The sequence below is a fragment of the Solibacillus merdavium genome (genome assembly GCF_014836935.1).
In the GTDB taxonomy this organism is placed as follows: Bacteria; Bacillota; Bacilli; order Bacillales_A; family Planococcaceae; genus Solibacillus; species Solibacillus ferritrahens.
The window spans coordinates 1-57,404 of sequence record NZ_JACSPW010000007.1; the positions used below are offsets into that span (position 1 = coordinate 1).

Annotated in this window: 66 protein-coding genes (1 of these 66 running past the window's edge); 47 read left to right on the forward strand and 19 right to left on the reverse strand. The window is 36.9% G+C overall.

Going from position 1 to position 57,404, the window contains the following annotated elements; translation table 11 throughout:
• The first annotated feature begins 393 nt into the window (after positions 1-393).
• Complete coding sequence (locus H9632_RS08515; RefSeq protein ID WP_191703690.1) at positions 394-708, forward strand: hypothetical protein; 315 nt, start codon at positions 394-396, stop codon at positions 706-708.
• A gap of 118 nt (positions 709-826) precedes the next feature.
• Here H9632_RS08515 and H9632_RS08520 read toward each other — a convergent pair whose 3' ends face one another.
• The 3 genes from H9632_RS08520 to H9632_RS08530 form a co-directional block, all read right to left on the reverse strand.
• Complete coding sequence (locus tag H9632_RS08520; RefSeq protein ID WP_191703691.1) at positions 827-1,540, reverse strand: hypothetical protein; 714 nt, start codon at positions 1,538-1,540, stop codon at positions 827-829.
• Positions 1,527-2,231, reverse strand: a complete 705-nt coding sequence (locus tag H9632_RS08525) for a hypothetical protein (protein ID WP_191703692.1) — start codon at positions 2,229-2,231, stop codon at positions 1,527-1,529. Before H9632_RS08525 ends, H9632_RS08520 begins: the two co-directional genes overlap by 14 nt.
• Before the next feature lie 75 nt (positions 2,232-2,306).
• Positions 2,307-2,804: a hypothetical protein gene (locus H9632_RS08530; protein ID WP_191703693.1), complete on the reverse strand. Its 498-nt coding sequence runs from the start codon at positions 2,802-2,804 to the stop codon at positions 2,307-2,309.
• Positions 2,805-3,104: 300 nt separating this feature from the next.
• On the opposite strand from H9632_RS08530, the gene H9632_RS08535 reads away from it, so the two are divergent.
• The 3 genes from H9632_RS08535 (at position 3,105) to H9632_RS08545 (ending at position 6,104) form a co-directional block, all read left to right on the forward strand.
• Entirely contained in the window at positions 3,105-3,749 is a 645-nt protein-coding gene (locus H9632_RS08535; protein ID WP_191703694.1) for an HAD family hydrolase, read from the forward strand.
• The gene (locus H9632_RS08540) at positions 3,746-4,363 is read left to right on the forward strand and encodes an NUDIX hydrolase (RefSeq protein WP_191703695.1); all 618 of its coding nucleotides are present in this window, start codon (positions 3,746-3,748) and stop codon (positions 4,361-4,363) included. The genes H9632_RS08535 and H9632_RS08540 overlap by 4 nt, the downstream gene beginning before the upstream one ends.
• A 709-nt stretch (positions 4,364-5,072) precedes the next feature.
• Complete coding sequence (locus tag H9632_RS08545) at positions 5,073-6,104, forward strand: S66 family peptidase (protein ID WP_191703696.1); 1,032 nt, start codon at positions 5,073-5,075, stop codon at positions 6,102-6,104.
• 123 nt (positions 6,105-6,227) lie between these two features.
• Here the strand turns inward: H9632_RS08545 and H9632_RS08550 are convergent, their stop codons facing one another.
• Positions 6,228-7,691 carry a phospholipase D family protein gene (locus H9632_RS08550; protein ID WP_191703697.1) on the reverse strand — a complete coding sequence of 488 codons (1,464 nt, stop codon included), beginning with the start codon at positions 7,689-7,691 and terminating at the stop codon, positions 6,228-6,230.
• A 235-nt stretch (positions 7,692-7,926) separates the two neighbouring features.
• Between H9632_RS08550 and H9632_RS08555 the strand changes: the two genes are divergently transcribed.
• Positions 7,927-8,397, forward strand: coding sequence for a YtxH domain-containing protein (locus H9632_RS08555; protein WP_191703698.1), 471 nt, complete (start codon positions 7,927-7,929; stop codon positions 8,395-8,397).
• A 547-nt stretch (positions 8,398-8,944) separates the two neighbouring features.
• On the opposite strand, the gene H9632_RS08560 is transcribed toward H9632_RS08555, so the two are convergent.
• On the reverse strand, positions 8,945-9,097 hold the full coding sequence (locus tag H9632_RS08560; protein WP_191703699.1) for a YrzI family small protein: 153 nt from the start codon (positions 9,095-9,097) through the stop codon (positions 8,945-8,947).
• 549 nt (positions 9,098-9,646) lie between these two features.
• Here H9632_RS08560 and H9632_RS08565 point away from each other — a divergent pair.
• The 4 genes from H9632_RS08565 (at position 9,647) to H9632_RS08580 (ending at position 12,083) form a co-directional block, all read left to right on the forward strand.
• Entirely contained in the window at positions 9,647-10,462 is an 816-nt protein-coding gene (locus H9632_RS08565; protein WP_191703700.1) for a serine hydrolase, read from the forward strand.
• Complete coding sequence (locus H9632_RS08570; protein WP_191703701.1) at positions 10,440-10,907, forward strand: NUDIX hydrolase; 468 nt, start codon at positions 10,440-10,442, stop codon at positions 10,905-10,907. Before H9632_RS08565 ends, H9632_RS08570 begins: the two co-directional genes overlap by 23 nt.
• 333 nt (positions 10,908-11,240) lie before the next feature.
• Positions 11,241-11,627: a hypothetical protein gene (locus H9632_RS08575; protein WP_191703702.1), complete on the forward strand. Its 387-nt coding sequence runs from the start codon at positions 11,241-11,243 to the stop codon at positions 11,625-11,627.
• 204 nt (positions 11,628-11,831) lie between these two features.
• Positions 11,832-12,083, forward strand: coding sequence for a hypothetical protein (locus H9632_RS08580; protein WP_191703703.1), 252 nt, complete (start codon positions 11,832-11,834; stop codon positions 12,081-12,083).
• A 119-nt stretch (positions 12,084-12,202) separates the two neighbouring features.
• Here the strand turns inward: H9632_RS08580 and H9632_RS08585 are convergent, their stop codons facing one another.
• Entirely contained in the window at positions 12,203-12,457 is a 255-nt protein-coding gene (locus H9632_RS08585) for a GlsB/YeaQ/YmgE family stress response membrane protein (protein ID WP_191703704.1), read from the reverse strand.
• 211 nt (positions 12,458-12,668) lie between these two features.
• Between H9632_RS08585 and H9632_RS08590 the strand changes: the two genes are divergently transcribed.
• On the forward strand, positions 12,669-13,193 hold the full coding sequence (locus tag H9632_RS08590; RefSeq protein WP_191703705.1) for a D-glycero-alpha-D-manno-heptose-1,7-bisphosphate 7-phosphatase: 525 nt from the start codon (positions 12,669-12,671) through the stop codon (positions 13,191-13,193).
• 42 nt (positions 13,194-13,235) lie between these two features.
• On the opposite strand, the gene H9632_RS08595 is transcribed toward H9632_RS08590, so the two are convergent.
• Both H9632_RS08595 and H9632_RS08600 read right to left on the reverse strand, forming a co-directional pair.
• Positions 13,236-14,099, reverse strand: coding sequence for a phosphotransferase family protein (locus H9632_RS08595; RefSeq protein ID WP_191703706.1), 864 nt, complete (start codon positions 14,097-14,099; stop codon positions 13,236-13,238).
• 14 nt (positions 14,100-14,113) lie between these two features.
• Positions 14,114-14,338 carry a hypothetical protein gene (locus H9632_RS08600; protein ID WP_191703707.1) on the reverse strand — a complete coding sequence of 75 codons (225 nt, stop codon included), beginning with the start codon at positions 14,336-14,338 and terminating at the stop codon, positions 14,114-14,116.
• Between the two features lie 197 nt (positions 14,339-14,535).
• Between H9632_RS08600 and H9632_RS08605 the strand changes: the two genes are divergently transcribed.
• The gene (locus H9632_RS08605) at positions 14,536-14,982 is read left to right on the forward strand and encodes a GNAT family N-acetyltransferase (protein ID WP_191703708.1); all 447 of its coding nucleotides are present in this window, start codon (positions 14,536-14,538) and stop codon (positions 14,980-14,982) included.
• A 792-nt stretch (positions 14,983-15,774) separates the two neighbouring features.
• On the opposite strand, the gene H9632_RS19070 is transcribed toward H9632_RS08605, so the two are convergent.
• Positions 15,775-16,533 (reverse strand): methyl-accepting chemotaxis protein, encoded by a 759-nt coding sequence (locus tag H9632_RS19070; protein WP_191703869.1) that lies wholly within the window; start codon positions 16,531-16,533, stop codon positions 15,775-15,777.
• 348 nt (positions 16,534-16,881) lie between these two features.
• Between H9632_RS19070 and H9632_RS08615 the strand changes: the two genes are divergently transcribed.
• The 4 genes from H9632_RS08615 (at position 16,882) to H9632_RS08630 (ending at position 18,794) form a co-directional block, all read left to right on the forward strand.
• Positions 16,882-16,962: a GGDEF domain-containing protein gene (locus tag H9632_RS08615; protein ID WP_263618322.1), complete on the forward strand. Its 81-nt coding sequence runs from the start codon at positions 16,882-16,884 to the stop codon at positions 16,960-16,962.
• 54 nt (positions 16,963-17,016) lie between these two features.
• Positions 17,017-17,316 (forward strand): hypothetical protein, encoded by a 300-nt coding sequence (locus H9632_RS08620; RefSeq protein WP_191703709.1) that lies wholly within the window; start codon positions 17,017-17,019, stop codon positions 17,314-17,316.
• A gap of 21 nt (positions 17,317-17,337) precedes the next feature.
• A complete protein-coding gene (locus H9632_RS08625) occupies positions 17,338-17,676 on the forward strand; it encodes a 4-aminobutyrate aminotransferase (RefSeq protein ID WP_191703710.1) in 339 nt (112 codons plus the stop codon).
• Between the two features lie 443 nt (positions 17,677-18,119).
• Positions 18,120-18,794 (forward strand): hypothetical protein, encoded by a 675-nt coding sequence (locus H9632_RS08630; RefSeq protein WP_191703711.1) that lies wholly within the window; start codon positions 18,120-18,122, stop codon positions 18,792-18,794.
• A gap of 123 nt (positions 18,795-18,917) precedes the next feature.
• On the opposite strand, the gene H9632_RS08635 is transcribed toward H9632_RS08630, so the two are convergent.
• The gene (locus H9632_RS08635; protein ID WP_191703712.1) at positions 18,918-19,112 is read right to left on the reverse strand and encodes a hypothetical protein; all 195 of its coding nucleotides are present in this window, start codon (positions 19,110-19,112) and stop codon (positions 18,918-18,920) included.
• Entirely contained in the window at positions 19,084-19,401 is a 318-nt protein-coding gene (locus tag H9632_RS08640; protein ID WP_191703713.1) for a MerR family transcriptional regulator, read from the reverse strand. The genes H9632_RS08635 and H9632_RS08640 overlap by 29 nt, the downstream gene beginning before the upstream one ends.
• Positions 19,402-19,674: 273 nt before the next feature.
• Between H9632_RS08640 and H9632_RS08645 the strand changes: the two genes are divergently transcribed.
• The 9 genes from H9632_RS08645 to H9632_RS08685 all read left to right on the forward strand — a co-directional run bounded on the left by H9632_RS08645 (position 19,675) and on the right by H9632_RS08685 (position 28,834).
• The gene (locus H9632_RS08645) at positions 19,675-20,673 is read left to right on the forward strand and encodes an ABC transporter substrate-binding protein (protein ID WP_191703714.1); all 999 of its coding nucleotides are present in this window, start codon (positions 19,675-19,677) and stop codon (positions 20,671-20,673) included.
• A 17-nt stretch (positions 20,674-20,690) separates the two neighbouring features.
• Positions 20,691-21,542 carry an ABC transporter ATP-binding protein gene (locus H9632_RS08650; RefSeq protein ID WP_225223757.1) on the forward strand — a complete coding sequence of 284 codons (852 nt, stop codon included), beginning with the start codon at positions 20,691-20,693 and terminating at the stop codon, positions 21,540-21,542.
• Positions 21,543-21,565: 23 nt separating this feature from the next.
• Positions 21,566-22,324, forward strand: a complete 759-nt coding sequence (locus H9632_RS08655; protein ID WP_191699722.1) for an ABC transporter permease — start codon at positions 21,566-21,568, stop codon at positions 22,322-22,324.
• Positions 22,325-22,369: 45 nt separating this feature from the next.
• Complete coding sequence (locus H9632_RS08660) at positions 22,370-23,068, forward strand: isochorismatase family protein (RefSeq protein ID WP_191703715.1); 699 nt, start codon at positions 22,370-22,372, stop codon at positions 23,066-23,068.
• A gap of 22 nt (positions 23,069-23,090) precedes the next feature.
• The gene (locus tag H9632_RS08665; RefSeq protein ID WP_191703716.1) at positions 23,091-23,858 is read left to right on the forward strand and encodes an IclR family transcriptional regulator; all 768 of its coding nucleotides are present in this window, start codon (positions 23,091-23,093) and stop codon (positions 23,856-23,858) included.
• Between the two features lie 28 nt (positions 23,859-23,886).
• A complete protein-coding gene (locus tag H9632_RS08670) occupies positions 23,887-25,350 on the forward strand; it encodes an MFS transporter (protein ID WP_191703717.1) in 1,464 nt (487 codons plus the stop codon).
• Between the two features lie 18 nt (positions 25,351-25,368).
• Complete coding sequence (locus H9632_RS08675; RefSeq protein WP_191703718.1) at positions 25,369-26,784, forward strand: dihydroorotase; 1,416 nt, start codon at positions 25,369-25,371, stop codon at positions 26,782-26,784.
• A 762-nt stretch (positions 26,785-27,546) separates the two neighbouring features.
• On the forward strand, positions 27,547-28,314 hold the full coding sequence (locus H9632_RS08680; RefSeq protein WP_191703719.1) for a PH domain-containing protein: 768 nt from the start codon (positions 27,547-27,549) through the stop codon (positions 28,312-28,314).
• A gap of 208 nt (positions 28,315-28,522) precedes the next feature.
• Positions 28,523-28,834, forward strand: a complete 312-nt coding sequence (locus H9632_RS08685; protein WP_191699728.1) for a hypothetical protein — start codon at positions 28,523-28,525, stop codon at positions 28,832-28,834.
• A gap of 89 nt (positions 28,835-28,923) precedes the next feature.
• Here the strand turns inward: H9632_RS08685 and H9632_RS08690 are convergent, their stop codons facing one another.
• The 3 genes from H9632_RS08690 to H9632_RS08700 form a co-directional block, all read right to left on the reverse strand.
• The gene (locus H9632_RS08690; protein WP_191703720.1) at positions 28,924-29,211 is read right to left on the reverse strand and encodes a YunC family protein; all 288 of its coding nucleotides are present in this window, start codon (positions 29,209-29,211) and stop codon (positions 28,924-28,926) included.
• A gap of 433 nt (positions 29,212-29,644) precedes the next feature.
• The gene (locus H9632_RS08695; RefSeq protein WP_191703721.1) at positions 29,645-30,112 is read right to left on the reverse strand and encodes a hypothetical protein; all 468 of its coding nucleotides are present in this window, start codon (positions 30,110-30,112) and stop codon (positions 29,645-29,647) included.
• A gap of 49 nt (positions 30,113-30,161) precedes the next feature.
• A complete protein-coding gene (locus H9632_RS08700; protein ID WP_191703722.1) occupies positions 30,162-31,022 on the reverse strand; it encodes a LysR family transcriptional regulator in 861 nt (286 codons plus the stop codon).
• 144 nt (positions 31,023-31,166) lie between these two features.
• On the opposite strand from H9632_RS08700, the gene H9632_RS08705 reads away from it, so the two are divergent.
• The 3 genes from H9632_RS08705 (at position 31,167) to tcuA (ending at position 35,075) form a co-directional block, all read left to right on the forward strand.
• Positions 31,167-32,456, forward strand: a complete 1,290-nt coding sequence (locus tag H9632_RS08705; protein WP_191703723.1) for a CitMHS family transporter — start codon at positions 31,167-31,169, stop codon at positions 32,454-32,456.
• 16 nt (positions 32,457-32,472) lie between these two features.
• Positions 32,473-33,495 (forward strand): AbrB family transcriptional regulator, encoded by a 1,023-nt coding sequence (locus H9632_RS08710; protein ID WP_225223758.1) that lies wholly within the window; start codon positions 32,473-32,475, stop codon positions 33,493-33,495.
• Between the two features lie 98 nt (positions 33,496-33,593).
• Positions 33,594-35,075 carry an FAD-dependent tricarballylate dehydrogenase TcuA gene (gene tcuA, locus H9632_RS08715; RefSeq protein ID WP_191703725.1) on the forward strand — a complete coding sequence of 494 codons (1,482 nt, stop codon included), beginning with the start codon at positions 33,594-33,596 and terminating at the stop codon, positions 35,073-35,075.
• A 100-nt stretch (positions 35,076-35,175) separates the two neighbouring features.
• Here tcuA and H9632_RS08720 read toward each other — a convergent pair whose 3' ends face one another.
• Positions 35,176-35,805, reverse strand: a complete 630-nt coding sequence (locus H9632_RS08720) for a D-alanine--D-alanine ligase (protein WP_191703726.1) — start codon at positions 35,803-35,805, stop codon at positions 35,176-35,178.
• Between the two features lie 220 nt (positions 35,806-36,025).
• Between H9632_RS08720 and H9632_RS08725 the strand changes: the two genes are divergently transcribed.
• The 14 genes from H9632_RS08725 (at position 36,026) to H9632_RS08790 (ending at position 48,110) form a co-directional block, all read left to right on the forward strand.
• Complete coding sequence (locus tag H9632_RS08725) at positions 36,026-37,606, forward strand: ATP-binding protein (RefSeq protein WP_191703727.1); 1,581 nt, start codon at positions 36,026-36,028, stop codon at positions 37,604-37,606.
• The gene (locus tag H9632_RS08730; RefSeq protein WP_191703728.1) at positions 37,587-38,282 is read left to right on the forward strand and encodes a response regulator; all 696 of its coding nucleotides are present in this window, start codon (positions 37,587-37,589) and stop codon (positions 38,280-38,282) included. The genes H9632_RS08725 and H9632_RS08730 overlap by 20 nt, the downstream gene beginning before the upstream one ends.
• Before the next feature lie 94 nt (positions 38,283-38,376).
• Positions 38,377-39,690, forward strand: coding sequence for a CitMHS family transporter (locus tag H9632_RS08735; RefSeq protein WP_191703729.1), 1,314 nt, complete (start codon positions 38,377-38,379; stop codon positions 39,688-39,690).
• A 137-nt stretch (positions 39,691-39,827) separates the two neighbouring features.
• Positions 39,828-40,250, forward strand: a complete 423-nt coding sequence (locus tag H9632_RS08740) for an ATP-binding cassette domain-containing protein (protein ID WP_191703730.1) — start codon at positions 39,828-39,830, stop codon at positions 40,248-40,250.
• A gap of 45 nt (positions 40,251-40,295) precedes the next feature.
• Positions 40,296-40,490 carry a hypothetical protein gene (locus tag H9632_RS08745; RefSeq protein WP_191703731.1) on the forward strand — a complete coding sequence of 65 codons (195 nt, stop codon included), beginning with the start codon at positions 40,296-40,298 and terminating at the stop codon, positions 40,488-40,490.
• Positions 40,491-40,746: 256 nt separating this feature from the next.
• A complete protein-coding gene (locus tag H9632_RS08750; protein ID WP_191703732.1) occupies positions 40,747-41,565 on the forward strand; it encodes an ATP-binding cassette domain-containing protein in 819 nt (272 codons plus the stop codon).
• Positions 41,566-41,569: 4 nt separating this feature from the next.
• A complete protein-coding gene (locus tag H9632_RS08755; RefSeq protein WP_191703733.1) occupies positions 41,570-42,274 on the forward strand; it encodes a hypothetical protein in 705 nt (234 codons plus the stop codon).
• Between the two features lie 597 nt (positions 42,275-42,871).
• Positions 42,872-43,279 carry a membrane lipoprotein lipid attachment site-containing protein gene (locus H9632_RS08760; RefSeq protein ID WP_191703734.1) on the forward strand — a complete coding sequence of 136 codons (408 nt, stop codon included), beginning with the start codon at positions 42,872-42,874 and terminating at the stop codon, positions 43,277-43,279.
• A gap of 461 nt (positions 43,280-43,740) precedes the next feature.
• Positions 43,741-44,241: a fructose-bisphosphate aldolase gene (locus H9632_RS08765; protein WP_191703735.1), complete on the forward strand. Its 501-nt coding sequence runs from the start codon at positions 43,741-43,743 to the stop codon at positions 44,239-44,241.
• Positions 44,242-44,314: 73 nt separating this feature from the next.
• Positions 44,315-44,743: a hypothetical protein gene (locus H9632_RS08770; RefSeq protein ID WP_191703736.1), complete on the forward strand. Its 429-nt coding sequence runs from the start codon at positions 44,315-44,317 to the stop codon at positions 44,741-44,743.
• 304 nt (positions 44,744-45,047) lie between these two features.
• Entirely contained in the window at positions 45,048-45,914 is an 867-nt protein-coding gene (locus H9632_RS08775) for an NERD domain-containing protein (RefSeq protein WP_191703737.1), read from the forward strand.
• Positions 45,915-46,006: 92 nt separating this feature from the next.
• Positions 46,007-46,318 carry an excinuclease gene (locus H9632_RS08780; protein ID WP_191703738.1) on the forward strand — a complete coding sequence of 104 codons (312 nt, stop codon included), beginning with the start codon at positions 46,007-46,009 and terminating at the stop codon, positions 46,316-46,318.
• Positions 46,319-46,530: 212 nt separating this feature from the next.
• A complete protein-coding gene (locus H9632_RS08785; RefSeq protein WP_191703739.1) occupies positions 46,531-47,706 on the forward strand; it encodes an endonuclease in 1,176 nt (391 codons plus the stop codon).
• Between the two features lie 221 nt (positions 47,707-47,927).
• The gene (locus H9632_RS08790) at positions 47,928-48,110 is read left to right on the forward strand and encodes a hypothetical protein (protein ID WP_191703875.1); all 183 of its coding nucleotides are present in this window, start codon (positions 47,928-47,930) and stop codon (positions 48,108-48,110) included.
• A gap of 81 nt (positions 48,111-48,191) precedes the next feature.
• On the opposite strand, the gene H9632_RS08795 is transcribed toward H9632_RS08790, so the two are convergent.
• From H9632_RS08795 to H9632_RS08805, 3 genes are all read right to left on the reverse strand, one after another.
• Complete coding sequence (locus tag H9632_RS08795) at positions 48,192-48,467, reverse strand: CC/Se motif family (seleno)protein (protein WP_191703740.1); 276 nt, start codon at positions 48,465-48,467, stop codon at positions 48,192-48,194.
• Positions 48,468-48,815: 348 nt separating this feature from the next.
• Positions 48,816-49,196 (reverse strand): PH domain-containing protein, encoded by a 381-nt coding sequence (locus tag H9632_RS08800; protein WP_191703741.1) that lies wholly within the window; start codon positions 49,194-49,196, stop codon positions 48,816-48,818.
• Positions 49,197-49,317: 121 nt separating this feature from the next.
• Positions 49,318-49,770: a HEAT repeat domain-containing protein gene (locus H9632_RS08805; RefSeq protein ID WP_191703742.1), complete on the reverse strand. Its 453-nt coding sequence runs from the start codon at positions 49,768-49,770 to the stop codon at positions 49,318-49,320.
• 382 nt (positions 49,771-50,152) lie between these two features.
• Between H9632_RS08805 and H9632_RS08810 the strand changes: the two genes are divergently transcribed.
• From H9632_RS08810 to H9632_RS08825, 4 genes are all read left to right on the forward strand, one after another.
• Positions 50,153-50,890, forward strand: a complete 738-nt coding sequence (locus tag H9632_RS08810) for an SDR family NAD(P)-dependent oxidoreductase (RefSeq protein ID WP_191703743.1) — start codon at positions 50,153-50,155, stop codon at positions 50,888-50,890.
• Between the two features lie 157 nt (positions 50,891-51,047).
• Complete coding sequence (locus tag H9632_RS08815; RefSeq protein ID WP_191703744.1) at positions 51,048-52,229, forward strand: glycerate kinase family protein; 1,182 nt, start codon at positions 51,048-51,050, stop codon at positions 52,227-52,229.
• Between the two features lies 1 nt (position 52,230).
• On the forward strand, positions 52,231-53,673 hold the full coding sequence (locus tag H9632_RS08820) for an SLC13 family permease (protein WP_191703745.1): 1,443 nt from the start codon (positions 52,231-52,233) through the stop codon (positions 53,671-53,673).
• Between the two features lie 151 nt (positions 53,674-53,824).
• A complete protein-coding gene (locus tag H9632_RS08825; RefSeq protein WP_191703746.1) occupies positions 53,825-54,067 on the forward strand; it encodes a cAMP-binding protein in 243 nt (80 codons plus the stop codon).
• Between the two features lie 105 nt (positions 54,068-54,172).
• Here H9632_RS08825 and H9632_RS08830 read toward each other — a convergent pair whose 3' ends face one another.
• Positions 54,173-54,964, reverse strand: a complete 792-nt coding sequence (locus H9632_RS08830) for a nucleotidyltransferase (protein ID WP_191703747.1) — start codon at positions 54,962-54,964, stop codon at positions 54,173-54,175.
• A gap of 469 nt (positions 54,965-55,433) precedes the next feature.
• On the opposite strand from H9632_RS08830, the gene H9632_RS08835 reads away from it, so the two are divergent.
• Entirely contained in the window at positions 55,434-56,222 is a 789-nt protein-coding gene (locus H9632_RS08835) for a 2,3-dihydro-2,3-dihydroxybenzoate dehydrogenase (protein WP_191703748.1), read from the forward strand.
• A gap of 45 nt (positions 56,223-56,267) precedes the next feature.
• Positions 56,268-57,404: the 5' portion of an isochorismate synthase DhbC gene (gene dhbC, locus H9632_RS08840; RefSeq protein WP_191703749.1), read on the forward strand. The gene runs 66 nt beyond the window's last position; only the first 1,137 of its 1,203 coding nucleotides appear in the window; the start codon lies at positions 56,268-56,270; its stop codon lies off the right edge, out of view.

The window sequence follows — 57,404 nt, forward strand, 5'->3', positions numbered from 1 at the left end:
ATATACATTTCGAAAAAAATTTTTTGGCACTCAAAAATGGCGTGAGCCATTGATATATCAACATTTATAGAGGGAGGATTTAAAATCGACTCTGAATTCTTATTAAAACTGTTAAGTGATTTCAACAAATTTTCTTCGGTTGCAAATCTTGGTGTAGATATTGAATTTTATAAAAAATAAAAAGTTTTAAAATAAATACAAACTTCAACAATCGGGCGCTTTCCTTGAATAAGGAGAGGGTCCTTTTTCGCCTTTTCCTTTAAAGGGCAATATAATTGAACACCACCTAGTTATCTAGGTTACAATTTAGAAGATATTGTTAAAAAGTATTCTTAAATTGACGGGTAAATATATTGGAATTAAAATGAGAAATTTAAATATTGGGGGAATACAATGAAAAAAGCTTCAATTTTAATGATTACAGTCGTTTTATTAGTTCTCGCATCTTGTGGAGGACCTTTCATATCAACTACTTCGATGTTGATTGTTATTGAAAAGGGGCGTTCAAGTGACTATAAAGAGTATTGGGTTAAAGCATACGATCCGAATAATCAAACTAAAGAAGAAGCATTTAAGATTGTAGTTCAAGAAGAAATGGTATGGAACTTAATTGAGGAAGATAAAGAGTATTTTTCTTTGTATTCAAAAGAAGGAGATAAATCCTGGGTTTTAGAACAAATTGAGCATATAGAAGATCAAAAAGATTAAATTATTTAAGACTACTTTTATTCAACAATCGGGCGCTTTCCTTGAAGAAGGAAAGTCCTTTTTTGCGACGCACTTAAACATGAAGTATGGAATTCTTCTTTTCCACACTTCATGTCAATTATTGAATCCTATCCAAATCATAATACATGATAAACTCTAATGTCGTATCCGCTTTCCCTGTCCAATAACTTTCTGTGCCATTTGTCTCGAAATCTTCTAAATTATATTCGGCCGCAATTAAATAATTCGGATTGTAATTGAAAAATGAGAACATAGAATTATTTGTTACGCCAGCGGACTTATCAAGCTCAGCCATTAGTTTAGACCATTGTTCTGGCACTTTTGTAATGCCGTATTCCGACAATGTTATTTCCTCCGTTAATAGTACCTGTGGCGTAAAGAAATGATTATCCCCAGATGAAAGGAAGTTACGCTCACGGTAAAATAGTAACGTCATCGTTGCGTCTTCAGCGGAGCTTCGATTCCACACGATAAAACTTGATGATAAATCTTTTTCATCTAATTGCCAGCGCATTTTTTGATGGGTTGTTAAATTAACTAATTTCCACTTTGCCTTATCCCATTTCCAAAACGACATCGCTTTCGTTCCGTCATAATTTACAAACGGCACGAAGTAATGGTGTTCATCTAATTGGAGCACATCTTGTATTTCTTTTACGTTAAGGGAACTTGTGTAGCTATTCATTTCCTCGATCATTGCTGCTTCAGACAAAAATGACGTTGGCTGTTTAAAGTTTAGCCATAAAAGAATGCCTGCTATAGCGACCACTATGACTACAACGATTCCAATGATAAATTTATTTTTCCCCATTTGCCGTCACCTCCTGTAAAATCGATTCATCGAGGCGGTAATACAAATGTTTAGTCGGTGATGCGATCAGCAGGCCCTTTCCATCCTTCTCCACATAAATCGTTGCCTTCGCCTGACTACCCCATTTCGGCGCTATATTTGCTAAAATGTAGGGGAATCGTTCAACCTCAACTCGGTCATCACCAACACTTTCGTAGTACCAATCCGTATTCACAGGTTGCTCTTTTGCAGCTTTTACTTGCTCGAGGATAGATGCACGAACAGCTATATTGTCATTTGCTGACGGATGAATGCTCAAAATTTCTATGTTTTCCGAATGAGCTATATACGTATGGATATCATTTTTATCATAAAGAAAAGAATAGAATGGCATAATTAATAACGTACCTACTAAAAATAAATAATTCGAAAAAAATCCAAACCATGCAAATTTTAAATATGTATTAAAATTAGGCCGCTTTGAAAAAAATAAATAGATGGCTATCACACCTAATGGAATAAGCGCGAAGTGAATTGCCTGTTGCTCAATTGGATAATTTAACGAAAATGCAAATTTACCGACAAAATATACAATGACTGCTTTCCAAATAATCGGCTTTATTTCTTGCTTTTTATATAACTTAAAACCGATGACAAAAATTAGCAGCCAGCAAAAGCTGTAAACGACTGCTTCTACGAAATTCATACCCACCAATTACGCCCCCTTTAAGAATAATATGAGTCTTTTTTTCATTTACATTGCCTCCTAATATTTCCATGCAATATTTTAACGAGTCTCAGTTGTTAATTGTTCAAGTGTTTTCCATACAACGATTTTTTCAACTTCTTGTCCGTCACTATCGAATGTAATTTTTAATCTGCGCGAATTATCTACTTTTATATCACCCAATGAAAATTTAATCACAATTTTTCCTTCGCCATTAATTTCTAAACCATTTATGTCTTTTAATTCTCTGTCATAAGATTCGTCACGTAAACCAGTTTTCCTTGATGGTTCTGCTCCGAAAATCTCATACTTTATGCCATCTTCTTCGTATGTAGTAAGAGGGTCGGGATAATCTTTAACGAACTCAATCGATTTTAGTGTTATAGGTGATTCACCTGTCCATTTAATGGGCGCTACCATATAAAAAGTTTCTTTTTTCCAATCAGCACCAAATTGCCCTAATAAAAATTCACCGTCAACCTCTTTGACCTGTTCCCTACACCCAGCAAGTGAAGCTAAACAAAACAAAATAAATAAATTGAATAATATTCTTTTCATAAAACACCTCTTCAAAATTTTACCATAAATCGTACTTTGCGAACGCATAGATTTAATGCTCCTAGTTATTTCGCAATCGGGCGCATTTCTTTAATTATGAATACGTCCATTTTCATTTGAAATAACAAGTTACTAAACGACACTTTGCTAACTTTTTTGTTCAACTAATACAGCATGTAGTTAAGAAAGAAGGACTTAATGGAAAAATATAGAAGTATTTAAGAAACGGAAGACTATTGTTTTAGACTATAAATGTATGTGTAAAGATTGCGTTCTTTATGCTAACAAAAGGAGTTATTCATGAAAGCTGTAGTGTTTGATTTTGATGGAACATTGGCGAATACTTTACCAATTTGTTTTTATGCTTTTCAAACGGTATTTAAAGAATTTGATAAAAGGGAACTTACTACAAATGAAATTAAAGAAATGTTTGGTCCTTCTGAAATAGGCATTATTATGAATAATTGTTCAAGTCCAAATAAGGAAGATGCAATTGAATATTTCTACAAAAAATATTCGGAAGTACATAAAAGTTTGGTATTAGACAATACTGAAATCCTAGACTTATTGAAGTCGTTAAAAGATGCAGAAATAAAATTAGGTATTTTTACAGGAAAGGCAAAAAGAAGTTTAGATATCTCTCTAAAAGCATTAGGGATGGAAGGTTTGTTTGATGTCATTATAACTGGTGATGATGTTATAAAACCGAAACCTGATCCAGAGGGTTTACTGAAAGCCTTGTCTCTTTTAAAAGTTGAGAATTCTGAGGCGATTTATATTGGAGATAGTGATGCGGATATTATTGCTGGTGCACAAGCTAACGTCTATACAATCGGTGTTCAGTGGTTACCTGAATACCAAACGTCTGAATTTAGTGTACAACCCGACTTAATTATAAAAAGTATAAAGGAATTCAAAAGCTCCTTTAAAGTAGGTGCTTTATGAGTCATCAATGGTTGGAATGGGCAAAAAGAATTCAAGCATTATCTCAGGCTGGATTAACATTTTCTAAAGACAGCTATGATATCGAGCGTTATGAGGAATTACGTAAGATTAGTGTAGAGATTATGTCCGAATACACTGAACTTGAAATGAAAAAAATTAAGAATTTATTTGCAAATGAAACGGGTTACCTAACTCCCAAAGTTGATGTTCGTGGTGTTGTTTTTAGAAACGAGCAGATTTTAATGGTAAAAGAAAATATTGATGATAAATGGGCATTGCCGGGTGGGTTTTGTGATATCGGATTATCCGCTTCAGAAAACGTCGTAAAGGAAATTAAAGAAGAATCGGGCTATGATGTTCTCCCAATTAGATTACTTGCCTTAATGGATAATAATAAACACCCACATCCTCCAGAACCATATCATTACTATAAGATATTTATATTATGCGAGATCATTGGAGGAGAAGCTGCTGTAGGTATTGAAACGAAAGACATTCGATTTTTTTCTGAATACAATTTACCACAGCTTTCTACTAATAGAAATACCGAGTCTCAAATTAAAACACTCTTTGAATTTGCGCGGACGCCTACAAAGGAAACGCTATTTGATTAAAACTCTAGTCGTCATAAACGTATTAAAGTAAAAAGATAAAAAATGAAGAATGAAAAAGATATATCGTTATGTACCTTAAGGGGGAAGTAATATGAAAAAGTCTTTACTGATTTTTTTAGTAGTAATATTAGGGTTAATTATTTTAAGTGGTCTAATGGCTATTGCATTGTTTTTTAAATTCAGTTAACTAGCTAATAAGACATAACAATCGAGCGCTGTTTATTGAATAAACCATAAATTTTATTTCAAATAATGAAGGCTTCAGAAGTATTTGAAATTATTAGGGGGTGTAGGCACTAAAACAAAGGGGTGCAAGTCAATAGTAAAAAAAATAACGCAGTTGGGTATAGTGATGCGTCTTTTGGGGTAGGTGTAATAGCAATAATCTTAGCTCTCAATGCAATTCTTATGTTTGTCATAGGAGTTATTTTAAATATTTACACATTCATTATAAAGAAACGAAAAGCAAGAGAAAGCCATATGTTAGAAAGATAAAAATTCACCCAAAAAGGTATCGGATTACAGATTTCCAACTGTGTTCGATGCTTTTTTATTTTTAAGCAAATACATACGGATTCAATGTCAAGAGATTATTGGAAAAGATATGTATTGATGTGTTAATATTTGGAATAATGCAAATCTCACGAAATAAGGAAGAAGAGTACTTTTCCAGTTTCATAATGAATTGAAAATGTTAGGGGGAGTTAATGTGTTAATGAAGCCACAAAAATTGCAGCGGGGAGATCGGGTTGCTACAGTAAGTCCTTCTTGGGGTGGGGCAGGTGAACCAGCACTTAAATGGCGATATGAACAAGGTGTAAAGCGGTTGGAGGAAGTTTTTGAACTAGAGGTTATCCCAATGCCGAATAGTTTGAAAGGTGGAGAATATCTTTATGAAAATCCACAAGCACGAGCTGAAGATTTAATGACGGCATTTAAGGATGAACGTATCAAGGGAATCATTGCAAATATTGGTGGAGACGATAGTATTCGCTTACTCCCTTATATTGATTTTGATGTTATACGTAACAACCCCAAAATATTGATGGGTTATTCCGATGTGACCATTTCTCATTTATTTTGTCACAAAGCAGGTATTTCTTCATTTTATGGTCCAGCAATTTTAACTGATTTTGCAGAAAATGTGGAGATGGACCCTTATACAATTGAGATGATAAATCGAACGCTATTTTCAAATGAGATTATTGGTAATATTCAACCGGCTAATGAATGGACGAGCGAGCGTTTGGAATGGGCAGAAGAGAATAAAAATCTTCGCAGGAAAATGCAGAAAAATTCAGGTTATGAAGTACTTCAAGGATCAAGCGTAGCACAAGGACATTTGATAGGTGGTAGTATTGAAGCTTTAGAGTTTGCTAAAGGAACCGAGATCTGGCCAGCAAAAGAATATTGGGAAAATAGCATCCTTTTCTTTGAAACATCTGAAGAATACCCTGATCCACATCTTATTAAGTATTGGTTGCGAAATTATGCTGCACAAGGCATTCTACAAAAAACGAATGGTATCATTTTTGGTAAGCCACAGGATGAGAAATATTATGATGAATATAAAGAGGTAATTCAAATAGTAATGAAGGAATTAGATTTGGAAGACTTACCGATTCTTTATAACTTGAATTTTGGTCATACAGAACCTAAATTTATTTTACCTTATGGCGTAAAGGCAGAAATTAACTGCGAGAAAGGGACGTTCAAAATTCTAGAAAGTGGAGTGAAATGAAGGTAAATAGCTTTTCTAGAAACGGGAACCTTATGAAAGTTTCTTTTAAGTGTGTTTTAATGAAGGCAAAGTCTAAATAAAAAGGAGGTGCCGGATTGAAATTGAGGCATCTCCTTTTTCCTATTAATAAGTAGTTACTTTGGCTATTTTTTGTGCCGTGTAAATCCAGCGCTGCCACCAGGAGAGGTTATCCTGAAATTCTTCCACATCAAGCGTGTAGAGGGCATCTTCATTTTTCCAAAGCCGTTCAAAATATTGTTCCATATTCAAGACGAGCGCGCTATCATTTGGAGCGAGGATGCGGACGTTATTTTCCAGATTGTAATCATCTAATGTTCGTTCCGTATAGTTGGAAGAACCGCTTGAAATGATTGTTTGTTCCGCTGTTTGAATCCAGATGGCTTTTGTATGGTATTGGCCGACTACGGTATTGTACCAACGAATGTTGATCTGTTCCTCTGTATCCTCAAGCAGTTCGTTCACAACCGGCCGATTTGGCAGACCGGACTTTTCCTGGCCGAATGAGTTTTCATTTGGGTCTAGAATCATATTCACCTGCACGCCTCGGTTTACCGCATCGGTTAAGGCATTGACAATGTCGCGCTGGGCAATGAAGAACATGCCAATCCAAATTTTATCTCCTGCTTTTGTCGCCGCTAAATCTTCGAGTAAGGCATCTAAAATCTTCTTCTCGGTCAAATATTGCACAGCATACTGGCCTTCACCTTGCTGAGGAATATCAGCTCTCGGCAATTTCGGACCATCCGACATAAGCGACACCGCTTCTTCTGACTTCAGAATATCGTTTATGATGGGCCCAGTTACTTTCAAAGCAAGATTTCCGTGGAAACCACTTGCATCATGTGGGTTTGATGATGTAATAATCGCTTCCTTTTCCGAAATGGCTGCTTTACGGTGGTTGGCTTTCACATTGAGCAGTTCCAAATAGGAAGATACAGTCATTTTTGGTGCTTTGCTCGACATGGCATTGGCAATCCATCCTTTGCCGTCGTTGTCGAACCATTGAAAAAATAATCGGTATAAGCCTGAATAAATCGGTGTGGAATCCCGAAGCGGCTCTAAATTGGTGTAAACAATTTCTACCCCGGCTTCACGCATCTTCTTGAACCACGGGGTTTCATAGGAGCCATAGCCTTTATTTAGCGGATCGGTGATGAAAATAACCGGCATATCGGGATTGTTTTTCTTTTTCTCGGTAAGCTTGTCAGAGAGGAGATTCGCGATTGGGGGGAAATCTTCTTTTTCATCGAAATACCCATCCATCAAAAAGAAATCGACTACCACAAACTGTTCGGCTTCATCAATCAATGTATAAACTTCATCGAATATATGATTCTCATGTTTCCGATTGGTCCCTTCTTTGTCTTGTGCATAAGTTAAATCCGTCAGCATTTCAATATTGTCAGTTCTATGCAAGTCTCCTTCATAGGAAATACCTTCCGGCAACGGTTTATATGTATGCCATAACATCTCACCTATATATAGCAAAATCAAAAGAAGTAAAAGAGCGCTTAGAACTTTATATTTGCGACTCCGGCTGTTCCATTTCTTCAGAACTTTTTTCATTGAAATTCCTCCAATACTCTTGTACTTTTAGTTCCCGTGGAAAAGCAAAGTTAAACAGCGGTAGCTTGCGTGGTGGATAGGGCCATTTAACTTTGTGAAACCTTAAAAGTAAAATGGAAATGTCTGTAGCACCTCATTGTTAATGCTTGTTTGAATAGCCGAAAAGTTTAGATGAAAAAAATATCGGGCATTAAGTAGTAAGAGAACAAAATCAAAACATAAAGGAGCATAAATTATGACACAAACTTCTTATAATGATGTATCGACAACCACGGAAAACGAAAATAATGGGAAGCTTTTAAGAGGCATGATGATAGGGGCGGTTATTGGTGGTGCGCTTACAATGCTTGACTCAAACACAAGAAACAAAGTAACTGCCACAACAAAAAATATGAAAGATTCGACAATGGATATGTACAGCCATGTCAAAAACAATCCATCAGAAGTGAAGGAGGACTTGCAAGAGCGTTTGAAATCCGCTTCTTCTGTTCTCAAAGAAGCAATAAGAGATGCACAAAATCTTTATGAAAAAGTAAACGAGAACATTATTCTCCCAGTTAGTACAGTAAAGGAAGAGTCAAGTGAAATTCTCTCTCATGCCAAAGAAGCCAAGACTGACTTAAAGGTAATCGGAGGGAAAGTAAAAGAAGCCGGCGAAGAAGTGATGGATAATAATAATGGGAAAAACCAAGGTGCTAAATATTAGGAAGCTTCCATCCCTAATATACAGCTTTCAATTCCTACGAAATAAATAATCTTCACCATTAGGACGCTTTTCTTTAAAGGAAAGTGTCTTTTGCTGTTTAGAGGGAACGAGGAAATGGTGTAGGTTCAAATATAATAAAGTATCGCAAGGGAATGAGGTTATTCTGAAATGTTTTTGAGTGTTGACCCAGTTGAGAATCCTAAAATGATAAAGTTAATTTGAAGCAATTTCGCACCCATATTCAAAGGGAGCAGTTTTTTATAATGATGATGGTACTACTTATAATAAAACCTATATAAGAACTGATTTGAAAAAGTTGTTGAACTAACGGAGGCTTTAGCGAAGAAAGGGCTTCGACTTCTCTAATATGTGGCTGTGTGAAAAGAATTTACTTTTCCCACAGCCCATGAGATTTAAGTGTTTACTACATTATATTACTTCATCTGGTAGCTAAGTGGAGTCTTTATCCACCCATAAAACTGCATAATTCCTTTTAATCATATAAATCATTTCAATTCCCACCTCTCAGATTTTTGAATTAACAAAATTAATATTGACGATGACGTGCGTAATTTTCTAATTTCCTTCGGTTCTCTTCAAAGATTTTTTTTGCATTTTCATCATGAATTACTTTCTCAAGAGAAATCTCACGCTCACGTTTTGTAATAGCTATTGTAAGAGAAAAAATGTTTAATACCATGGTTTATCACCTCCTTAAATTACCCTAAAAAATGAAAAAAACCGTAGAGAGACTCCCCCTACGGTAAAAAAAAGGCACAAAAATACCGTAGGGGTACACTTCTCCCTACGGTATGGGTATACTTAATTGTAAAAAAACTTTAAGCGATCCATTCCAATTTGGTCGAATGTGTGATTTTCGTTTTTGTTGAAGTTGTAACTATTAGTGACATTAATTTATTGATAATGATCATTTTATCCGACCTCCTTAAGAATTTTTTGATTATTGTGTAAGTATAACGGACTCAATATTATTTGTAAACATTTATTTACTAATTATATATAAAATGTAAAAATATATATTCGCTTTCCTTGAATAAGGAAAGGGTCTTTTTTTGTTCGTTTTTTAAAACGAACAATGGATGATGAGGTACAAAAAATCTTTTACAATCGGACGCTTTTCTGGAATAAGAGTAGCGTCTTTCTTCATGAAAAGGGGGCAGATTTGTGATGTAACCTATATTGGATATTTATGCTAAAATATATAAAAATTGTGAAGTGGGGTTTTGAGATGGAAAAAGTTCTTGGAAAAATAAAAGAATTAGAGTCAGGTGAAGTGGGAATTATTATTTATTCTCAAGTAAAACAAGATGTACTTTTATCATTAAATTCGGGTTTATTACTGCCGCTTGCTTCTGCAGCAAAAGTTCCAATTGCCTTTTGTATCGCAAAATTAATTGAAGAAAGACATTATAAATGGACTGATATTGTTGAAGATGTAACTTTTAATCCGGAAGAGGATGGTAAGGAAGTATATCCTCACTTTCAAAATAGAGATAACTTGTCACTCCAAGATGCGGTGGAAGTGATGATAGCTTGTCACGATAGCTTTGTTGCGAACAGAATCGTTCAATTTTGTGGTGGATGGGAAATGATTAACCAAAAATTAAAATCATATTTTAATAACATAAATATTACTCAAAATCCTAGAGACTTAAATAATAAGGGTGAATTGAGTGAGATGTTAGAACTTTTACGATTAATATATCAAGGGTACGAAATTAATCCTGATTTATGGACTCCAGTTATAAATGGTTTAGTTAGGCAACGAGGTGATATAGATGGTATACCAAGCCATTACTTAAATCATATGACTGGTGGATTAGATAATCTTATTGTTGATATTGGGATAATGGGTGAGTTCTCCAAAAATCCATTATTATTTGTTGTGGGGGCAAAGGGGTTACCAAATAGATATAAAGAGAAATTAGCAGATGAAATAATTATTGATGCAATGAAATTAATTTATGATGAATATTGCAATCAAGAAGTTCATCCGAAGACTAGTTTCAAAGGAGAAAATGATGAACTATATTCAATCTCTTAGAAATATTATTGGAACGAGACCAATTATTGCTCCTGGATCAGCAATCATTGTGATGAAGGAAAAGGAGTTATTACTACAATTACGTTCAGATACAAATGATTGGGGAATTCCTGGAGGCGGGATGGAGATAGGGGATAGTTTTGAAGAGACAGCTAAAAAAGAATTGTTTGAAGAAACGGGCCTTATTACAAATCATTTAGAAATATTAGGATTAGCTTCTGGTAAGGAGTTTTATTATAAATTTCCTCATGGGGATGAGATATACAACGCCACTGTTATATTCAAAGCTGGAAAAGTAAGTGGCAATCTGAAAAAAGATGAAGAAAGTAGGGAACTTGCTTACTTTCCATTAGATTCTTTACCTGAATTAAATTATACTACCCAAAAAATTTTAGAAAAGATTGGTTACATAGTTGTGGAGGAAGTTGAAAATGAGGTGGATTGAAAGGAGAATGTTAAATGGATAAATGGTAGGGATGCTGTGTTTTGGACTTTTAAAAGGATATTTAGTGTCGTTTTATTAATAAAAACATAAGGTACAACTAAAGAATGGAAAAAGTTTTATCTTTTACCGATGGGATGATTGTTTGTTAAAAATAATTTTTTCAGTATTATCTGCATTTCTTTTTCTGTTAATAAGTTCATCATTTACAGAAATGCCTTTTGGCTTGGAGGGGAGGAGTGGGTTTTCAAGAGCCATATTCTTTGAATAAGGAATTGTGCCAAGCCCCTAGAAAACCCAACATATTATTCTCCGAAATCAAAGGAGGTGATTATAATGAATAAAATTCTCTTTGGGGTATCCTTAGTTGGTTTAGTGTTCTCTTTTATATTTATGGTAGTATCAATCTGGAACAATACTGATTGGATGTTACTTGAAAGAGGTTATTATACTTTTGGAATAATTACTGTAACAATAGCCGTATACTTAGCAATTCAACTCTTAGTGGAATTAAATAATCTCGATATATTAGGTAAATTCAATATGGTTTTATCAGTGGCATTTGCAGTAATATCGATAATCTTCATGGCAATTTCTATAAGAAATACAGAGTGGGTCCTGCTAGAAAAAGGTTACTATTGGATGGGGCTAGGGTTTGTTACTGTAACGTCAGCAATGGTTTCTGCTACTATATCAAGTATCCTTAGAAGCAACAAAGAATAACGTCAAAGGGTGGTGAGACGCAATGTTTCATCGCTCTTTCTATTTGTATATAAAAAGTTATACGACTTTTACTATAAATTGGATATAACATTTTTTTAAACAATGCACTAAACGAATGGGTATGAGTGTTTTAACAATAATGTTTTTTTTTGGAGGATAAGTTATTATTAAGTTTATGGTTTTTATTTTAGGGAGGTTATGAATATGAAAAGCACATTTGAAGTTATGCACGATGGTCACCATATTCAAGTGGAGAATAGTTGGTTTTCCGGAGAAAAGCTATATGTAGATGGTCAATTACAAGATGAAAATCTTGGTATTGGTTTAAGATGTAAATTATATGGTGAACTGAAAAGTAATGTAGATAAAAAAATTATTAAAGTAGCTCTCGGGGGAACTTTTAAAATTAAATGTAGTATATTTGTAGAAAATACCTTGATTTATCCTAAACAGTAATAATGCTTCTTACTAGGAACTTTAACAGTAAAATTTACATAAATAAGTCTAATAACTTTCCAGCTAAAAGGTCCTCCACAACTAAAATTGTAGAGGACCACTTTTTTAAACTATTTAGCTTATGAAGCTCTACGCATTGATTTCATGATGAAGCTTACTATGAACACAAGTATTACGGCTCCAATGATAGCAGGGACGATATAGAAATCTGAAACTTTAGGTCCCCAACTTCCAAGAAGCATACCACCAATCCATGCACCAACAATACCTGCGATAATATTACCTATAATTCCGCCTGGGACATCTTTACCCAAAATTACACCTGCAAGCCAACCGATAAGGCCGCCAATAATTAAAAACCAAATGAAACTCATACTATCCATCTCCTAATTTTTATTTTAGATATTTCGCTATAGTGTTTTATAACCTTTATTGAACGAGTCTAAACTTTAAAGAGAAAAAATATTTTTATTACTTGCAAATAGATAGTTACACTTAAATGTGGGATATCTGAAATAACACTGCGTAAAGCCGATAATTTATAACATACTAAAAGTAAGATTAAATATTAAAGGTGTGATTGGATTGAAAAGGGCAGTTTTTTTAGATCGAGATGGCGTAATAAATGAAGTGCTAACGAATCGAGTGAAATTTGTAAACGAACCGAAGCAATTTTATTTTTTACCTGGTGTAGAAGAAGCAATTAAAAGTTTAAATGAGTATTTTGATTATGTGTTTGTCGTAACAAATCAAGGTGGAATCGGATTAGGTTTTATGAAGGAAAAGCAGTTACATAAAATTCATGACCATATGGTAGTTGAATTGGAGAAAAAGGGAGCAACGATTCATGAGGTTGCCTATTGTCCACATAAACCAAAGGCTGGGTGTAAATGTAGAAAACCTAATAGCAAAATGATTGTAGATCTAGGGAAAAAATTCAAAATCGATCTTGAACAATCATATATGGTTGGAGATACGGATACGGACATTCAGGCAGGTAAAAAAGCGGGAACAAGAACGGTTTTTATTGGGAAGCACGATCCATTAGCAGATGCAGCGTTTCCAAATTTAAAAGAGGCAGCACAATGGATTATTCAGGATTTAAAATGATAAGCGGTAGTGCCAAGCGATATCTACTCGGCACTATTTTTTTTACATAACAAAAGTCTTTAATTTAGCTAAATTTTCTTCTAAAAACAAAGCGTTTTTTTCAATACCACGACGCTTAGACCAGCCAATACTATTGAAGGCATCTATAAATGAATAAAACGGTAAGACTGTATCTAAATCAATGAGTGGCCTAACGCTTTTATAGCCTTCTTGAAACGCCTCATAGAAAGCAGGGTTGAAGCTTAAGAAATCACGGTTCAATTTTGTGAAGTCTATTTCTGTTGAACCGAAGCGGACACTTTCAAAATCAATCATGCCTGAAACTTGATTGCTGTCAATAATAATATTGGCTGGTCGGAAATCCATATGTACAAAGCTCGGTCCATCATGAGGAGGAAGCTGCTGTTTCATTTCCTCAAATTTCTCAATGGCTTTCCTGTACAAATAGTCGTCCACAACAGTGATTACATCTTCAGCAAAGCTATAAAATTGTTTCTCGATAAAATGAGACCAGTTTGGAAATTCATTTTGGATACCGGTTAACAATTTCCCTTCTGGTGGACGAATCGAATGCATAGTGCCTTGAAGAACACCTACTTGAAAAGCTACGGTTGGCGAAACATCTGTTGTTAACGGTTTTCCTTTTAATTCAGACAATAAAAAAGCGCCGGAACAGGCATCATCACCAGACCAGTAATCCAACATTTCCGGAATAGCAACACGCCCCTTCAAAACCTCATAAGCTTCCAATTCACGCTGCCATTTCAATTTTGTATAGGGAATTTTCAAAAAAACATTTTCCCCATTTAATAATGTGCATTTATAGACGGTAGAACTATGAGAATTTTCCACATCACTAACAGATTGCACCTGCAGCCCAAATCGATCAATTAAACTATTTAACAACAAACAAACCTCCCTTAAGCTATCTCTACTTTTGTAAGTATAAAAATAACAAGAATTATAAGCGTTAACATCAGAATCCCGATTAAGGACACCCATTTTGAATAACGTATTGTGCCTTCAATTACTTGATGCGCTTCTTTGTACTTCATCCGTTTTAGCCACACTAAACTTTTTTTCGGGTTGAAAAAGATCCAAATTAAAACTGCATATATTAGATTAATTGACAGTATTATCGCCATTTACAGCACCTTTCAAGAAGAATAAGTATTAGTTCGCAACCTAAATGAGAGCCACTAAAATCTGTTAAACTGCTCAAATCCGTACGTTTAAGTATAACAGCTTGAAGTCTTTAAATGGTATAATTTTACACATGTACTTTTTAAAATTTAGGTGAGGTGAATAGTGTGAATAACTATGATGGGAAGGTGGTATTGCTTTGCTAGAGTTAAGAACAATTAATCAGGACAATTACGAAGAATGTTTAAACTTGCGGACAATTGATACCAATGTGGACTTTGTAGATTCTGTAGCGTGGTCATTAGCCGAAGCGTGGGTATATTATGAGGATTCACGACCTTTTGCAATTTATGCCGATAATGTGATGGTAGGTTTTGTTTCAATGTATATTGGCGAAAATAACCCCCAAATCATAAATTTTATGATAGATAGCCGGTTTCAAAGAAGGGGCTATGGATCAGCAGCGGCTAAGCTTTGTATTGAGTATTTATGTAAAGAATTCAATGCACGTAGGATTTCCGCACCAGTTAATCTAGAAAATATCACTGCACAAAAATTTTGGAGCAACTTAGGCTTTGAATCAAAAGACGATATAGAGGATGGTTATCTTTATATGCGGTTGTACATATCAGAAAAATATGTCTGAAAATATAAAATGAAACCTATTTCTATAAAAAGGCTACGATTATAACGTATCCAAAACAAACGGCACCGCCTTGTTAGATGTGTCTAACAAATGGGGTGCTTTGGAATGTTTAGAGGAATGGAGGTTCAATACTTTGAGTATCAAGACGTTTCTTCTTAGTTCTATCGTTATCTATATAATGATTAGCCTTCCTACGATGTTAGGGATTGGTTATGTTATTGATTGGGTGCCAGAAACAACAGAATTACAAAAATTTAAGGGATATGTTATGGAAGGACTTACAAACAACTACCTCATCAAAATTGTAATTTCAATAATAATCGGTGCTATCTTTAGCTTCTTTCTACAAAACAGTAATTATAAATTGGATTAATACATTTAATATTTTTTTGCTTTCATTCTAGAATTAAAATTTAGGATAAACTCGTACCCAAAAGCTACTAACAATCCAGTCCAAAAGATTACGCCTGAAGTAAGAGGCTCACTTCCAAATATTAGTGAGTAAACATAATTAATAAATAATAGCAGCATATAAGTGTAAAAACCGAGGATGGCTCCTTTTCTCCAATTATTCTGCTCAACCTTAGCCATCTTTCTGAAGAATCTCATTTTAAGCCTCCACATTGTTAGTTTACAAAAGATGATACAGCAATACTCCATACAATTAAAACAAATGACGCTGTTAATAAAAATGTATTGAAAGTGGTAGGTAGGTCTTCTTCACCCCATCATAACATCAAAAAAGCCCAATTCCTTATGAAGAATTGTGCCCTTAAGTGGAAAACAAATATTCTATTTCATAACACTTTCAAATTCTGCAATCGTCTTCGTAAATTTTGATTGAGTTTCTAGGACGATTTTTTGTAAATCGTCTGTAATTTTGCTTACATTTTCTACGTCTTGTAAAATGGTTTCAACATTCTGATTGACACTTTTAATGGCATCATCGACATTACCAGCCAATCTCCTCACTTCTTCAGCTACTACTTTAAAGCCTCGTCCCTGTTCTCCTACACGTGCAGCTTCAATTGCTGCATTTAAAGCCAATACATTGGTTTGTCTGGAAATATTGCGTATCGTTTTAGTGATTTCAGTGATTAGATCAATCTGACTCTTTAGCGATTCAACTGCTATTATTTTTTCATTAGAATTTCCAACGACCAAATTTACTAATTCGATTGGCATTTCCTTTAATTCCGAAGTGATTTTATTAGTGGTATTTTCACGTTGGGTAATATTGGTTGCTATTTTAAGTACAGCTTCAACTTTACCTTCATGATTTAAAATAGGAATATAGGTAGCCTCTAACCAGAGTATATGACCTGTTTTATTAACCCGTTGAATCTTTGATTGATACTTTACACCTTTACTAAGATTATTCCATAATTCTTTATATTCTTTGCTGTTTCTAAACTCCGTAGTGCAAAACTGTTCATGTTGCATGTTTTTCATTTCAGTAACTGTATAGCCTAATGTTTCAGAAAAATTTTCATTTACCCAAATTACTTCTCTATTTAAGTTGAATTCAATCATTGCTAAACTTGTTTCCATTGCAGCTAAAACAGATTTTTCATTTAGTATCTGAGTACTTATGTTAACGCTCGGAGAAATGATCAACTCAGAGAAACCCCCTTATAAAGAATTATTAATACCCTATTATCTAGGAAATTTAATTATATAGTAATTTAGTGCTAATTCAATAAAGTATCCACTTATTTTTTATAATATGCTACATTTAAAGGAAAAAAATGTTAGAGAGGATAAACCAACTGTGGGGTCGCAATTGTACATGTATATTACGCTTGTTTGTATGTCGGGAGTACTTAATTTGTACTTATGTCTCTATGCCTTTAGTAAACGTCATAAATATACGAATATCGCAAGGAAACACTGCATCAGCTGCTCCATAAAGCAGATACAGCTTTGTATGCAGCTAAGCAAGAAGGACGCAATCAGGTGAATGTTTATGTGGGGAGCTAGGGGAGTTCTTTTAATGAATAGAACTAATATCCACTTTCAAAGGGAGTGAGTGTAATGATTGGATTTATAATGAGTGGCTTACTGTTGTTATTTGTGAGTATGAAATTTTATAAAAACAGAGAGATTTTCAAACAGCTTTCAAAAAAAGACTGGCTACAGTATGGCGCAGGATTTTTATTTGCATGGGCTGTAGCGATATTGGTGATTATGGGTGGTGCCAATCTTACGGAAACAATTCAAATAGGTTGGTTAGAGAACGTTTTGGAGTTTGTCATTATTTTGATTGGATTAGCTTTAGCGGGATTCATTATGAATAAAACCTTACCAGACAAATTAAGGGAGTTTTACTCGTGATATTAGGAAGGGGGATTTCATATGGATGATATTATAGGATTCGCTGTCGTTCTGATAATAATTTCAGGTTTAGTTTATGCTTTATTAAATCAAATTAAATATTCAAAGGCTAGTGAAAGTATTGTGGGAAGTCCGCTGTTTCGAAAGCAATTGAAAAGAAAAAATAAAGTTATGACTGTGTCATTATTTGGAGTGTTATTATTTTACACATTGAATATTGTGAGCGGTTTAAATATCGTTTCAAATCTCACTTTTTTAAATAACTTTACTTCACTCGGTGCCTTTGTTAGTTTAATAATTTTCCTCTATACAAAATTTGCAATGACACCAAAACAGGTAGATCGTAGTTTATATAATTAAGATCACTAGAGATAAAATAAGGGGAGAATTTTCCGCTATTTCCTCGATGACCGTAGTTTTTGGGGTAAATAAGGGGAAATTTTTCCCTTATTGCTCTGGAAATCATGTTTTTTTAAGTTTTTTTGGTGAATAAGGGAAGTTTCTTCCGCTATTTTGGCTGATTTTCGGGTGATTTTTAAAATAAGGGGAATTCTTACCGTTATTTTTAGCGTGTCATAACCGGGTTACTCCTAAATAAACTTAATAAGTCAAAACGAGGCTGCCAAAGGATTAGATGATTGAAATCTAACTCTTTGGCAGTTTTATTATTATAAATACATAAAGTCTCATAGTAAAAGTAGCCCATAAAATAAAATTCACTTGTTATTTAATGGGTAGTATATTAGTTTTATTGTATAAGGTACAATATCCTATAAAATAGAAAGAGAATGGGTGAATAAAGTATGGGTTTTTTGAAAGATCTTGGAGAAGGTGCAGGGTGGTTAGTTGGTAATGTGACTGGTGGCATTATCAAAGGTGTTGGAGAATTGACTAATTCGGATTTTATACAAGAGGTTGGAGAAGGTGTAAAAAACTCTACTGAATTTGTAGGAAAACAATTAGGTAATGTAGCAGAAGGTGCCTGGAATGTTGGAAGTGGAATTGTTACTAAAGATGACTATAAAATTGATCAAGGATTCGATGACTTAGGTGAGGGAGTTGGAAACACTGCTAAGGCAATTGGACAAGGTATCTCTGTAACGGTAAATAATATTGGAGATGTCGCTGGTGGTTTGATGGATGGAGATTCAAACCGGTCATTAGAAGGGGCAAAGCAACTAGGTAAAACGGCGCTAATTGCTACCCTTGGCGTCTCGGTTTTGGATATGGCCAATGTAGTTGATGTAAATGGTAATGAAGGTGTAAATATAGCGCAAGAAAGTGATGTAAAAGTAGATCATATTCAAGTTGAAAACACTAATTCCCATACGGTTGAACCACATTGGAGAACCCTTCCTTCTGGTGAAACTATATGGGTAGATGGTGACGGAAATACAGATGTAAATCTTAGTGCGCAAGATGGTGGAGGTTGGTCTCAATCTAACCCTGATTACCGTATACCGACGGATAAAGCATAGTATTTTTATTTAATCTCTTTATAAGAAACAGGGAAAAGTTACACCCACGAAAATAAGAGGAGAATTTTCCTCTATTTGCTCGATGACCACGGTTCTGGGATTAAATAAGGGTAAGATTTCCCCTTATTGCCTGAAAAATCGTACTTTTTCCAACTTTTCAGGTGAATAAGGGAAAATTCTCCCTCTATTTTGGCTGATTTTCGTGTGAATTTCTAAATAAGCGGAATTGTTACCGTTATTCCAAGCGTTGAGGTATAACCGTATTAATAAAAAAGCATCAAACCCTCCTTTATCCAGGGGTTTGATGCTTTTTTGCATTGTCTAGAGCCCCCTTATATTTCTGAGAAGAATAAGGAAGACCGCGCTTTTTGAGCAACGCTTTTATTTCAACTGTTTGAACGCCTTCTTCCACACATTCTGCGATGAGGCTGAGTATTTCAATATCCTTGAGAGAAAATTTTCTTGTGCCTTTAGTAGATCGCGCGGGGAGGATGAGGCCGCGCTCCTCATAATATCGGATTTGACGAATGGATAATCCAAGAAGCTCACTAACATTACCGATTGAAATGATTTTCTTATCGCGAAAAGATTGATAGCTTTCATTCATAATAGACCACCTCTCGTTAATAAAAGTTACATATTAATATTTTTATATTAAATTTTATTAATTAACTATTCATAATGTTAGGATAGTTAACATTTTATTTCAACAAAACATCTAAAAACGAGAATTATGTTAGAAAATCTAACAAGATAGTAGTCAGAAAATTATAAAAATATATACTAAGAATATCTCAAGCGAATGACCTTATCGAAAAATGGAACGCATTCCGTATCGTGAAACAGGTCTCTTGAAAACATTTTAGAGGAGGAAACCAAGATGATGAAATTAAAAAAGAATGGTTTTTATTTACTAACACTGATGATGCTTCTTTTATTAAGTGCATGCAGTAAAGATGAAGCGAAAACAACGGCTTCAGCCGAAAATGGCGGTGTGATTCCTTTAAAAGTTGGTATTCAGAAAAATGCTGCTTTAACAAATGCCTGGATTGCAGAAAGTGTCGGTATTTATGAAGAGCACGGATTAGATGTCAAACTTATCGAATTTAAATCAGGCTCAGAATCGATCAATGCGCAGCGTTCTGGCAGTGTTGATATTATTTTGTCAGCTCCAGGTACGGCGATGGTGGCGAATGAATCCGGATTTGACCTTGTGTCCATTGCTCAAAATGAAATTGCACAAGCAGAAGGACCTGATACAGCCTCTGTTCAAGTATTAGCCGATTCAAAAATTGAAAACTTAAAAGATTTAGAAGGAAAAAAGGTAGCAATTTATGACTCACGTAACCAGTTAGTTTTAGGACTGAAAAAGATTATTGAAGAGTCCGGAGCAGATGTGGATAAAGTTGAATTTGTAGAAGTACCGTTTTCAAGTATGGGGGATGCCCTTAAGAACAATCAGGTTGACGCCATTTCTTTAGTAGATCCTTATACAACACAGCTCGTTTCTGAAGGGACAACAAAAGTAATCTCTTGGAATTACGTAGAAAGTATTCCGGAACAACCGGTAGGAGCTTGGTATGCACGTAGTAAATTTGTTGAAGAAAACCCGGAAGCTGTTTCCCGCTTTTATGATGCGATCTCCGCTTCGATTGAATATATGTTAGCGGATGAAGAGCGTGCCAAAAAACATATCGTTGATTTCACAGGTGTGGATGAAAAGTTAATTACCGATATGCCGCAAATTGCGTGGAGCAATGAATTCAATACAGACGTATGGCAGCAAATTGTTGATATGTATGTAGAAGCAGGCGAGTTAAAACAAAAGCATGAAGCAACAGAGTACTTTTCACAATATGTCACGGAAACTTTGAAGTAAAGGAAGGGTGGATTGTTATGAATTTATCAAATGTGTATGAATTAGGTACAGACAATGAAATGCAAATAGAGACAGGGCGTCCGAAAACACTTATCCATATTGAAGGAGTGAACAAGGAGTTTTCTGTAAACAAAAATAAGATTACCGTATTTGAGAACTTTTCGTACAAAATCCCCGAAGGTAGCTTTCTTTCCATTGTCGGCCCTTCTGGATGCGGGAAGTCAACACTGCTGAAACTGATTTCCGGGCTGGAAACTCCTACAAGTGGAACAATCAACTTCGATGGGCAAGTCATTAGCGGACCGCCAAAAGGAATGATTTATGTATTCCAGCAATATACGAAATCGATTTTCCCGTGGTATACCGTTTTGGAAAATATTGAATTTGGACTGAATACGCAAAAGAAGAATATTTCCAAGCAAGAAGCGAAAGAGCGCTGCATGGAATATATAAAACTCGTTGGTCTTGAAGGATATGAAGACTATTATCCATCTCAGCTGTCAGGTGGTATGCAGCAGCGTGTTGTCATTGCCCGCGCATTAATTTGCGAACCGAAAGTACTTTTAATGGATGAACCGTTCAGTGCGGTCGATGCGATGACACGAGCAATCTTACAGGAGCTGCTACTGAGTATTTGGGAGAAGCTGCCGATCACGATTTTGTTTGTAACACATGATGTAGATGAAGCCGTATTTTTATCAAGCCATATTATTTCACTAGGGAAGGCACCTATTGGATTAAAAGAAGATATCGTTGTGAATTTGCCTTACCCCCGAAACCAAATTGATACGAGAAAAAGTAAGCACTTTACGACGATGCAGTTGAAGCTGTTTTCGAGTATCTTCTCGCAAGAAAAGGGACAGGCGTAAATATGAAATAGGAGGAGATGTATATGTTAAAACGTTGGCCGGGATTTGTATTGATAATAGCACTTTTAGTAATGTGGGAGATTGCCTCAAAAACGGGGATCGTTGACTCTGTAAGCATGCCTCCAGTTAGTCAGGTATTTACAACATGGGGCGGTATTATAGCTAACGGTGAACTATTAAATTACTTGCTGCCGAGTTTAGGAAGAATTTTCAGTGGCTTCTTATTAGCAGCATTAGTAGCAGTTCCACTTGGTTTATTAATGGGTACAACGCCTTTTATTTATCGTTTGCTAGAGCCGATTACAGAGCTTATTCGTCCAATACCGGCTTCTGCTTATATTCCGGTAGCAATCTTATTTTTAGGAATTGAAAATGAAATGAAAGTATTTGTAATCTTCCTTTCAAGCTTATTCCCGATTTTATTAAACACTTACAGCGGTGTACGTGGTGTAGATCCAATCTTAATCGATACAGGCCGTACATTTGGTGTTTCGAAAATGAAGTCGTTGTTTAAAATCATTTTGCCGGCAGCACTTCCTTCTATATTAACTGGTATGAGGGTTTCAGTTGGTATTGCACTTGTCGTAGCGGTCGTAGCAGAAATGATTACGGGTAACAGCGGCATCGGGTATTTCATTTTGGACATGCAGCGCATTTTCCGTGTAGCAGAAATGTTTGCAGGTATTTTCACATTAGGAATTATCGGTTACTTAATTAACTTCGGCTTCCTAAAAGTAGAGCAATACTTCTTGCGCTGGAGAGGAAATACAGGCGGAGTTTAAGGATGCATTTAATAAAAGAAACGAACTATAAAGGAGGAATTGACGATGACAAGAATTTGGGATGAACTACTTTCAGAAACGGATAAATTGGTGATAGAAAGAGGCGGCTACGGAAAGTCGAGAGGGCTAGGCAAAAGCCCGCTGCTATTAATCATTGATCCGCAATATAACTATATGGGAGAAAATGTGCCGATTGAAGAGCAGCTGCATAAGTATCCGAGCGGTGGCGGTGAAAAAGCATGGGCAACACTTGAAAACGTGAAGCTCTTAAAGGCATTGGCAGATGAAGTGGGTATCCCGACAATTTACACGCGAAATGTGCAGAAAAAATCAGTTCAGTTTGATTCCTTTGCTTTAAAGGCAAATCGCGATAATTCCAATTATGTGGATGGCATGCCGGGGACGATGATTATTGATGAACTATTGCCTTCTGATAAAGATATCGTCGTGGACAAAAGCTATGCCAGTGCATTTTTCGGTACACCGTTAATTAGCTATCTTGTGAAGTTAGGTGTCGATTCGTTAATTGTTGTCGGTGGCTCAACTGGTGGCTGTGTCCGGGCAACGATTGTCGATGCTGTTACACATAATTTCAATGTGGCGATTGTAGAAGACGCGGTATATGACCGGATTGAACTGTCCCATAAAGCAGCTTTATTGGATTTATGGATGAAATATTGTGACGTTGTCCCGACCGAGGATATTAAAGAGTACTTGCTTAACTTAAAGACGGCCGTCAGATAACTATTTGAATGGAGGTTGTGGGATGAGGCAACAAACTTCAAACGTTCAATCAGTAGAAAGAGCTTTGCAAATTTTATCTTGTTTCACAATCGAAGAGAAAAGTTTATCCGTTAAAGAGATTTCAGAAAAATTATTGCTTCCTAAAAGTACAGTAGTCCGGATTTTGCACACATTAAAATCGCAGCGCTTTATCGAGCAGGACAGCTTAACGCAGCTTTATCAATTAGGCTTTAAAGTATTTGAGCTAGGGAATGCCTATGCGGCGACGATTGATTTAAGGCAACTGGCGCTCCCGGTTATGAGGGCGCTTAATGAGGAAACGTTGGAAACGGTGAGTCTAAACGTACTCGATGGCTACAACCGTGTCTGTATTGAAAAGGTGGAAAGCAGTCAGCAAATCCGAAACTTTGTGAAAGTCGGGGGACGTAGTGCACTTTGTTACGGGGCTTCCGGAAAGCTGTTGTTCAGCTATTTATCGAATGATGAGCAAAAAATGGTGATGCAGCAGGAGGCACTTGATTTCAGTCGGCAGGAAGTTCTGTTGGAGCAAGCCCGGCAAATTCGTAACGATGGCTATGCGATCAGTTTAAGCGAGCGGATTGAAGGGCTGCTATCGATTTCATCCCCGATCTTTGACAACAAGCACCAGATCATTGGAGGATTATCGATTTCTGGTCCGGTAGCGCGGATGGGGGTCAAGCAGGAGCAGATGATTCAGTCATTATTAAAGGCTTCTGTCGAAATCTCCGAAAAAATGGGCTACATCCAACTGATTATAGCTTCTGAGTAATGGGATCATGAGAATGGAGTAGATGTGTATGGGGGACAAGTTTAATCCTTGGAAAGTACTGATGATAACGAGCTTAGGTGTTCTGCTAGTCATGATGAATATGAGTACGTTAAATGTAGCGCTTCCCTCGATCACAACGCATTTCCAGGCATCTTCTTTAGAAGCAAGCTGGATATTGCTGTCATACATGCTATTCAATACGGTCTTCATACTAGTTTTTGGGAAGGTCGCGGATTTATTCGGACGTAAAAGGCTTTATATTATCGGCATTGGGAGCTTCACTATTTTCAGCCTTCTATGCGGATATGCAACAGATGTTGGCATGCTGATTGTGTTAAGGGCACTGCAAGGAATTAGCGGGGCGCTTGTCATAACGAATACGACACCGATGATTGTATCTGCATTTAAAACGGAAAAATTAAGTTCAGCGCTCGGAATTAATGTAGTCGTTTCTTCGATTGCGCAGCTCATCGGACCGGTTGTAGGCGGATACTTCACCTATATGTTTAACTGGCAATGGATGTTCTGGTTCAATATCCCAATCGGTATTAGCGGTACGGTTTTAGCAATATGGATGCTACCGAAAAATGTAGTGAAGCAGTCGAAAATAACGTTCGACTATTATGGAAGCTTACTTATATTAGCAGGTTTAGGCGGATTAATTTACGGGATATCGAGCAGCAGTGAACTTGGTTGGACACATATATCGGTTATTACGGGGATTACGATTTTCGTACTACTAGCCATTGTATTTTATTTTGTGGAACGAAAGGCGAAAATGCCCGTTGTGAACTTTGCATTATTTCGTCAACAAACCTTTTCAATGGCGAATATGACGACATTTTTAAATTCGCTTGCGCGGTCATCGGTTGTTCTGCTGATGGCATTATTTTTCCAAATCGTTTACGGGGCGAATGCTTTTCAGGCAGGCTTATGGGTATTGCCGATGACGGGAGGCACAGTCGTCGCATCGCTACTGATCGGAAGGCTAAGCTGTTACATACGAACAAGAATGTTAACGACAGCAGGCCTTTTCATTTCAACGATCGGAATGAGCTTACTGGCACTAAACATGAATGTGGCAAGTTCGTTTACCGCATTAATGATCGGGCAGTTCTTGATTGGGTTTGGGTCGGGTATTTTTATGACCCCGAATACACAGTTAATTATGATGAGTGTCCCGAGTCATTCAACAGGTGTCGCAAACGGACTACGATCGATGCTACAAAATATGGGTGGGGTACTGAGCACGGCGTTAGCGTTAATGATTGTCGTATCAGCTGTTCCGGGAGATTTAAAGGAAGCGGTGTATGCCGGTGCTGCAGCGAACGTTTCGGTAAACGGCTTAGTATTTATTACAAATGGATTCCAGTTGGCATTTATCATTACAACGATGATTACATTGAGTGCTGTATTTGCAGCTTTTTGGACAAGAGTACCAACATCACAGGCGAAGTCGGTGGAAGTGCAGGAAAAGCGTGATGTTGCCTAAACTTAAGGAGGAATGAGTATGAAGACGATTGTAAAAGGTGGAAATTTAGTTATTCCGTATGAAGGTGTAAAAAGAGCAGATATCATGATAGAGGATGGAATCATTGTAGCAATTGGCAACGATTTAAATGAGCACAATGCCGAAATTATTGATGCAACTGGCAAGCATATTTTCCCGGGCGCAATCGATGGTCATAGTCATTATGGCGTTTACGGGAGCTTAGCGGAGGACTATTACAAAACTTCGCGTTCTTCTGCCATTGGTGGGGTAACGTCAGTCATTAACTTTATGCGCAGCTCCCAATCATATAAAGACCAGCTGCCAACGGAAATCGGGATTGGGGAAAACGAAAGCATCATTGATTTCTGCTTCCACCTAGGTATTATGACGAACAAGCATTTGGAGGAAATGCGGTCCTATGTGAATGAATTTGGTTCCACTTCCTTTAAATTATATTTAGGCTACCGGGGTCAGGAGCAAAGCCGCTTTGGCACGGACCGCTTATTGGATGATGAGCTTTTATTAGATATTTTCGCTGAGATGAACAGTATTTCAAAAGATCTTATCTTGGCCATTCATTGCGAAAACGTTGATATGGGCAAACATTATACGAAAAAGTATGTAGATGTACCCGATCGGAATGAACTGATTTTCTTTGAAAAGTATAATCCTGATATTGTCGAGACGGAATCGGTTGTCCGCTGTGCGACACTGGCACTGCACTATGATGCAAAAATTACAGTCGTGCATATGAGTGCCGGTACAAGTATGCAGGCATTGGAAAAAATGACGCATTTCAATCCGGATATTGTCAATGTGGAAACATGTCCACACTACTTACTCGAAACGGTAGACAATAAGAAAGGCTTAGGGGCAATTGTGAAGCCACCGCTGCGATATAAGGAAGATAATGAGCTGTTATGGGAAGGCATTAAAAAAGGGATTGTGAAGTTTGTCGGGACTGACCACGTATCGATTTTCTGGAAGGATAAATTTAAGAATGGCTATGATATTGATAAAACGGTATTAGGATTTGGTGGGGCAGAATTCATGTTTCCGTTAATGCTAAGCGAAGGCCATTTCAAGCATGGACTGCCATTGGAAAAAATTGCAGAGCTGACAGCTGCGAATACAGCCAAAACATATGGCATGTATCCTCAAAAAGGAACGATCGAAATCGGCTCGGATGCAGATTTAGTGCTAGTGGATTTAGAGAAGAAGCTAACAATCGATGCGAATACTATTCCAATCAATTCAGACTACACGATTTATGAAGGCCGCGACATCCAAGGCTGGCCGGTAATGACAATTCGCCGCGGGGAAGTGATCGCAAAGAACGGTGAGGTTGTGGAACCGAAGACAAAAGGCAGATACATTTTCCGAAAAGCAGAGCCGGTGGGGACTGCACCGTTAGTTGAGGCAGCGGTGAATTAAATAGAAGAAAACGAATTGCCCCTTTTAATAGTGAGGGGCGGTTTGTTTTCTGTTTGTGACCAATAAAATAAGCGGAGAAATTCCTGTTATTTGCTAGTTGACCACTGTTTTGGGGTTAAATAAGGGGAAATTTTTCCCTTATCGATGGAAAAGTCACACATTTTCAAGATTTATAGGTAAATAACGGAAATTTCTTCCGTTATTTAGGCTGATTTTCAAAAGAAACTAAAAATAAGGGAAATTCCTTCCGTTATTTATTAAAACCAATTACATGAACTTGCCTACTCACCAAAAATAAGCGGAGAAAATCCCGCTATTTGCTGGTTGACCACCGTTTTGGGGTTAAATAAGGGGAAGTTTTTCCCTTATCGATGGAAAAGTCACACATTTTCAAGATTTATAGGTTAATAACGGAAATTTATTCCTTTATTTCGGCTGATTTTCAAAAGAAACTAAAAATAAGGGAAATTCCTTCCGTTATTTATTAAAACCAATTACATGAACTTGCCTACTCACCAAAAATAAGCGGAGAAAATCCCTCTATTTGCTGTTCAACCACTGTTTTATAGTTAAATAAGGGAAAAAAAGAATTTCTCCCATTAAAATATTGTGAAAAGAGCAGCTAGTAATAAGAAAAACCGGTAGCATCCATTCAAGATGCTACCATTTTTTCATGGGGAATTCCGTTAACAATAACCATCTTCATAGATAGCTGGAATTTGGTTAATATATTAGCAATATAACTTAGCGGGAGATGATTGAATGGGTTTCTTTGACTTAAAAGCGACTTGTGGTGTGTGTGAACAACAAGTTGGATTAAATCGATTTAAATTAAAAAAATCAAATGCGTGGATTTGTCCGAGCTGCTTAAAGGAAGCTGGCGGAGCAACCCGTATTAATGTGAACAAAGTTACGGTTGAAGAAGTGAAGGCCATTATTCAGGAAAAAGAAGACAAGCTTGGTGATGATCCGATGTCACGAGCAGAGAGTATGTACCAGTACTGTGTAGATAACAAATTCGGTTCGGGCTTTAATCAAAAATGGGGAGTAAAACATTTTAAAATATTGCAGGATAATTTAATCGGTGATGAAAAAGTATTGATGACATTTATAGGGTTGCACAATTATAAATCGGTCACAAAGCATGATAGTAATTATGCATATGCGATTACGAACAAGCGAATCCTATTCGGACAAAAATCCATAACAGGTGAAAAATTTAAAGCAGTTAACCATGAAAGGATTAATGATATCTCTTTCGAAAAAGGGATGGTCTTTGGTATTTTAACAATCGATACACCTCAGGAAAAATTTGAGGTTGGTCTAGGTAGCGAATCTGCAACAGCAATAAATAATGCCATTCATGAAGTACTGGATAAATTAAAAACAAGTAACAAAAATGATCCCACATCAGTCCCTGTACCTATATCAAATGCCGAAGAGATCATAAAATATAAAGAACTATTAGATGCTGGAATTATAACACCCGAAGAATTCGAAGCAAAGAAAAAGCAGCTTTTAGGATTATAGTGTGGTAAGAGAATATAAAGGTGTTGTTAATAATTGTAAAAAGAGTTATTTTTCCATTCAAGTTGGAATATAGTTATCGATAATTAGGGTAAGGAGAGATAAGGACAAAAAAGAGGAGAGGCGGTCGTGGGTTAAAGGGAAGCAAGGTTGATATTTCTCCATATGTGAAAGATCGTTTTGAATATATTCGAGAAAAGGGTGAGATAATATGAATCAAATTTTCAAAAAAGATGAGTTCATTATTATTCCTTTTTATAAAGGGCGAAAGCAAGAATTTATGGTAGTTAATACAAAGAAGGAATTCAAAAATGGACATACCCACTTAAAGTCATTTAAGATGGCCAAGTATTTGATCAATCTTGCACGGTTCCAAAAAATCAATTCCGGATTAAGACCCTATTTATTAACAAGCCTTACAAGAATATCAACTGATCATGAATATATTCAGAAATTAGAGGAGCTTCTAGCCGTCAAAAGAAGTAAAGGAACAAAAGCTTCTTATTATAACCGAGCAATTTAAATATAAAAATAGATAGACCGCTTTTTCGATAAATTGAAAGAGCGGTTTTTTGTATGGGCTGGTAGCTCCCGTATTTGGCTATCAACCAATTAAATCATTTTTAATAAAGCCTCTTCGCCAGTCATACCTTCTTCGATGCCGTACGCTTTTGCTTCGTATGTGATGGATTCTAATGGCGCTTTAAGTAAATCATCAATCGTTCTAACACCAACTGCACGACCAGCAATAATTTTGCGATCGGCTAATTTTTCATTTAAAAGTCCGACATCGAGCGCGCCACACATAATGTACCCATGTTCATTCGAAATCGTCAGCAGTGTTGTCTTAGGCAAATTAACGGTAACTGCAGTAAATAAATGACCTTGAAGATCAATCATTTCCGTATAGACGATAACCTTCGCCCCCTTTCATATAAATCATATGAAACAATTAGAAATAGGTACTTGTTTTGGGGGAAATAAGTGGTGTATTTGAAAAAAAGCCGGTGGTGGGACAGAAGTAGAAATTTCATTGGATAAGAAAAAGACTCTTATTAAGAAACGGATACTTTAAAAATTGATTGGAATGGAGGGCGAGTGTAGCTGACGGCTAACGCCTTTCGCTACAAGCAAAGCTTCCTGCGGGAAAAGCAAAATTTATTTTGCGACGAGTAACCGCAGGAGCACCGACGCCTGAGACTACAGGCTCAGGCCGTGCCCGCGGAAAGCGTCCCGGAATGGAAATCAATTTTTTATGCCAGCGAAAAAATGCCATTTTCCTCAAGGAGAATAATGGCATTTTTGGGTTATGTCCCAGTCTCAGCTTTTGTACTCACTGACTTTCATTCAATTGTAAAAAGAGATCAGAGAAATGATCCGTTGTTAATGCATAAAATTTATCATAGTTCTCAAAATTTGAAGGGAAGTTGATATATGTATGATTCGATTCATCCTCATAAATTAGGATTTCTGTCATAAAACCATTATTATCTGTAAAAGTTAATGAGCCTATAAATGTAGTCGGACGTTCCGGACTTGGATTCTTTTCTGCGTGTTGCATTTTTAAATTCTTAGTTAAGGTTTTCCGAATATCATGAGTTAATTCAATATCAATAATATTATTTCTCCCCTCGTCCATAACTGCTAATGAAAAAAATGCGAAATCATCATACTCAGCGCTAAATCCACCTAATGTAGATATTCTTGCTTCCTCAGTACTTTTACCAATTTCTCCATTAAAAAAAACAAACAATCCTATACAAATAATAACTACTAAAGCAATAATGCTAATTTTTTTCATAAGAACCCCCTTTATAAATAGCAGAATATTACAGCACTCCAGCCTGCCGTTATATACTATAATGCCCCTTTAAAAAATCCAAAAATAAATTAACATGTCTTAGCTTCTCGACATAGGGGTTATAAAATAAACTCGTCTCTCTATAATAAATATCTTCTCCAAAATCGTTCAATGAAATTTTAAATAAATCTTCTCCTTCTATACTGATTCCGGGCAATACGGCAATGCCGAGATTATATTTCACCATCTCTTTGCACGTAGCAGCCTGATCGGTTTCAATACTAGGACGTATAGGCTGCTGAAAATAAGTGCGCCACCATTTATCGATCATAAGGCTTAACGAAATATCCGTTTTATAAGTGATAAACGGTAAGTTCGGGATATCTTCTTTTTTAAAAGGCGTTTTCGATACGACATATAATTCCTCTGTACAGAGTATATATTTTTTTGCATTCAATGAATAATCCCCGCGAATAATTGCTAAGTGAATTTCCTCTGCATTAAGTGCTTCTTTAATTTCACTGCTCCAGCCAGTTTTTAGTTGTATATAAATATTCGGATAAAGCTCTTTAAAATCATTCAATATTTTCGGGAGTTGATATAACGAGAACAGTCCGGAAGCGCCAATAGAGATCGTTCCCTGTGTATCTACGGTTAAATTCGCTAATTGATCAACTAGCAATTTTTCGTTATGTAAAATTTGTTTAGCATGTTCATATAAAATCCGGCCTTCCTCCGTAAAATCGATTCCTTTTGAGCCACGCACAATTAATTCTATTTTATATTTTTTCTCGAGTTGTTTAATCCGGTAAGTGAGTGCGGGTTGGGATGTATAGAGATTGCTGGCGGTATGTGTAATATTTTTGGTTTTATATAAATCTATTAATAATTGGCAGTCATTTATATTCATGAAAATCTCCTTCGTTTTTACTTGAGATAAAAAATTTTTATCGGTAGCGCTCAAAACTATCTATTTTATTTATTTGAATATATCATATATTCTGAAAATGGGGATAGTAAACCGCTTACAAATTAATAAGAACGGGGGAGGTATATGATAGCCAGCTTAGGCTTTATAATGATTATTCTATTTACCTATCTCATTATGAGCAATCGTTTGTCACCAATAGTAGCATTAATAACAGTTCCTATTGTATTCGCTATAATTGCAGGATTTGCTTCAACTCTTGGCGATATGATGTTGGATGGGATGAAACAAGTATCATCAACTGCTGCATTATTATTATTCGCCATTTTATATTTTGGGGTAATGATTGATGCGGGATTATTTGATCCATTTATACGAAGGCTTTTAACGATTGTCAAAGGAGATCCAGTAAAAATTGCGATGGGAACAGCTGCATTAGCACTTGCAGTTGCATTAGATGGAGACGGTACAACAACGTACATGATTACAGTTTCTGCTTTACTGCCATTATATTTGAAAATTGGTATGAATCCATTGATATTGGCAACTATCGCTATGCTCTCTTTAAGTGTTATGAGTGCGATGACACCTTGGGGAGGTCCTGCAACAAGAGCCATTGTGGCAACCGGAGTAGACCCCACGGAATTTTTTGTTCCATTGATTCCATTAATGGTTGTTGGGGCAATATGGGTACTTATAGTAGCTTATTTTTTAGGGAAGAAGGAACGTAAACGTGTAGGGGTTCATGTGATTGCGATTGATCACATTATTAATACAGGTGAAGAAAGTGTAGGTAAGCCATCTCGAATTCGTTGGTGGTCGAACCTCGTATTAACAGCTGTAGTCATGGTAATTCTAGTAAAAGGCATATGGCCGCCATCTGTTATTTTCATTTTTGGGTTTGCTATTGCATTAATGATTAACTTCCCAAAAAATACTGTACAAAAAGAAATCATCATGAAGCATGCAGGAAATGCATTGATTGTAACAGCACTAGTTTTTGCTGCAGGCGTTTTTACTGGGGTTCTATCAGGAACAGGTATGGTAACCGCTATGTCAACAGCTCTCATTTCATTAATACCGGAATCTTTAGGTTCACAATTGCCTTTAATAGTAGGTATTACAAGCATAGCTTTCACGTTTATTATGTCTAATGATGCTTATTATTTTGGAGTGCTGCCTGTGTTGGCGGAAACGGCTATATCATTTGGGATTGAACCGATTGAAATCGCGCGTGCCTCTGTGCTTGGTCAACCAGTACATCTTTTGAGTCCATTAGTGGCTTCGACATTTTTGCTAGTCGGGATGATTTCAAAGGAATTGGGAGAATATCAAAAATATGCATTTCTTTGGTGCTTTTTAACATCTGTTTTCCTCATTGTCGTTGCAGTCATTACAGGAGCGATTAGTGTTTAAGTTTAGGGGGGATTTTATGCGCACAATTTCCCCTATTGTTACAGTGATAATTGTAGCAATAGTTGGGGTCACCATTTTTCACTTAATCAACTTCCCAATGCCCTGGATGTTAGGCTCTTTATTTGGTGTATTGTTCACACAGTTGCTTTGGAAACTTCCGATGAAATGGCCAATCATCATGCGCAATATTGGTTTAGTTATAGTAGGAACTGCGATTGGCCAGCTTTTCACGTTTAATATTTTAGTTGCCATGAAAGATACACTGTTTTTTATGTTAGTTCTTAACATCGCTTTAAGTGTATTTTGCCTTGCGTTAGCATACTCATTGCAAAGGTGGGCAAATATACCATTAGCCACAGCTTTAACAGCGAGCATTCCTGGTGGTTTATCTCAATTAGTTGTTTTTGCAGAAGAACAGGAAGATATCGACGTAGCTGTTGTAACGTTCTTTCATGTCATACGCGTACTTTTTGTAGTCGGTTTAATTCCAATTATTGTTTCATTAACAGGTAAAGTGCCTGAAAAAATTGAAACAGGCTCAGCCAGTTTATTGCAAAGTACCCTATTAATTTTACTGGGCTTTATGTTGTTACCGGTTGGGAAAAAATTAAAATTACCTGTACCGCATTTTTTAACGCCTGTTATTATCGGGTTACTTTTAAGTTTATTCAATGTAGAAATATCCCCACTAGATAATAATTTATTGCATATCGCACAGCTTTGTATTGGGGCGTATATCGGGTTACTTTTACATCCTCAATCTTTACGTTTACCGATACGTGTATTAATAGGTGGTATAAGCAGCGCAGTTTTACTATTATTCGTAACTTTTTTAATTGCTGAAGGAATGGTGTTCTTATTTGATATGGATTTTGCTACAAGCTATTTAAGTACTGCCCCAGGTGGTATGGATCAAATGGGCCTGATTGCTACAGCCTTACAAGCCGATGCCACACAGGTCACTATTTTTCAGTTATTTCGAATGCTATTTATCTATATTCTCATCTTACCGATTTTAAAATGGAAATTACTTAAGTGATAAAAAAATTTTATGGTAATTACTAAAAATAAAATATTTCATTTATTTCAACATGTTTTTTATAGTAAAGCTAACAAATGGAAAAGGGGATATGTCTGATGTCAAAATATGATGTAGTAGTTGTAGGTGCAGGAAATGCGGCATTATGTGCAGCGATTTCTGCAAAGGAACAAGGAAGCTCGGTGCTCGTACTGGAAAAAGGTCCGTTTGAAAAGCGGGGAGGCAATTCATTCTTTACAGACGGTGCAATCCGTGTAGCCTATCAGGATTTAGCATCGATTACAAAGGTGGTCGATTTAAATCAGGAAACAATTAATAAAATCGATATGCCGATCTATGCGGCACAGGATTTTTATGATGATATTATGCGCGTTTCAAAAAACCAAAGTAAACCGGAGCTGATTCGCCAATTAGTGGATCAATCGCTCCCAACGATTGAATGGATGAAAAAGCATGGAGTAGAGTTTGAATTAAACTATGCGAACCAATCTTTTGAAAAAGAAGGGAAGATTCAATTCTGGGGCGGTCTGCCGATTAAAACAGTCGATAAAGGGATCGGCTTAATGAGAAGTCTATTTAATCGCTGTGAACAATTAGGAATTGATGTATGGTATGAAAGCGCGGCAACGAATATTGTAACGGAAAATAAGGTCGTTACAGCTATCGAAGTTCAAACAAAAGATGAGCTTAAAACAATTGAATGCGAAAGTGTTGTTTTAGCTTGCGGTAGTATTGAAGCAAACAAAAAGAAACGTGCCGAAGCATTAGGCGAAGAGTGGGATGAGGCATTAGTTAGAGGAACTGAATTTAACACGGGTGATGGAATCGATATGGCGGTATCCATCGGAGCCCAAACATATGGTCAAGTAAATGGCTGTCATGCAATTGGGACAGATGCCAATGCACCACGAGTTGGAGATTTCCAAAAACCAGGTGATATCTTTAAGAAACACTCCTACCCGTATAGCGTGATGGTGAACGTGGAAGGGAACCGTTTTGTAGATGAAGGTGCAGATTTCCGTAACTACACATACGCAAAATATGGTAAGGAAATATTAAAGCAACCTAATAATATTGCCTACCAGATTTATGATGCAAAAGTTCGTCCGATTTTACGTGCGGAGTATAATCTGGAAGAAGCGACAGTCGCTGAAGCACCTACACTGGAAGCTCTTGCGGATCAATTGGATATTAATAAAGAACAGTTTTTGCAAACAATTAATGAATATAACGCAGCTGTTCAAGAAGGGGAATTTAATCCTTCTGATAAAGACGGGAAAAGTACAAAAGGGATTACACCACCGAAATCGAACTGGGCACAAACAATAAGTGAAGGACCTTTCTATGCTTATCCGGTTACTTGCGGTATTACCTTCTCATTCTGGGGATTAGCGACAACTCCAGAAGGCGAAGTATTAAATACATCAAATGAACTAATTGAAGGCTTATATGCAGCTGGCGAAATGATTGGTGGGATTTTCTATGAAAACTACCCAGGTGGATCAGGGTTAATGTCTGGTTCGGTATTTGGGAAATTAGCTGGCGCAGCGGCATCACACCGTGCTCAGAAAGTAAGATAAAATACGTTACGGGTATGCGCCTTACAACGACTAAACGAAGAAAGACTGTGCTAAAAGTCAATTTGACTATTAGCGCAGTCTTTTTATTTTTTCCGGAAATTTAATGGTAGTGCAAAGTTTTTACAGTGTAGTTCGCAATGTTATCGTGGGATGATTGCTCTAGTTTTTCCAATACATAAAATGTAGATGGCATGTATTGTACAGATTCCTGATTTAGTAAAATCGATTTCATGGAAAGAATGAAGCTTAATTTTTCCTGTTCGGTAAGCTCATTCCATAGCTCTGTGTCCATCTGCTGGTTCTCCTCAAAAGGCATTGTATACAGGCTCCAGTCACTATAATGGCTTTGTGCATGCTCAGTTTCATATAGTGTCGATAAATAAGCATCAACGTAGAAATCGGCTTTATATAAGCTTCTGTTATAAATAGCGCTGTTTAATTGTACGAGCATTGTCTGAGCTTGTTGAAGCAGTTTATAATCCAATCCAGTAGCATTTGTTAAATCCTCCCGCAACTGTTGGATTTTTAACAATTCACTTTCAATGTCGTACTCATTATCATAATCATACATAGCTACATAATCTGATCGTAGGTATTGATTAATGGATTGTATAACATCGTGATCATTATTTTCGTTTGTCGCAAGTGGTGTTGTATTGAAACCTAAAAAAATCAGTGCTAATACAAAGAAAAAGGAAAGAACATATTTTGAAATTCGAGTAATATTCATTACTTTAAACTCCTTCTTTTATATATTGGACAACTTGTTGGTTATTAAGTAATATTTCTGGGGAGTTTGTTATAGTAATATTTTACTCTCTTAGTGGGACAAATACAAATTTAAATAATTCATTTCAGTATTATAATGAAATTAAGTTACGGTAATATTGATTAATTCTCCCGATACTCCCATGTTAAAATAGTAAAAATAGTCGAAAGGGGGCGGAACCTTGGTAACTCGCCTAAGGCAATCTTTAACGGCAAGGCTCATTATTACGATTAGCGGGATTATATTTGCGATTTGTGTGCTGTTTTTATTACTAATCAATCATCATTTGGATGAATCGATACTAGAGGAGATGGGGGAAAAAGCGTTAACGAGTGCGTATTTAATTGCTGAACGTCCGGATATCGTTTCCACATTTTCTACAGAAGACCCCTCTTCCATTCTTCAGCCAATCGCAGAAGATATAAGGCAGCAGATCGGTGCAAGTTTTGTTGTGATTGGGAATGAACAAGGGATTCGGTATACTCATCCTGACCCCCAAAAGATTGGTCAGTCGATGGTTGGAGGGGACAATGATTCGGCACTAATTAACAAAGAGCCAATTGTTTCGGTAACAACAGGTTCACTAGGAGAGTCGATCCGTGGAAAGGTACCTGTTATTATAGATGACAAAGTAGTTGGGATTGTGTCGGTCGGATTTTTAACGAAGGATATCCAGGGAACAATTGATACGGCTTTTAGTGGATGGCTTCAAATAACGCTTCTCGTCGCGGTTTTCGGTATTATTTGTGCTGTTTTGCTATCGCTTTATGTAAAGGAGCAATTGCTCGGGATGCAGCCTGCGCAAATTGCCAAGCTTTATTCGGCCTATCATACAATATTAGAGGAAACGACGGATGGTATTATATTAACAACACTGAATAATGATGTTGTAATAAGTAATTCACGGGCGAAGGAACTCATTTCACCACTGACAGAAGGTATCTCGTTACATACACTGCTTCCCGAACGGCTTTTTCAAGAAGAGGTGATTCGTGCTCTGGAAATTCCTTTGCAGCAGCAGGAGATGATTATTTCGAAGGCGCCGTTAAAGCATGGTAAGCGTCTCGGCTATTTGTATTTTTTACGGACTAAGCTAGAATATGAAGCAGTGATTAATGAGCTGACACTAGTGAAGCAGCAAGCGCGGATGCAACGAGCAAAAACCCATGAATTTGCCAATAAACTGCATGTAATCCTCGGCTTAATAAAGAATGACCATATTGAAGAGGTAATTCAATATATTAGGCAAGAGCAGCAGGATACAACAAAACAGCAGCAAGTACTTTCAGCACAACCTTCTATCCTTATACAAGCATTATTAGAGGGGAAAATTTCCGAGGCCAAGGAGCGCGGTATCACGATTAAGATTGAATCTCAGGATGATGTAATTGATTATCAAGATGAAGAAGTGGATGCATTATTAACCGCGTTAGGCAATGTACTTCAAAATGCAATGGATGCGTTACATAATACGAACATAGCCGATAAGCAAATTAACCTTTTTATTCACCAATATAGTCATGAACTGATTATTGAGGTGCATGATAACGGGCCGGGCATTGATGAAGAAACAGCAGAGCAAATTTTTACACTCGGCTATACGACAAAGGATGGCTATGATCACGGGTACGGCTTAGCAATTAGTGAGCAGGCACTCCAAAAGGTAGGGGGCTCATTATTATTGGAAGAAAGCGATTTAGGCGGAGCTTGCTTTTTAATCATTTTACAAAGGAAGGGATCCAATGGAGATTTGGTTAATTGAAGATGATTTTCGCATTGCGGCGATCCATGCCGATTATATAAAAGCGATTCAGCCGGAAGCACAAGTACAGCAATTTTTAAGCGGTGCATCTTTAATCGATGCGCTAACACAGACAGCAGCACCCCCAACCGTTCTTTTGATGGATTTATATATTCCGGATGTCAAAGGCTATGATCTCGTTGCCTATGTAAGGGCTCATTTTCCGAGTATCTACATTATCATGGTGACAGCAGCAGCCGAGCGTGAACATGTGGCAGCATTATTTTCGTACGGGATATTTGATTATATTGTGAAGCCGTTTGATGAAGCGAGACTGCAAAAAGCGTTTCGGCAGCTTCAACTGACACGCACCGCATTTCAAAAGAAAGCACACTTTACACAGAACGATTTGGATGCACTTTTTTACCGGAAAGATAATACTGCGACAGAAAAGACATTGCCTAAAGGAATTGATACATATACGCTCGAGCAGGTTATTCAATTATTTAAGGAGCAAAAATACACAACGTTAACAGCTACTCAGTTAAGTGAAGTGATTGGGACCAGCCGTTCCACTGCCCGTCGCTATTTAGAATATTTAGTAGAAATGAATGTGCTTGCAACGCAGCTGCTCTATGGAACAGTCGGTCGTCCGGAACGTAATTATGTCTTGTGTGAAACTTATGAACAAAATTAGCTTTATTGTTTTTATTGAATAAATGATCACATTATTCCCCCATACACATAATTGTCATAAAATTATTACAATTATAAGCAATGGGGGTTGTTTTATGTTAAGTATTATAGGAATTATAACGATTTTAGTTATTGTCGCGCTGTTAATTAGTGGGCGTGTATCACCAATTGTTGCAATGGTTATTCCACCTGTCATTGCAATGTTTATTGCAGGCTATTCGTTTGATGATTTAGGGGTGTTTTTCGGGGATGGGATTGACTCCGTAATTAGTGTTGCGATTATGTTTATTTTTGCAATTATCTTTTTCGGGATAATGCAGGATGTCGGGTTATTCGAACCAATTATCAATAAAATGGTAGCGCTATCAAAAGGAAATGTCGTGCTTGTTGCGATCGTAACGGTTATTGTTGCTGTCATTGCCCAGCTAGATGGTTCAGGTGCTTCTACATTTTTAATTTCGATTACAGCATTATTGCCACTTTATGTTCGACTTGGCATGAATCCGTACTTACTTTTATTATTAGTCGCTGGTTCTGCAGCCATTATTAATATGATTCCGTGGGGTGGTCCATTAGGGCGTGTTGCTTCCGTTCTTGATACAGATGTAACAGAGCTTTGGCATCCGTTAATCAAGATTCAGGTGATCGGTGTTGTGTTAATGCTACTACTTGCTGTATTTATGGGCTTCCGTGAAAAACGCCTAATTGCCAAACGAGCGCAAACAGGACAAACGTTAAACTTTGATTTAAGTAACAGTATTCTTAACAATGAAGTAGATGAATCATTGAAACGTCCAAAGCTAATTTGGGCAAATGCTATTTTAGCTATTGTTGTTCTAGCTATACTTATGTCAGGACTTTTACCGGCTGGCTTGGCGTTCTTAATCGGTGTGGCAATCGCGTTACCACTTAATTACCGTACACCGAAAGAACAAATGGGACGCATTCAGGCACACGCATCGAACGCCTTAACAATGGCTTCGATCATCATTGCTGCCGGGCTGTTTTTAGGAATTTTAAATGGTACAGGCATGTTAACAGCGATTGCGAATAATGCCGTAAATATCCTGCCAAGCTTTTTAGCTCAATATTTACATATTATTATCGGTGTACTTGGCGTACCATTTGATTTGCTGTTGAGCACAGATGCCTATTACTTTGCCTTGTTCCCAGTCGTAGATCAGATTGGCCTAACGTATGGCATCGATTCGTTATCGACAGCGTATGCGATGATTATCGGTAACATTGTCGGAACATTCGTTTCTCCACTTGCACCAGCAGTATGGCTAGCACTTGGTCTATCAGGTCTGGAAATGGGCAAACACTTAAAATACTCATTCTTCTGGATGTGGGGATTAAGTATTACACTACTATTTATCGCAGTTTTATTAGGTGTAATACAGGTTTAAATAGATTGAAAAGAAGCTTCTTTTATAAGGAGCTTCTTTTTTATTTCAATGAAAATGCAAAACCCTCCACTAAAGCACCAGCCATAGTTATTAAAGTATACTGGAAACAGATTATACGAATAGTTGAGGGTGATAAGATGGAGCAATTTATTTCAATTGAAAACGCTTATGAAGGAAATTTGAAAAATATATCATTACAAATTCCGAGGAACAAATTGGTTTGTATAACGGGTGTGTCAGGTTCGGGGAAATCGACATTGCTGCTCGATACACTTTATCAGGAGTGTCAGCGACAGTATTTAGAGGCGACGGGCTATCAGGGTATTCAAAAGCCAGGTGTCGATGCGATTACGAATTTGTCACCAGCGATTCAAATTAATCAGCATCATACAAATAAAAATCCTCGTTCGACTGTCGGTACGCTGACGAATATGTATACGGATCTACGTGTCATGTTTGAAAAAATTGGTCAGCGTGTGTGCGCGAGTTGCCAGCAAGCATATTCGCAAATTGAAGGGACGCAATCGTTTGAAAACAAAGGTGGTCAACACTGCATGTAACGGCAAACGTTTTAAAGATGAAATATTGGAAGTGACACTTATTTAGTGCTCCTGCAGCGTATTGTCGATGCAGGAAATACAGTAATCGTCGTCGAACATAACGAACAAGTTATACGGGCAGCGGACTGGATTATTGAAATCGGTCCTGAAGGCGGTGCAAAAGGTGGCAACATCATCGCAACAGGTACCCCAGCAGAAATAAAAGAGAGTAATGGTTCAATTATTCGGATGTTTTTGTAAAGACACATAGTAGGTGCACCAGATCAGAAAGGCACGAACGTTGATTTAACAATGTTCGTGTCTTTTGTATGGCCAATTATTTATACTTACGGGGTTTGTTAATTAATTTGCATGTTGTTCAATTATAATGATAAATTAATGTGGAAATTATTGTATAATTGAAGAAATGTTCCACTATCTATGTAAGGCAACTTTAATGTGAATGTCTTTACCGAATTTCAGCAAGAAAAATGTGGGAAGATGGAAGTGGTTATTCATGAACATATTCGAGGCAAATCAAGCATGCAAGCAGATTGACGGAATCATGATTCTTAAAGAAGTCTCTTTAAGCATTTCAAAAGGTGAGAAGGTAGCAATCACCGGAAATAATGGATCCGGGAAAAGCAGCCTTTTAAAACTCATTGGTGGTATATATGAAGAAACTGCCGGGAAAGTGAAAAGATTTCAAAATAACATAGGATATGTACCTGAACATTTTCCAGAAAGTATAAGGTTCAAATTACAGGACTATTTAATTTTAATGGGGAAAATGACTAATAAATCAGATGAAGAAATGTTTAAAAGAATTGCGAATTATGCTGAGTTATTTTCCATTACAGAATTTCTAACGACCCCTTTAAATCATTGTTCAAAAGGGACAAAGCAGAAAGCTGGAATTATCCAGGCATTGCTGAAGAACCCTGATTTATTATTACTGGATGAGCCGCTTACTGGGTTGGATGATAAAGCAAAAATTGAGCTTACTAATCAGCTAAGTTTACTTTCAGGAGATAAAACGATTATTTTTACTGCTCATGAGCCACTACTAATTGAAAGAATAGCAAATAGAGTTTTAACTGTAGAAAGTGGAAGAATTGTCTCTGATTCTACTGTGAAGGGCAATAAGGAGAAATTTATTTGTATAAGGGCGAAAATCCCTGCTAGGGAGATAATTGAAGATATTCCTTCTATTAAATACAAAGTTATAGGGATGAATTCTGTTGAAATAATTGTTTCAACTAAAGAGTCTGATAAGGTATTGGCTATATTGCTTAATAGAGGATGCTCGATATTAGAACTAACAGAGAAGAGGTAGTAATTTGTCAGCATTTATCCGTTACCAATTGATAAGCTTTGTACGTTCATTAAAATTTATCCCTCCCTTTGCTATTTTTTTTGTATGGGTGTTTATTTTATATGCCTATAAAAATGTACCGATCCTCAGTAGTTACGGTGCATCTTCAATTGCAATGTACTTAATCATGACATGGATTACAATGTCCATTTTTACGTTGGATGAAGAGAGTGAAAAGCATATTTTAATCTCACATCTAAAGAGAAAGGTGAGTTACTTATTTGGCAAATGGCTAACTATTCTAGTAATAATGATGCCTTTACTTTTATTTGCAATTTTTTACCCGATCTTTACAGAAAGTTTTAAAGGGGATATGTCACTTAAGCTATATGTTTATGCATTTTACAGCCATTTAGCCTTTATGACATTTGGGATATTAGTTGGAACCCTATTTTCGGCTACAAAACTTGCTACAAAAAAATATGCCTGGCTTTCTTCTGTATTAATAATCGTAGTTTCACTCTCCTCAAAATCAATTATCGAGATATCTTCGTTTTTTAAATGGATTATGTGGATCTTCCCACCTGTGTTCAAGGTAATTGGGTATATGGAAGGGGAAGATCAAGTTCTATTAAATACATCAGTAATCATTGATAGTGTGTTTGTAGCTATTTATCTAATCATCGTAGCTGTTATGTTAGTTTCTCTATTTAGAAAAAAAGAGAGGTAGAGGATTAAAAAACGCTAACCGGAATGATTAACGTTTTATAGTTGATTGAGGGACTCGCGGACATTGAATATTGCGTTTCTAAATTTAATATAGAGTAGGAGTCGGAGGAGAGCAATGGAAGGAAACAATATCTCTTAAAGCTATTGAATATTCATTCCATCTTCCACCGAAAAACCTATAGCCATAAGCCCTTTCATGGCCAACGGATGTTAAAAAGAACCAAAAATTATCTCCGTTTCGAAGCCACATATATGTGAAACGATATATACAATTATCGAGCCCCCTAGTATTCTGACCATAGAAAGGTGTTTGTTCCATATTTCGCATAAGTCAAGATCTACTCCTTTTGAAATTAGATATTTGACTAGTTTATGCTCAGGACAAAGCACGGGTTGGATGAATGCCCAAGGTAATTGATAGCATCCATCGAGGCTGTAGTAATAGAACGTTTACGCTTAAGGGACATTCGGGCGCTTTTCGGTAGTGACCCCTTAACGTTATATTTTTATTTGAAAAAAAGTCGAAAAGGTTTAAAAGCGGTAATGGAGATTTGATAATTTATTGCTTTGTGCTAACGATAGGTAGGGGGAAGGAATAGTGAAAAAACTTATATGTCTGTTCTTTTGTGTAGTTCTTTTATCGGGGTGCAATGATGATATTAGAAGCTATGAGTATGTTGGAGAAGGTGATAATTGGAAGGTAGTTTATAAGTATAAAGTCAACTATCTCCAAAATGGTGACAATCGGAGCGAAAATGAGATGAGAATAAACTATATAGGCGAAATTGAGAAACTACAAGATGGAGAAGTAATTGAAGTTACTTATAAAATTGGACAAAAAAGTGGTTCACAAACTTTAAAAGTTGAGGATGTAAGTGAATCTTTAAATATTGGAAGTGCTGGTGGTCTCAATGCTTCTACTTTGGAAGGAAGCGAAGTTGGTATAATTACAGTGTCATGGGGTGAAAATTACGAGGAGTTTGAAATTAAAAGTTCTAAAGAATGAGAGAATTAATCTACTATGAGATGCATAAGCTATTCTCAAAATTATTGCGTTATGCCCATTTAACTTAAACGTCTTTCTGATATTTTTTATTCTGAATAGCAAAGTACATCCAAATCAAAACTAAAATAGTAGTAGGTCCATTTACTGAAGAGAAATTTATATTAAATATCCACTTAATCAAGCCTTGGGTAATTATAGATAGTAGTGTCAAAGCGATGACTAAAAGCAACGAGTGTAATATTAATTTTGGGAGTCGTATTTGAGAAAGTCTTGGAAAATTCATATTTTACCACCTCCGTGTTAAAAATATTCTAATAATTCAATTATACACTTCCTGTTAAATTAAAGTAAAATTCATTCCCAAGCAGTTTTTTAGTGGTCCATCGTTACAAATAATGGTATTTTATTTTTGCATGTAATAGTAAAATAATACAAAAATAGATGTATTTTGGGGTATAAGTATGAAAAAATTTAGTTTGTTATTCACGGGTTTATTTTTTCTATTATTGACAGCCTGTAGTAATGAAGAACCTTCCATAGAAATTGAAGTAAAAGTTTCTTCAATCAGTGATGAAGAATACAGTAAAGTTGGTGCCACTCAAGATTTAATTGATCCAAAGCAAGAAGATTTTAAGGTACTTGAATATACATTTAATATGAAACACACAAATGCTGTGATAAATCGACACATTGAGAGTTTTGAAGATTGGAGAAACGCGCTAAATAGCATAGATGAAATTGACCGATATTGGTATGGAGGTGGTTCATCAAGAGATAACGAATCTGAAAACTTTTCGGAATATCAAACTAAACTTGTTTATTACGCAAAAGGTTTATCTGAAGAGGAACTTAAGGAAGCGTTTAGTAATTCAAAGACTACAGTAACGTGGGTTGATAAAGAAAATGAACAAATAATAAAACAGTACAAAATAGCAGATTTAATAGAGTTTAGTAACGAGTAAGAAGGTTTTATTCGAATATGGGGTTATTGTGAGATAATAGTGAACATAAAAAGTGTAAGGGGTATGGTAGTAAATGGAGCCGACAATCTTAATCGGGTTATTTTTTATTACAACAATTATTTTTGCAGTAGGTCTACTAACCTTTTTATTGCCAAAGAGAGTTAGGAAGTTTGTTTGGATTATATTGGGCACCATTTTAATTTGTAGTTATATCTATCAAGGGACAATTAGACCGTTGATTATTGAGCAACAAACTGAAAAAGCAATAGAAGTATTAGAGGGGCATTTAGAAGAAAAATATCCAATGGATTCATGGAGAATTACAGATACAGATGACTTTAGAATAGAATCTGTTATAAATCTTCATGTAATTTTCGATAGTGAGCCAAAAGTAGTTTATGATTATACAGTTGAAGATACAGCGGTAAGACAAGTAAATATGTGGACAGTATCAGGCAAATCGGTAGAAGAAAGTGGAATTGAACCACAACATGCCGAGTAATGATAGCAAGCTCAATATGAAGTTGTCGTAGTATAAAAATAAAGAACGAGTTTCCATGAGGGAATCCGTTCTTTTTATTTTTTATTTACTTAATAATTCCCATTGTTCGATGAAACTAGCCGTTAATTTCTCTACTTCTTCTTCACTCGGAATATGGCTCAGTCTACCAGCAGTATTTAATTTATGAAGAGTTAGAAGCTAGATAGGTTATATTTGGTGTTTACCGGAATAACTCTTTGTGTTATTTTTTACATTAAATGTAATATTATTCGACTCTTCATAAGAAATTATATGGGGGAATGGTATGTTAATTGTAGGTTTATTGCTATACATAGCACTTTTATTTATTTTACTGAAGGTAAACTTCTATGTAGGGCTCGGCTTTATTTTTGTAACATCGATTGTTTTTAAGAGTATTTTTCCACAGCTGAAAGGGTACATCGGGGAGCAGAGGATTCGAAAATTACTGGATAAATTAAGTGAGGAAACTACAGTTTACAATGACCTGTATGTACCTAAAAAGAATGGGGAAATGACACAGGTGGATCATGTTTTGCTTTCGACTTACGGACTTTTCGTAATCGAAACAAAAAATTACACAGGGTGGATTTTTGGAGACGAAAATCAAAGGAATTGGACTCAAACAATTTACAATAAAAAATCTCGTTTCTATAATCCAGTTATGCAAAATAATACGCATGTAAAAGCATTGCAGCACTACTTAAATATGGAGGTGCCAATACATTCAATTATTGTTTTTTCAAATGCGGCTACGTTCAAATTTAAAGAACCATTTCAAACAGCGCATGTTATTCAAACCAAGCATTTAAAACGTACAATCGAACAATTTAAAACAAAGGAAATCTCTTCAGAGCAACTGAGCCGAATTTCGCAACTTCTGAAAGCTTTAGTTCCTGAAACGAAGCAACAAAAGAATGAAATTAAAAAGCAACACTTGGAGCATGTGAAGAAGATTTCAAAACCTGCAAGGAAAAAAGCGAGTAAGGTGCAGGTGAAGCCGGTTTCTGCAGGAGCTGCTAGTGTTGAACCAGAAACTTGTCCGAAATGCGGCAGTAATTTAATTTTACGAACTGGTAAACGCGGATCCTTTTATGGGTGTCAGGGCTTTCCAAAGTGCCGATTTACGAGGGATGCAATATTAGGGAAATAAAATGAAGAACTACCTCACTTTGAACTATCATTGGCTTAAACGCTACTGACAATTTATAATAAAGCGATATGAGGTTAAAAGGAGTTTTTTAGATGACTACAATGAATACACGCTATAAAATTACACGTCACGACCAACAAGGAAATCCAACGCTAAGCCTGGAAGAATGCCAAAGCTTCTTTGCAAAGCTATCGGATTTTGAGTATCATGATTCGTTTGGTGCCAGTCAGGATGGTGTCCATATGAAGATTAAAGGCCACTTTTTCATGTGGCAAGTGGAAGATGTACAGGTTCCGTTCCGTTTTTATGAGGGGGAGCTTTATGTGGCAGTGTCCCACCCGGCCGTTTTGGATAAAACTAAGGAAGTTGCGCGCAGCTTGGAAGCAAATTATATCGAAGGTTAATCGATCATAACTAGGAAAAGAGAGATTCGTTTCTTTCTTTTCCTAGTTTTTTTATGAGATAATAAATCATTTTTTTAACAAACAAATACGTAATTTAATCAATTTATAAGAATAATTTACTGAAAATTAATAAAAATAAGATATTATAAGAATAAGTTAGTTAGCTAGCTATTGCTGATTGAACTTAAATTGCTAATATAGGAGGAGAAAAAATGGGTAAAAACCGTACGACACGTGTTCTGTTTTCATGGGTACTAATTCTTTTCATTTTCGTTCAGCCTCTTCAGTCTATGGGAACGCATGCAGCGAGTGGGGACGGGTCATCCTCGTCACCTTATTCGGTTTCGCAGGCAATCAGCAATCAAAATAACAGCGTTAAAACAGTACAAGGCTATGTGGTGGGTCAACCGACAGCAACAACGACCGTCCTGACAAGCAATTTTCCGAATGACTATGCAATAGCCATTGCGGACAGTGCGACCGAAACGAATACAACCAAGATGATCTATGTTCAGCTGCCGACTTCTTTCAGATCTACTTTCGGCTTAAAAATAAATCCGTCCTTAATGGGCAAAAGCGTGAAAATCACGGGCACATTGACAGCCTACTTTTCACATGCGGGTATGAAAAACGGGACAGCGTTTGTACTGCAGGACGGAAATCCGACAAATCCCGTACCAAACCCGGAACCTCCTCCAACAACAGGCGACTATTATAGTGCGGCTTACGGTAAAACAGGGGCAGCATTAAAAACGGCATTACACAATATTATTGATGATCATACAGAAATTTCGTATTCGAACGTGTGGGTCGCTCTTCGTGAAACGGATGAAGATCCGAATAACCCGAACAATGTGATTTTACTTTATACAGGACGCTCACAAGGGAAATTCACAAACGGCGGGAATGCGAATGATTGGAACCGCGAGCATGTTTGGGCAAAATCACACGGAAACTTCGGGACATCAATGGGGCCAGGTACAGACTTGCATCATCTGCGTCCTACCGATGCCAGCGTCAACAGTTCAAGAAGTAATCTCGATTTTGACAATGGGGGCAACGAACATTCAGAAGCAAGAGGCAACTATTTTGACAACGATTCATGGGAGCCAAGAAATAGTGTGAAAGGCGATGTTGCCCGAATGCTATTTTATATGGCGGTTCGTTATGAGGGAGACAGCGGAGAACCAGATTTAGAATTAAATAATGTAGTGAATAACGGCTCTGCTCCTTATCATGGGAAATTGTCAGTGTTGCTTCAATGGCATAAAGCAGATCCGGTAGATGCATTCGAACGTACACGAAATGAAATTATTTATACCGACTATCAGCACAACCGCAATCCATTTATCGACCATCCTGAATGGGTATCTGCGATTTGGGAATAGTTGTATTCTGATTTATTGTAAAAAAATATACTCTCCTTTACGGTTTTAATGCTGCAAAGGGGAGTATTTTGTTTGGGCATTTTGAAGTGAAAAGCTTACGTGTTTTAAATGGAAGTAAGGCTATTCTAACGAAAGAAGGATTTAATAGAATAATAGAGAAATACTTCTTCATGTGAGTATTAAATATCGTGGTTTTATTAATTTACAAGGGGTGGGAAATAGTGGAGAAAATCATATGGGTTAAAAGTAATATGCGCACAATCGGTGCAAAGGAAGACGATGGGCTGGCTGAAGTAAACAAATACTTGGAAGGCGGCTGGAAAGTAAAACATATTTCTGCAAGCGCTATGGGAGATAGCATGGTTTCAGGACAAGCGTATATAGTTATTGAAAAGGATGAATAATAGTCTTTCTAAAAACCTTAGCTAAACGGAAACTCCTATAGCTAAGGTTTCGTCGATTATAAGTGAATTAAATCATTCCGCCTAACTAAACCTGGCCGTAATCGTTTTGAAAATACCAATGCCGGTAAGTTTCAATATCATTTTTTCATGCCGTAAAAGATATTTCTCCACAAAAATTGCTGAGTTGTCTATTTTAAATTCCGCATAGTTATGTAAATCTCTCGGCTTCCCGAAATGAGTCATACATTCCTGAACAGGGGGAGCACAGCACGCAGTCACTTGAATCATTTTTACGGATACAGGCTTTCCTTTTGACTGAATCCATTGTTTCGTATTAGCATCGAGCTCGATGTGCAATATAATCCCTCGCTTTCATCCCTTTTAAAATGAATATACAACATATTTTAAAATATATGCCAATAAAGAGTAAATTCGCCATCGCAAAAGTTCTAATATGTCCGCTCAAACTTCTAATAAAATCTAAAATGTTCTAATAAAATTGTGATCTGCTAATATGTGTAACCGATCTTCTAAAATAAGTCCTCGATTTTCGAATATCTGTTTCAGAAGTTCTAATAAAGCACCGCGATGTTCTAAAATAGCAAAAAAACTTCTAATATCCGCCGTACCCTGTACACAAGGCCACCCCCGAGAAACACCACAAAAAAACGAACTACACGAATAGTCCGTTACCTAAATCTAGCTTTACAATGCCAAAATATTCTCAGCCAAAACTCGTTGAACCGCATAAATATTCGTCGCTTTATTGAACTTCTTTTCTATAGGGACGCTATTGCCGGAAATCCAAATTTTCAACTCCGCATCCAAATCGAATGTGCCGGCTGTTTCGATAGAAAAGTTCGTTATACTTTTGTACGGGATCGATAAATACTCTGTTTTCTTACCAGTCATACCTTGTTTATCAACGAGTATCAATCTTTTATTCGTAAATATAAATGTATCCCTTATTACTTTAAAAGCATGCTTTACCGTTTCTCCACTCGTTATAATTTCATGCATATCCTTTTGAACATCTTCTGTCTTCAATTCACTTGCATTGCCCATCAAACCGTCAAAAATACCCAATATGCTCACCTCATCTTTTTCTGTTTTCTATATATTTTTCACAACATTCATCCAAGCTATACTCGTACAATTATGTAAATAAAAAGAACACGAAAGTAATCCCGTGTTCTCCCAAATAGACTTATTTCTTAGTTGTTGTCGTTTCCCACATATCCTTCAGCCAAGCGTCAAATTGTGCGCCTTTTTCGCCTTCATATGTGTTGTAAATATCGCTGCGCATTTTTTCTAATTTCACCTTGAAGTCCTCGTATGTGTGGTCAGCAGGTAAGCTTTTCTTAATACGTTTGAAAATTTTGCGAAGGTCTTTAAATAAATCGCCTTTAGGTGTTTCAGCTGCTTCAACCTCTTGACCCATTTTCTTTAAATGGCGTGCTGCTGCTTCACGAACCTTTGTTACTAAATCCGCTTTTGCTACATATTGTAAAATTTTAATCGTTTCATCCGATTTATATTTCGCTAATTCCTGAACCGCATTTAAACGTTCTTCCCAGTCTGCTGTTCTATTGACAGCCTTCTTTAACTCACTGAAATTTTCAGGTAATTGTTGTGTTGATTCTTGTTTTTGTTGATTCATTATGTTATCTCCTTTGTCAATGCCTTACTAGCAATGATCTACTTTACCCATTATAGCATGAAAGTGAAGCATTTACCTGCTGCAATGGATTGCTTGACCTAAAGCTGGGCGATATACCGTAATTTAATTTTCTAATAAAGACCTTAATTGTTCTAATATGTTGTGCAATTCTTCTAATAAAAATCGTATTTTCTAATATAAGTTTAAATTGTTCAAATAAGTGTCCGAGATATGCTAATAAAGACCGCTAATGTTCAAATATTCTCCCCAACTCTTCTAATATCCGCACAAACTTTTCTAATAAAATCCCAACCCTCATGCACGAAATTCCAACCCATTTCAGTTACACTCTTAATAAGCAATTTATAAGGGAGGAAATGAAATGTTTCAAAATAAAACAGTCGTCATCACAGGTGCAGCGCAAGGTATTGGCCGCGCGAATGCGATTCATTTTGCCAAAGCCGGTGCAAATGTTGTCATCGCGGATATGGAGCATGACTTAGGTGTCCAACTGGCAGGGCAACTCCAAACAGAAGGCCATTCTGCCATCTTTATAGAAACGGATGTACGCAGTGAAGAGAATGTTCGTCAAACGATGGAAATGGCAGCAAACCGTTTTGGCGGGCTTCATATTTTAATCAACAATGCCGGAAAAGGGAAATGGGTTTCACCGCTGGAATTATCAATCGATGATTGGGATGACATTATTAATACCAACTTGCGCAGCGTCTTTTTATGCTCGCGTGAAGCGGCAAAATTAATGAAAAGCGGTGGTGCCATTATTAATCTGGCATCTACACGTGCTGAGATGTCTGAACCGCATTCTGAAAGTTATGCAGCTTCTAAAGGTGGGATTGTGGCACTGACACATGCATTGGCAAGCTCGTTCAGTGAATTAAATATAACAGTAAACAGCATTTCACCGGGATGGATTGAAACAGGAGACTACGATGCCCTCAAATCGTCCGACCATTCACAGCATCTTTCAAACCGTGTCGGCAAACCGGATGACATTGCGCGTGCGTGCCTATATTTAGCAAACCCGGACAATAATTTTATAACAGGAACGAACTTAACAATTGACGGCGGGATGACGAAGAAGATGATTTACGAAGAATAATAAATAAGTCCAATGCGCTTTCCTTCAAAAGGAATAGCGCATTTTTAGTGTAAGCGGTTCCTATTGGTTCTATTATCGTATTTTAACAGAACTCTCTATATTTTCTAATTTAGGGGTGGTACATTAACAATTAATAAATTGAGGGAGGGCTGCTGAAATGAAAATTGTTATCGTCCCATCAGGATTTAAAGAATGTATGGACGCAGAGGAAGTAGCTTTAGCAATGGAACGTGGGGTAAGGCGTTTTAATGCGACCGCAGATTTGGAAGTGATACCTATGATTGATGGCGGAGAAGGTTTTGTAAAAACAATTGTTCGTTTAAAGCATGGGGAACTAATTTATAAAAAAGTAACCGGACCTCTCGGTAAGAAAATAAAAAGCTACTTCGGCATTTATGAAGAGAATGGGAAACGGACTGCGGTAATTGAAATGGCGGCGGTAGCTGGTTTAAAGCTGGTGCCGCGCAATCAAAGAAACCCATTAAAAACGACTACATATGGTGTTGGGGAACTAATCGTTGCAGCACTGGATATCGGAATTGACAATATGCTCATTGGCTGTGGGGATTCAGGTACATCGGATGGTGGTGCAGGAATGGCACAAGCATTAGGTATTCAATTTTTAGATGAAAACGATCAAATCATCAAGGTGAATGGCGCGGAAGATCTATTGGCTGTGGATTCCATTGTGACAAAAAATTTAGATCGACGGTTAAAGGACGTTTCGATTAATGTTGCCTGTAACTGGAAAAATATTTTATGCGGGGAAAAGGGAGTTGCCTATATATTTGGACCACAAAAAGGAGCCACGCCAAAACAGGTAAAACGATTATCATCCGCTTTGGACCATTATGCATCCTTAATCGAAAAAGCAACAGGGCTGGATGTCCGTTCATTGCCTGGCAGCGGGGCATCCGGTGGGTTAGGCGCGGGACTAATTGGATTTACGGGTGCTAAACTACATCCGAGATTCAAGATCATTATGGAGTATATTAAGATTGAAGAGAAAATTTTGACAGCGGATATTGTATTAACTGCGGAAGGCTCTCTGGATTTCCAGACACCGAACGGAAAAATTCCAGCGGAGGTTGCGCGAATAGCGAAAAAAAATAATATCCCGGTCATTGCCATTACGGGAACAATTGGAAAAGGTGCAAATCTCAACTATCAGGCGGGAATTGATGCATTTAGTAGTATCATCCAAAAACCAACATCTTTGGAAAATGCGATAAAAAAGGCTCCAAAATGGATTGAGGAAAGCATAGAATCCATATTACGAAAAGTTTCCATTGGTATGGAAATTGCCAATAAAGAACATAGGAAAGAAAGAGTCCACTAAAATGAAAAATCAAATCGAGAGTAAGAGGGAAAATATCCCAAAAACAAAGATTCCATCAATACCGAAGAAGACATTGATTATTATTGCTATACACATCCTCATAATGATTGCAGTTATTTCCATTAATGATTTGAACTACAGTGCAAAGGTAGCTCTATTTGCATTCTTATCTGCAATGATCTTATGGGTTACAACCAAATTTTCAGCCGGCTGGGTGGCAATCTCACTCATAGCGTTTATTATTTTAATGAATGCAGCAGAGCCGGATTTGTTATATAACTCCTTATCCGAGAAAGTCGTATGGCTGATGATTGGGGCTTTTATTATAGGAGAAGCCGTAAAAAAATCTGGATTAGCCGAGCGATTATCGCTTTTCATCCTAAGCAAGTCGAATCAAAAAGACAATGTCGTTCTTGGGCTCAGTTCTGTATTATTCACTTCTGCTTTTTTTATTCCCTCTACATCAGGAAGAGCGGCTTTATCTATGCCGATTATTAAACAAGTTAGTCAGAAATTTTCGTCAAATGAGCAAAGGGTGCTGGCGATTATCGCACCTGTCATTATTTTAATGAGTACATCCGCTACATTAGTCGGGGCAGGTTCGCATTTAATCGGAATCGGCTTTCTGGAAAGCACGGTTGGTGAATCCATTTCCTATATCCAATGGTTAATATGGGGTGTGCCGTTTGCATTGGTTGTGACGATTATATCCTTACTCGTTATTAAATGGCTGCTGTGGCCACGTGATGGCGAAAAGACAATAGAAAATGTCCAACATGAAGAAAAAATCATAACAAGAAAATTTCAAAATGATGAAAAAAAGACGATGATTCTTATTTTCTTTTTAATCATCGGGTGGATGACAGAAAGTCTTCATGGATTGGATATTGAATTGATTACAGTAATCGGTGCCATTATTTTCATGATGCCGAACTTCGGAATCATTAGCTGGAAACAAGGAATGAATGCCGTTTCATGGAATTTGGTTGTCTTTGTTGCAGCAGCAACCGCGCTCGGCAAAGTATTGGTAGATACGGGGATCGTTCAATGGATCGAAAACGAAATGATCAGTGTGCTGCATATGTTTGTCGGGGCACCTGATTGGCTGATTGTGCTAATGATTCTAGTTATAACCGTAACTAGTCATTTGTATATTACCTCACATACGACCCGTGCCATTGTCTTTATTCCGGGCCTAATCATATTCAGCGAATTAATCGGCGTGAACCCTTCAACCGTCGTTTTCCTAAGTTTAATCGGGATGAATTATTGTGTCACAGTGCCAGTCAGCTCGAAAGCACTGCTGCTGTTTTATGAAGAAGGGGAAATTTCCTATGATGCGCGGAACCTAGTAAAGCTAAGCGCATTATTAATGCCCCTTTATATACTCGTCATCATGCTGTTCTACTTTTCATATTGGCAATGGACAGGTATGCAATTATAAAAACAATGGAGAATGCCATGCCTTTTTAAGTGATGGCATTTTTTCAGGCGCTTTCCTTCAAAAAAAGGAACAGCGCCTTTATAGTTAGAAAAATTTTTTTTTACATAATGAACTAAGCATCACACATCCTAAAAAGAGGAGGTGTGAAAAAATGAAGGAATCAAACGTTAATAATGAAAAACAAAAGACCATAAAGCAAATTGGAGAGGTACTTGGCTTTTCACAACACGATAGTGAAGCATTGCTTGTACAAGCAACTGAAGTTCAAACGACAGATATTATTCCAATAGACACTGTAAAGGCTCATGACGAAGTAGATAGTACACCGACAACATTAAATAACCAGCATGCAGAAAACACTTCAGCAATTTTAAGTCGAAATGCACCTAGATAAAGGGAAGCGCTTTATAAAGATATTATGTCATTCCCCAAAATCGATATAACACAAAATATAAAAAGCGACCGTCACAAAGATTTATTCATTGTGACGGTCATTTAACTATAAGGAATACAGAGCATAGATTACTGTGAAAATGAGCGTAATTAAAATAAGTCCACAAAAAACTTCTGCAAAATGGACGAACATTATTTTTTCAGTACTGAGCTCACTTTTACGGAAACCAAAAAGATCTCCATTATGAATAATATAAATAAAAGTGCTGATTACCATCAAACTGGACATTAAAAACGAAAGCATCGGAAGAGAAGCGGCGTAGCGCGCGTTGCCACTTGTTTCCATATAAAATGGAATTTCCCATTGCTTGCTCAAAACAAAGCTCACTATAACAAGAATATAAATAATAAGTGAAATGTTAAACGGATGTTTACGATAATCAATCAAATTCATCAGTTTCTTTGTTTTTCCTTTAAATTCAAAATCAACCGCTTCCAGTCTATCTTCTTTCAATAAATAAACGAAACCTGCCAAAACAATGCCTAAAAATAAATACACTTTAAGTAGGACGAAAAGTAAATCCCAGCTATAAAATGCTGAAATTACTAATGGGATAAGTATTATTCCTGTAAACCATTTATTCGATGGGCCATTAGCTTGAAGCCACTTATTTAAAGAATCCCGGTAATCCTTTTGAAGAGCATGTTCATCCTCACGGTAAGTAGATAATTTACTCACTATAAAACCACAAACTACAACAATTAATCCAATCCCGAATGTAATAGTAGAACTTTTCGGATAGATGGATACCTTGTCATAATTGAGAATGATCCAATTGCCACTGAAAGCGACAACAAATATTCCAAAAAACATAATATACGAAGATAAATTTCTCATTCAGTCACCTCCATGATGATTTAATTAGAACCCTCCTCGTAATCTACGATAGTTTTCCATGAATTGTTTCAAATATTTTGCCAAAAGTATGAAAACAGTCGGAAACGTATATTAGAAAAGGGTTTCGAGATTTGGATATTAGCTAGTTTGACCTCTCAAATATGAAATTGTAAACACTGCCTTAAACAGTTAGCACGGTTCACGCCAATTCCTTTTTATGGTTATTTGAAAAACCAATGTCCTTATAAATTAAAGAAAAATAGTGATTTTTTCTACTAAAATGTATTTTTAAATCTATTTTTAGGTCTTTATTAGTGAAAATGATAAGGACCTTGACGGTGTTGGAAGTTATCGCTATCATTGCTAATAGAATCAACTGATAATGATTATCATTATTGATTGATGAGATTCTTATAGGAAATTAAGCTATCTTTACATATCGCTATAAATTGAGAAAGGAAGTGTTGATGTGAACTTTCAGGAATTGAAAGGGAAAGTTGCACTTGTAACAGGGGGAGCCCAAGGAATTGGTAGAATCCTTGTCGAGAGTTTGGCTATACAAGGTGTAAAAGTTGCGGTTGTAGATTATAACGAGGAACAATTAAATCTCCAGGTTAAACGCTTTAAGGAGCAAGGATTCGAGGTATTCGCTTTTCCAGCAGATGTAGGGGATAGTATGGCAATCGATGCAATTGTAGACACAGTCGAAAGTGAAATAGGACCAATTGAAATGCTTGTAAATGTTGCTGGAATACTGTCTAGCGGTCCTATTCAGACATTTAGTAACCAAGATTGGGCGAGAACATTTTCGATTAATACGACAGGGGTTTTTAACGTTTCAAGAGCGATAAGTCGTTATATGATTCCAAGGGAAAAAGGATCTATCGTAACAGTCGGCTCTAATGCGGCTAGTGTGCCCAGAATTTCAATGGCAGCCTATGCAGCATCAAAGGCAGCAACCGTTATGTTTACAAAGTGTCTAGGTTTAGAGCTCGCAGAACATGGCATTCGCTGTAACATTGTCTCACCTGGCTCAACTGATACGGACATGCAGCGTTCTCTTTGGACAGATGATAATGGGGCTGAAATGATGATTAAAGGTATACCTGAAAGTTTTAAAGTAGGAATTCCGCTGAAAAAGATTGCTCAGCCCCAAAACATTGTCGATGCTATTTTATTTTTCCTATCCGATCAATCTAGCCATATTACAATGAGCAACCTTGTCGTGGATGGTGGAGCAACGTTAGGAGCGAGTTAAATCTGCCTGTTGAATTCTGAATAATTAAATAAAAGGAGAGGTAGTATGGTAAGCAAACAAAACGCAGTAATTGAACAAGAACTTTTAGATGATTATCGAGTTGGTGACTTCTTCATCGAGACTCCATACCGAACGATTTTAGGAAAAGGTGTATTCATGCAAGTGCCGTCTGAAGAAGACCATGAAAAACAAATGGTTGAGTTGCCTAAAAAGGTTGCCTTGACACTTAAAAAAGCAAAAGAGCAGGGACACCCATATCCAATCGTGACTGGGGCTGTACCCTTTGATTCCTCTAAAAAGGCCTGTTTGCATGTTCCTAATTCCGTTCATTTTTCTCCTTCATTTCAAAAAGAGGGAAGAGGACAGGTCAGTTCCGCTCCAGTAGCTGTCAATGAGCTAATATCTGTTCCATCTCCTGAGTATTACATGAAAGGAGTAGAGCAAGGTATTGAAAAAATTCGTTCCGGTGAGCTGGACAAAATCGTAATCTCACGTTCATTGGAACTGAGCTTAACGGAGTCTGTTGATATTCCACAGCTTTTACATAATCTTGCCTATCAAAATAAACATGGCTATACGTTTGCAACGGATATTGCTTCCGAGGAGCAAAGGACCACACTAATCGGCGCTAGTCCAGAGCTGCTCGTTTCAAGACAAGGTATGCATGCGATTGCGAATCCGTTGGCAGGTTCAAGACCACGAAGTAAAGATCCTGTAGAAGATCAAAGACGCGCAAAAGAGCTGCTATCTTCTCCAAAGGACCTGTATGAGCATGCGGTAGTAGTGGAGAATGTAGCGAATGCTTTGTCTCCATTCCTTAAAAATATGGAGGTTCCAGAAAAACCTTCGTTGGTCACTACTGAAACGATGTGGCATCTCTCGACTGTCGTTAAAGGAGAGTTGCTGGATACGGAAATATCATCGTTTGATTTGGCGGCTGCACTACAACCTACTCCAGCTGTTTGTGGTTCTCCTACTGAAAAGGCAAGACAGGCAATCTCTGAAATTGAACCGTTTGACCGTGGATTCTTTACGGGCATGGTTGGCTGGTGTGATGCCGAAGGAAACGGAGAATGGGTCGTAACAATACGATGTGCAGAGGCAAATGGGCATTCATTACGATTATTTGCAGGTGCAGGCATTGTCGGCGAGTCGAAGCCTGAAGAAGAACTAGCCGAAACT

Excerpts from the sequence above, each read along its gene's own strand:
- H9632_RS08645 (WP_191703714.1), top strand. The coding sequence starts at position 19,675 with ATGATGAAATTAAAAAAGAATGGTTTTTATTTACTAACACTGATGATG.
- H9632_RS08550 (WP_191703697.1), bottom strand. The coding sequence starts at position 7,691 with ATGAAAAAAGTTCTGAAGAAATGGAACAGCCGGAGTCGCAAATATAAA.
- H9632_RS08600 (WP_191703707.1), bottom strand. The coding sequence starts at position 14,338 with ATGGCGATAATACTGTCAATTAATCTAATATATGCAGTTTTAATTTGG.
- H9632_RS08650 (WP_225223757.1), top strand. The coding sequence starts at position 20,691 with ATGAATTTATCAAATGTGTATGAATTAGGTACAGACAATGAAATGCAA.
- H9632_RS08785 (WP_191703739.1), top strand. The coding sequence starts at position 46,531 with ATGGGTAAAAACCGTACGACACGTGTTCTGTTTTCATGGGTACTAATT.
- H9632_RS08585 (WP_191703704.1), bottom strand. The coding sequence starts at position 12,457 with ATGAGTTTCATTTGGTTTTTAATTATTGGCGGCCTTATCGGTTGGCTT.
- H9632_RS08830 (WP_191703747.1), bottom strand. The coding sequence starts at position 54,964 with ATGAGAAATTTATCTTCGTATATTATGTTTTTTGGAATATTTGTTGTC.
- H9632_RS08515 (WP_191703690.1), top strand. The coding sequence starts at position 394 with ATGAAAAAAGCTTCAATTTTAATGATTACAGTCGTTTTATTAGTTCTC.
- H9632_RS08625 (WP_191703710.1), top strand. The coding sequence starts at position 17,338 with ATGGATGATATTATAGGATTCGCTGTCGTTCTGATAATAATTTCAGGT.
- H9632_RS08555 (WP_191703698.1), top strand. The coding sequence starts at position 7,927 with ATGACACAAACTTCTTATAATGATGTATCGACAACCACGGAAAACGAA.
- H9632_RS08700 (WP_191703722.1), bottom strand. The coding sequence starts at position 31,022 with ATGAATATAAATGACTGCCAATTATTAATAGATTTATATAAAACCAAA.
- H9632_RS08520 (WP_191703691.1), bottom strand. The coding sequence starts at position 1,540 with ATGGGGAAAAATAAATTTATCATTGGAATCGTTGTAGTCATAGTGGTC.
- H9632_RS08670 (WP_191703717.1), top strand. The coding sequence starts at position 23,887 with ATGGGGGACAAGTTTAATCCTTGGAAAGTACTGATGATAACGAGCTTA.
- H9632_RS08730 (WP_191703728.1), top strand. The coding sequence starts at position 37,587 with ATGGAGATTTGGTTAATTGAAGATGATTTTCGCATTGCGGCGATCCAT.
- H9632_RS08780 (WP_191703738.1), top strand. The coding sequence starts at position 46,007 with ATGACTACAATGAATACACGCTATAAAATTACACGTCACGACCAACAA.
- H9632_RS08735 (WP_191703729.1), top strand. The coding sequence starts at position 38,377 with ATGTTAAGTATTATAGGAATTATAACGATTTTAGTTATTGTCGCGCTG.
- H9632_RS08640 (WP_191703713.1), bottom strand. The coding sequence starts at position 19,401 with ATGAATGAAAGCTATCAATCTTTTCGCGATAAGAAAATCATTTCAATC.
- H9632_RS08665 (WP_191703716.1), top strand. The coding sequence starts at position 23,091 with ATGAGGCAACAAACTTCAAACGTTCAATCAGTAGAAAGAGCTTTGCAA.
- H9632_RS08685 (WP_191699728.1), top strand. The coding sequence starts at position 28,523 with ATGAATCAAATTTTCAAAAAAGATGAGTTCATTATTATTCCTTTTTAT.
- H9632_RS08630 (WP_191703711.1), top strand. The coding sequence starts at position 18,120 with ATGGGTTTTTTGAAAGATCTTGGAGAAGGTGCAGGGTGGTTAGTTGGT.
- H9632_RS08540 (WP_191703695.1), top strand. The coding sequence starts at position 3,746 with ATGAGTCATCAATGGTTGGAATGGGCAAAAAGAATTCAAGCATTATCT.
- H9632_RS08740 (WP_191703730.1), top strand. The coding sequence starts at position 39,828 with ATGGAGCAATTTATTTCAATTGAAAACGCTTATGAAGGAAATTTGAAA.
- H9632_RS08580 (WP_191703703.1), top strand. The coding sequence starts at position 11,832 with ATGAAAAGCACATTTGAAGTTATGCACGATGGTCACCATATTCAAGTG.
- H9632_RS08825 (WP_191703746.1), top strand. The coding sequence starts at position 53,825 with ATGAAGGAATCAAACGTTAATAATGAAAAACAAAAGACCATAAAGCAA.
- H9632_RS08635 (WP_191703712.1), bottom strand. The coding sequence starts at position 19,112 with ATGCAAAAAAGCATCAAACCCCTGGATAAAGGAGGGTTTGATGCTTTT.
- H9632_RS08805 (WP_191703742.1), bottom strand. The coding sequence starts at position 49,770 with ATGAATCAACAAAAACAAGAATCAACACAACAATTACCTGAAAATTTC.
- H9632_RS08750 (WP_191703732.1), top strand. The coding sequence starts at position 40,747 with ATGAACATATTCGAGGCAAATCAAGCATGCAAGCAGATTGACGGAATC.
- H9632_RS08820 (WP_191703745.1), top strand. The coding sequence starts at position 52,231 with ATGAAAAATCAAATCGAGAGTAAGAGGGAAAATATCCCAAAAACAAAG.
- H9632_RS08770 (WP_191703736.1), top strand. The coding sequence starts at position 44,315 with ATGGAGCCGACAATCTTAATCGGGTTATTTTTTATTACAACAATTATT.
- H9632_RS08815 (WP_191703744.1), top strand. The coding sequence starts at position 51,048 with ATGAAAATTGTTATCGTCCCATCAGGATTTAAAGAATGTATGGACGCA.
- H9632_RS08675 (WP_191703718.1), top strand. The coding sequence starts at position 25,369 with ATGAAGACGATTGTAAAAGGTGGAAATTTAGTTATTCCGTATGAAGGT.
- H9632_RS08695 (WP_191703721.1), bottom strand. The coding sequence starts at position 30,112 with ATGAAAAAAATTAGCATTATTGCTTTAGTAGTTATTATTTGTATAGGA.
- H9632_RS08535 (WP_191703694.1), top strand. The coding sequence starts at position 3,105 with ATGAAAGCTGTAGTGTTTGATTTTGATGGAACATTGGCGAATACTTTA.
- H9632_RS08775 (WP_191703737.1), top strand. The coding sequence starts at position 45,048 with ATGTTAATTGTAGGTTTATTGCTATACATAGCACTTTTATTTATTTTA.
- H9632_RS08560 (WP_191703699.1), bottom strand. The coding sequence starts at position 9,097 with ATGGTATTAAACATTTTTTCTCTTACAATAGCTATTACAAAACGTGAG.
- H9632_RS08680 (WP_191703719.1), top strand. The coding sequence starts at position 27,547 with ATGGGTTTCTTTGACTTAAAAGCGACTTGTGGTGTGTGTGAACAACAA.
- H9632_RS08655 (WP_191699722.1), top strand. The coding sequence starts at position 21,566 with ATGTTAAAACGTTGGCCGGGATTTGTATTGATAATAGCACTTTTAGTA.
- H9632_RS08690 (WP_191703720.1), bottom strand. The coding sequence starts at position 29,211 with ATGATTGATCTTCAAGGTCATTTATTTACTGCAGTTACCGTTAATTTG.
- H9632_RS08575 (WP_191703702.1), top strand. The coding sequence starts at position 11,241 with ATGAATAAAATTCTCTTTGGGGTATCCTTAGTTGGTTTAGTGTTCTCT.
- H9632_RS08720 (WP_191703726.1), bottom strand. The coding sequence starts at position 35,805 with ATGAATATTACTCGAATTTCAAAATATGTTCTTTCCTTTTTCTTTGTA.
- H9632_RS08710 (WP_225223758.1), top strand. The coding sequence starts at position 32,473 with ATGCGCACAATTTCCCCTATTGTTACAGTGATAATTGTAGCAATAGTT.
- H9632_RS19070 (WP_191703869.1), bottom strand. The coding sequence starts at position 16,533 with ATGGAAACAAGTTTAGCAATGATTGAATTCAACTTAAATAGAGAAGTA.
- H9632_RS08705 (WP_191703723.1), top strand. The coding sequence starts at position 31,167 with ATGATAGCCAGCTTAGGCTTTATAATGATTATTCTATTTACCTATCTC.
- H9632_RS08810 (WP_191703743.1), top strand. The coding sequence starts at position 50,153 with ATGTTTCAAAATAAAACAGTCGTCATCACAGGTGCAGCGCAAGGTATT.
- H9632_RS08530 (WP_191703693.1), bottom strand. The coding sequence starts at position 2,804 with ATGAAAAGAATATTATTCAATTTATTTATTTTGTTTTGTTTAGCTTCA.
- H9632_RS08765 (WP_191703735.1), top strand. The coding sequence starts at position 43,741 with ATGAAAAAATTTAGTTTGTTATTCACGGGTTTATTTTTTCTATTATTG.
- H9632_RS08620 (WP_191703709.1), top strand. The coding sequence starts at position 17,017 with ATGATTGGATTTATAATGAGTGGCTTACTGTTGTTATTTGTGAGTATG.
- H9632_RS08565 (WP_191703700.1), top strand. The coding sequence starts at position 9,647 with ATGGAAAAAGTTCTTGGAAAAATAAAAGAATTAGAGTCAGGTGAAGTG.
- H9632_RS08570 (WP_191703701.1), top strand. The coding sequence starts at position 10,440 with ATGAACTATATTCAATCTCTTAGAAATATTATTGGAACGAGACCAATT.
- H9632_RS08660 (WP_191703715.1), top strand. The coding sequence starts at position 22,370 with ATGACAAGAATTTGGGATGAACTACTTTCAGAAACGGATAAATTGGTG.
- tcuA (WP_191703725.1), top strand. The coding sequence starts at position 33,594 with ATGTCAAAATATGATGTAGTAGTTGTAGGTGCAGGAAATGCGGCATTA.